The organism is Rhodococcus sp. MH15, from assembly GCF_019266045.1.
Taxonomy (GTDB): Bacteria; Actinomycetota; Actinomycetes; order Mycobacteriales; family Mycobacteriaceae; genus Rhodococcus_F; species Rhodococcus_F qingshengii.
Window position 1 is genome coordinate 169,516 of sequence record NZ_LPNP01000068.1, and the last position, 57,671, is coordinate 227,186.

Below are 57,671 nucleotides of genomic sequence, written 5' to 3' on the forward strand. Positions count from 1 at the left end.
ACCGGCCGAGGCCGCCGAGGTTGACGTAGGCGGCGACCGTTGCCGTGGCAATCACCTGCAGTGTTGCGTTACGCAGTCCGCCGAGAATCAATGGCAGCGCATTGGGTATCTCGACGCGGAAGAGCACTTGGAGTTCGGTCATACCCATCGCCCGTGCGGCCTCGACGACGCCGCGGTCGACGCTGGCGATTCCGGCGTACGTGCCGGCGAGTAGTGGGGGAATACCAAGAATGACGAGGGCGAGAATCGGCGGCATCACTCCCAGACCCATGAGAAGAACGAGGAAGGTCAGCAGGCCGAGAGTGGGCAGTGACCGCAGTGCGTTGACCAGACTGACGACCACGATCTCACCGCGACGCAGATGGCCGATGAGTAATCCGATGGGCACCGCGATCACAGCCGAAAGTGCCACGGCCAGAACGCTGTACCAGAGGTGCTGGAGGATGCGGGTGCCGATTCCGGTGTCGCCGCTCCAATTTCCGGGATCGACGATGAAGTCCCAGGCCCCGGTGAAGATGCTCATACGGGTTCCCCCTCGGCTGACAGGACGGCGGGAACCTTCGACGAGGTCGACGTTCTGGTCCACGGGGTCAGGAATCGGCCGATCAGATACAGGATCAGATCGAGCGCCAGTGCCAGCACGACGATCGCGATGATGCCCGCAACGATCTGGTCGGGATAGTCGCGGTCGTAGCCTTGTTTGAACAGGACTCCAAGCCCGCCGATTCCGATCAGAGATCCGACTGACACCAGCGAAATATTGGTAACGGCAATAACTCTGATGTTCGCGATCATCACCGGCAGCGCCAATGGCAACTCGACCGTCAGAGCGCGTCGTAGCGGTGTGAAACCGACGGCGGTGGAGGCGTCGATGACGTTGTCCGGCACCGAGTCGAGTGCTTCGGGTACAGCCCGGATGAGCAGTGCCGTCGCATACACGCTGAGTGCGATCACGACGTTGAGAGGATCAAGGGTCTTGAGTCCGAACAACTGGGGGATGGTGACGAACAGCGCGAGCGACGGAATCGTGAACGCAATGCTCGCCAGGGTCAACGTGATTCGGCGCAGCCATCTGACGTTGCGGATCGCTGTTCCGACCGGAACGGCAATCAGGAGACCGATCAGCAAAGGAAGCAGTGCCAGATACAGATGGGTCTTCGAGTAATCCACGACCGTCGAGAAATTGTCGATGAGCCAGCGCATGCCGCTACGACCCGAATCCCTCGGTGAAGGCGACGCGGTTGCGTTCCTCGTCCTCGCGTCGACGCTGATCTGCCAATTTCGCCACGACTTCGGAACCGAGGATCCCGCCGATGACCGCTCCCTCGCCGTCGACGGCAACGCCGATACCGGAAGGCGACGAGATTGCCGCATCGAGTGCTTGGCGGAGATCGCCGCCGGGGGAGAACAGCGAACCACCGGCAGACGTCGACTGAGCAAGGGTTCGTCCCGAGCGCAGGCCTTCGACGCCGGTCACGTCGATCCATCCCTGCGGAGTTCCGTTGTCCGTGACCACGAGAACCCATTCGCCCAATTCGAGACGCAGAGCCTTCAATTCGTTCTCGACGGCCGTGCGTACAGGGTGCAACGGAACCTCGTCGGCAGCGCGGAACGACAATCCCCGATAGCCGCGATCGCGTCCGACGAATCCGGCGACAAAATCCGTTGCCGGTGCGGCCAACACGTCGCGAGGTGCCGCAACCTGCTGAAGCCGCCCGCCGGGACCGAAGACGGCAATGTGATCACCGAGTTTGACTGCCTCGTCGATGTCGTGGGTGACAAAGACGATCGTCTTCTTCAGTTCGCTTTGAAGACGGAGCATTTCGGTCTGCAGATCCTCACGCACCACCGGGTCGACGGCGCTGAAGGGCTCGTCCATCAACAGGATCGGCGGATCGGCAGCCAATGCTCGCGCAACTCCCACACGTTGTTGCTGCCCACCCGAGAGTTGTCCGGGATAGCGGGTGGCAAGGGAGATGTCCAGACCGACTCGTTCGAGTACCCCCAACGCGGCTTTGCGCGCTGCGCGGCGGGACTCACCGCGCAGTACCGGAACTGTTGCGACGTTGTCGATCACGGTGCGATGCGGAAGCAAGCCGGCGTTCTGGATGACGTACCCGATGCCGAGACGCAGCTTCACCGCGTCGGTCTGGGCGATGTCACGACCGTCGACGAAGATCTTGCCCGACGTCGGTGTGATCATCCGGTTGATCATGCGCATTGACGTCGTCTTGCCGCACCCGGACGGCCCCACGAACACCGTGAACGACTCGGCCTCGATGGTGAGATCGAGACGGTCGACGGCGGTGGTGCCGTCCGGATACTGCTTGGTGACGCCCTCGAAGGTGATCACGTGACTACGAGACCGGCTTGTCGAGGCCCTGGGCCGTCACCCACGCCTTGGCCGCCGCTGCCGGCTCCGTCTTGGTGTCGCCGGACACCTGGACGTTGAGTGCCAACAACTCTTCGGTGGTGAGCTTGGCGGACACCGCATCGAGGACCGTCTTCAACTTGTCGGAAGACTTCGAGGCACGCAGCACCGGCACCACGTTCTGAGCCGGGAAATTGTTCTTCGGGTCTTCGAGAACCACGAAGTTGTTCTCCGGGATGGAGGCCGACGTCGTGAAGATGTTTGCCGCGGTGATGTCACCGGAGGAGAGAGCCTTCACGGTTGCCGGTCCACCGCCGTCGGCGATCGGAACGAAGTTGGCTGCCGAGATGTCGAGGCCGTAATTGGACTTCAAACCGGGCAATCCGGCTGGACGTTCCTGGAACTCGGCCGGAGCACCGAACTTGACCTCGGCGGAATGCGGAGCCAGATCGGCGATCGTCTTCAGGTTCCACTTGTCAGCCGTTTCCTTCGTGACGACGACGGCGTCCTTGTCCTCGGCGGATGCAGGCGTCGCAATTGCCAATTCCGACCCGAGAGCTGCGGGAAGAGCAGCGAGGACGTCAGCGGAGCTGGTGGCCGTGCTGTCGGGATCCAAGTACTGCAGGAGATTTCCCGTGTAATCCGGAATGACACTGATGGACCCGTCCTTGAGTGCCGGAATGTACGCCTCGCGGCTGCCGACGTTGAACGACGTGGACACATCGAACCCGTTGACACGCAGTGCTTCGGCGTAGATGTTGGCGATCGTCTCGGATTCGGTGAAGTTGGCGGAGCCGACGACGATCGCGTTGGGATCGCTGTTGGAGTCGCCGTCGCTGCTACCGCACGCTGTCAGTGCAGTCAGAGAGACAACGGTTGCCGCGGCTACGAGCCAACGGTTGGAACGAAATCGTGAGGTGCGCATGAGCGTCCTTCCGGTTTTTCGGGCGTCCCGTGTTTCGGGCGTCGGAAACCATTCCCTTGTGGCGAAGCCACCCGAGTGACTTCGACGGCGCCGCCACCGAGTGGCTGCGTCAGGACTGGTTACCGCGCATCGCCCGACAAGTGTAACGATAGGTACCGACATGGCACGGTTTTCGATCCATGGGATTGGATGTGAGGATTTCAGTGAAGAGCACACGCACGAAGTATTCGACTGTTGTTGCAGCACTGATGGTCCTGCCGATTCTCAGCGGATGCGCAAACGGTGATTCGGTGGTAGAGGGTGTCGAAGCGGAGTCTCGTGACCAGATCGTGGTGGCTGCTGACGCATCGGTGGAGAGTTCGGTGTTGGCCGAGGTGTATTCGACGGTGCTCTCCTCCTCCGGCCTGTCGGCTCGCGTCGAATCGGTGGGTGGTGGCCGAAACCAATCACTCGAGGCTCTGGACGCAGCGCGAGTCACTTTGGTGCCCGAGTTCACCGGCGCGCTGCTCGATCACTACGACCCGTCATCCCCGGCCCGCAAGGCCGACGACGTCTTCGAAGCCTTGAGTCGCTCTCTGCCGGAGGGTCTTTCGGTCTCCGACTATGCGATGGCCGAAGATCGTGCGGTCCTCGCACTCGACACCGGATACGCACAGTCGTTGGGAGCGAAGACGATAGAAGCCTTTGCTCCTTCGTGTGCCGCGGCGACGCCGCTCGTCTCCGCGAGATTCGTCGAGGACGGGGCAGTGGAACAGTTGGCCGAGGGCGCCGAGTGTGTCTTCGCCGGTGTCGATCAGGCAACGCCGGCAGACGTACCCGGTGCACAAGTATTCGGAACCACGACGCTGTCGGCGTTGGCACAATCCGATGCCGTCACAGTGCTCGCTGATTCGAATCACGCTCTGGCTGCGCAGAATGTCGTTCCGCTCTTTCGAGCGGGCGCACTGGGAGATTCGGCTGTCAAGGCGCTCAGCGTCGTTGCCGGTGAACTGTCCACCACCGATCTCGCCGCAATGATCGAGCAGGTGCGGACCGGCAAGGCGTCAGCCTCGGAAGTCGCCCGCACCTGGTGGGACACCCGTCAGTGACATGGACGGGTGTCCCAGCCGTCAGTGACTGTTCGAGCCTACTGCTGAACTCGAATCATCCTTGGCACGAATCAGTTTCGATGCGATGAACTGGCCGAGGTCGGAAACGGCGTCTGCTGCTTCCTTCACCAGTGACGCCTGTGCGTGAGCCACGTGCCAGAGTCTTGCGTACTCGACCAGGGACACATCGACGCCGGCAGCGGCGAGCTTGTCGGTGAACGTCATGATCTGCGGGTAGAGGACTTCCTCGGAACCGACGTGAATCCTGGTGGGTGGCAACCCGTCGAGCTTGCCGTGCATCGGTGCGTAGCCGGGATCAGTACGGTCGCCTCCGGCAAGGTAGGCGTCGGCGGCGTCGAAGGACCACGCTGTGTTGACCACCAGGTCGGCCTTTTTGTTAGCACCCCGATCGCCGGGATCGACCCACGGTGAGATCAGGGCAAGCGCGCCGGGGGTCACGCCGTGACGCTCGATCAGACGAATAGCGGTCGCCGCGGCCAGGCCGCCACCGGCTGAATCGCCGGCGATGGCAACGCGGTCTTCCGAATAGTCGAACTCGGTGACCAACTGCATGAAGGCTGAGACCGCGTCGTCGAGAGCGGCGGGATACGGATTCTCCGGCGCGAGACGGTAGTCCAAGGTGAAGACCGCACTGGACGACTCACGGGCGAGATGAGCTGCGAGAGAACGGTGTGTGGACAGCGAACCCAGCGTGTACGCCCCGCCATGCAGGTAGAGAACTGCGGTGGGGCGCTCGGTTGCGCCGACGGTGATCTTCTCTGCCGGTCGGCAAGCCAGCTCCAGCGGGCGCACTACGGCGCCCGCTGGAACCTGCTGTAGCGGTGCCCCGGCCTCGAGCAACAGACGTTGAATCCGATACGGCAGCCGCGAGTTGAAAGCCAGACGGAAGTACGGCTTCAACAAGAATGCGACCACGGGCAGCGGAAGGGTGAACGTGCTCACCGGCAGGGCTCCTGACTCTTTGTGCGAACTGCGCTGTGAAACGAACTGCGCTGTGAAACGAACTCAGCTGGACTTGGGCATCATTCGGCCGGCGACGATCGCGACGATGCGCTGGTAGCCCGATCCTACGAGGCGAACCCAGGCGTCGAGTGCGATTGCGTCCATCCCGATGAGAACTCGCGGCTTGCTCTTCCGAACACCGTTGACGATCGTCTTGGCGGCGTCCTCCGGTGTGGTGCGCGCGAGCTTGCGGTCGAAGAACTCGGAGAAGACCGCAAGATCTTCACCCGGGCCTGCGGTGGCGTTGCGTGCGATGGCGGTCTTGATTCCGCCCGGGTGCACACAGGTCACCTTCACCGGGTGCTTGGCTATCAGCATTTCCTGGCGAAGCGACTCGGTGAAACCGCGAACGGCGAACTTGGCCGAGTTGTATGCGCTCTGACCCGGCATCGACAGCAGACCGAAGAGGCTCGACACGTTCACGATGTGCCCGTCGCCGGATGCGATGACGTGGGGGAGGAATGCCTTGGTGCCGTTGACAACTCCCCAGAAGTCGACGTCCATGACACGTTCGAAGTCCTTGAATTCGGACTTCTCGAAAGTGCCGTGGTAGGCGATTCCGGCGTTGTTGTAGATCTGGTTGACCTTGCCGAAATGGGCGACAACCGCGTCGGCGTACTCGAGAACCGCTTCGCGCTGGGTGACGTCGAGATGGTCCGACTTCACCTCGGCGCCGATGGCTTCCACCAGACGCGTTGTCTCGGCGAGCCCGATGGTGTCCACGTCGGAGATTGCCAACTTGGCGCCCTGGCCGGCCAGGTTCAGTGCTAGTGCGCGACCGATGCCCGATCCCGCTCCGGTGATGACTACGACCTTGCCTGCAAAATCACTCATTGTGCTACTGCCTTCTCGTCGTCGAGGTCGATCTGTGAAGTGGTCGCGGTGCCGACGGCGCCGAGATCCGAGGTGGCGACGCTGCGGTATGCCGCGAGGTCGAAATGCTTGGTGGCGTTGCGGAACTGGAAGGTGAAGCCAGGCCACAGGGTGGTGTTGTTTCCGTGCTTGTCCATGTACCAGCTGGCGCAACCGCCGTTGTTCCACACGCTCTTGGACATAGCTGCCTGCAGGTCCTTGTTGTACTTGTCCTGCTTGTCCTTGCGCACCTCGATGGTGCCGATGTCGTACTTGTCGATGGTGGCGATCGCGTCGACCAGGTAGTTGATCTGCGACTCGATCATGAAGACCATCGACGAATGTCCGAGGCCGGTGTTGGGTCCGACGAGGAAGAACATGTTGGGGAAGTTGGCAACTGCCGCGCCCTTGTATCCCTGCATGCCGGTCTCTTCGAAGACCTCGGCGAGCGAGCGTCCGTCCTTGCCGAAGATTCCCGCGAAGGTGGGGGAGTCGGTGACGTGGAATCCGGTCGCCACGACGAGGGCATCGATCTCACGGGTGGTGCCGGTCTTCGAGACGATCCCGTTGGCGGTGACCTCCTCGATGCCTTCGGTCACCAGGTCGACATTGTCCTGGGCGAGGGTGGGGAAGTAGTTGTTCGAGATCAGCATGCGCTTGCAGCCGATCTGGAAGTTGGGCATGACCTTCTTGCGAAGATCCTTGTCCTTGATCTGGGCCTTCAGGTGACGCTCGGCGGCGAACTGCAGCGGCTTCATGAAGACCGGCGCCTTGGCCAGGCCGACGACCTGCGTCTCTCGCATCCAGTAGATACCGGTGCGGCACAACTTCTGGAAGCCGGGGAGGTACTTGAACGCGAGGTGCTCGATCTTGGTGTACTCGCGGTCTGCGCGGGGCAGGATCCACGGCGCCGTGCGCTGGTACACGTCGAGATGCGAGACCTTCTTGCCGATGGCCGGCACGATCTGGATGGCCGAGGCGCCGGTTCCGATGACGGCCACACGCTTGCCGGTCAGATCGGCGTCGTGGTTCCAACGCGAGGAGTGGAAGATCTCGCCCTTGAAGCCGTCGATGCCCTTGATGTCCGGAAGTGAAGGCTCACACAATGCGCCGACGGCCGAGACGACGATCTTTGCGACGAATTCGCCCTTGTTGGTGCTGACGTGCCACCGAGCAGACGCCTCGTCCCAGCGTGCGGAGAGAACGTCGCAGTCGAAGATGTGCTTGTCGAGCACCTTGTGGCGGTTGGCCACCGACTGGATGTACTTGTAGATCTCGGGCTGAGTGGAGAAGGAGCGCGTCCACTCCGGATTGAGTGCAAAAGAGTACGAGTACAAATGCGACGGCACGTCACACGCGGCGCCCGGGTAGCTGTTGTCACGCCAGGTCCCGCCGACGTCGTTGCCGCGCTCGAGAACGACGTAGTCGGTGATGCCGGCCTGTGCCAGTTTGATCGCCGCACCGAGACCGGCGAAACCACTGCCGATGATCAGTGTGCCGACGTGGCGAGTATCCGCGGCAGGTGCTGAGGTATCTGTAACTGGAAGACTCATGTAGGGAACGATATGCCTTTATTGAGTCACGGTCAATAGCTTATTGACGAATATTCAGTAGTCTATTGGGCATGGACGCAGTAAAGCGAACGCGGCTCGACCCTGCGCAACGCCGAGCGCAACTCATCGACCTCGGGGCGCGGATGCTGGCCGAACGGCCGCTCGAACAGATTTCCGTCGAGGACATCGCCGATCAGGCTGGTGTCTCGCGGGGGCTTCTGTTCCACTACTTCGCGTCGAAAAGCGAGTTCCATCTGGCGATCGTCCGACACAGCAGTGAACAGATGCTCCAGCGCACCGAGCCGAGCGAGTCGGACGATCCGATGCTCACCCTCCGCTCGGTGCTGGCGTCGTACGTCGACTACGTGACCGAGAACCGCAATACCTACGTCTCGCTGCTCCGGGGGACCGCCAGCGGGGATCCGCAGATGCGTGAGGTGTTCGAGCAGACTCGCGACATCATGGCCAAGAGAACCCTCGATCAGCTCCCGAAGATCGGCCTGACTCGAACACCTCAGGTGGAGTTGGCCGTTCGCGGTTGGATCGCGTTTGTCGAGGAAGCCACCATCAGTTGGCTCCGAGCGCCCGCCATCACCCGCGAGGAACTGATCGACCTGACGGTTCAGTCGTTGCCCGCGTTGGCACTGGCCGCCGTCGGCTTCGATGCGGGGCCGGATCTGGGTCTGCTGCAATCGAATTGACGTGAACGCAGAAAGGCCGGGCCCCACACTCCTTGCGGAATGTGGGGCCCGGCCCTTGTCAAATTACTGAGATCAGTTGGTCGGCAGGAACGCCTCGTCCAAGATCTCCTGCTGCTCCACCGCGTGGACCTTGCTCGATCCCGAAGAGGGAGCGGACATCGGACGACGCGAGATGCGCTTGATACCGGTCAAGGTCTCCGGCAGAAGGTCCGGCAGAGCCAGCCCGAGGAACGGCCACGCACCCTGGTTTGCGGGCTCTTCCTGGACCCAACGGAACTGATCCGCATTCGGGTAACGGTCCAGGGTCTCCTTGAGGCGACGCTTCGGCACGGGGTAGAGCTGCTCCATGCGCACGATGGCGATGTCGTCACGCTCGTCCTTGTGCTTCTTCGCCAGGAGTTCCCAGTACAGCTTGCCGCTGACCAGCAGAACCCGCTTGACCGATTCGCGTGCGCTTTCGCCGCTCTCGTATGCCGGCTCCTCGAAGACCGAACGGAACTTGCCCGTCGTGAAGTCCTCGACGTTGCTGACGGCAGCCTTGTTACGCAGCATCGACTTGGGCGTGAAAACCACCAGCGGACGGCGGATGCCGTCGAGGTGATGGCGACGCAGCAGGTGGAAGTAGCTGGCCGGAGTCGACGGAACCGCAACGGTCATCGAGCCTTCTGCACACAGCTGAAGGAAACGCTCGATGCGACCGGAGGTGTGGTCCGGACCCTGACCCTCGTGACCGTGCGGCAGGAGCAGCACGACGTCGGAGAGCTGACCCCACTTGGCCTCACCCGAAGAGATGAACTCGTCGATGATGGTCTGCGCGCCGTTGACGAAGTCACCGAACTGCGCTTCCCACAGGACCAGAGCGTCGGGGTTACCGACCGAGTAGCCGTACTCGAAGCCCAGACCTGCGTACTCGGTGAGTGCGGAGTCGTAGACCATGAACTTGCCGCCGTTTTCGGCGTCGGCAGCGATCTTGGCGATCGGGCTGTACTCGTTGCCGGTCTTGCGGTCGATGAGGACCGAGTGACGCTGCGTGAACGTTCCTCGCTTGGAGTCCTGACCCGCGAGGCGGATCAAGGCACCCTGCTCGGCCAACGAGCCGAACGCGAGCAATTCTGCGAACGCCCAGTCGACATGTCCCTCACGGGCCATCTCGCGGCGCTTCTCGGCAACCGGCTTGACGCGCGGGTGAACGGTGAAGCCGTCGGGGACGTTGACGAACGCATCACCGATGCGCTCGAGGACCTCGGGAGCGACAGCCGTGGTCAGGCGAGCCGGGGGAGTCTGGTCGAGTTCGACGGACTCGGACGGTTCGGGCTGGAACTTCTCGAGTTCACGGACCTCGTTGAAGACCCGTTCGAGCTGGCCCTGGTAGTCGCGAAGTGCGTCTTCGGCTTCCTTGAGCGAGATGTCACCGCGGCCGATGAGGGACTCGGTGTAGCTCTTACGAACGCTGCGCTTGGTGTCGATGACGTCGTACATGGCCGGCTGGGTCATCGACGGGTCGTCGCCTTCGTTGTGACCGCGACGGCGGTAGCAGATGAGGTCGATGACAACGTCCTTGCCGAACTTCTCACGGAAGTCGACGGCCAGCTGAGCAACCCAGACGCAAGCCTCGGGGTCGTCGCCGTTGACGTGGAAGACCGGTGCGGCGATCATCTTCGCGACGTCGGTGCAGTACTCGGACGAGCGTGAATGTTCCGGAGCGGTGGTGAAGCCGACCTGGTTGTTCACGACGATGTGCACGGTGCCACCGGTGCGGTAACCGCGAAGCAGCGAGAGGTTGAGCGTCTCGGCGACAACGCCCTGACCGGCGAATGCAGCGTCACCGTGCAGCATGAGCGGCAGGACGGTGAAGCCTTCTTCACCCTTGTCGAGGATGTCCTGCTTGGCGCGGACCAGGCCTTCGAGAACCGGGTCGACGGCCTCGAGGTGCGATGGGTTTGCGGTCAAGGAGACAGCGATGTCGTTGTCACCGAACATCTGGATGTACGTTCCGCTGGCACCCAAGTGGTACTTCACGTCGCCGGAGCCGTGAGCGGCTGCCGGGTTCATGTTGCCCTCGAACTCCGTGAAGATCTTGGAGTACGGCTTGCCGACGATGTTGGCAAGCACGTTGAGACGGCCACGGTGCGGCATGCCGATGACGACCTCGTCGAGCTGGTGCTCGGCGGCCTGGTCGATCACGGCGTCCATCATCGGGATGACGGCTTCGGCGCCTTCGAGCGAGAAGCGCTTCTGGCCGACGTACTTGGTCTGCAGGAACGTCTCGAAGGCCTCGGCGGCGTTGAGCTTGCTCAGGATGTACTTCTGCTGAGCGACCGAAGGCTTGGCGTGATGGCCCTCGACGCGGTCCTGGATCCACTGACGCTGATCCGTCTCGAGGATGTGCGTGTACTCGACGCCGACGTGGCGGCAGTACGCGTCGCGCAGCACGCTCAACACGTCGCGCAGCTTCATCTTCTCTTGACCGTGGAAGCCGCCGACCTTGAACTCACGGTCCAGATCCCACAGCGTCAGGCCGTGGCTGATGACGTCGAGGTCGGGGTGGCTGTGGAACTTGTCCTTGACGAACTGCAACGGGTCCGTGTCGGCCATGAGGTGGCCGCGGTCACGGTATGCAGCGATCAGTTCGAGAACGCGGGTGTTCTTGTCGACAGCGCCTTCCGGCACGTCCTTGCGCCACCGCACCGGCTCGTACGGGTTGCCGAGCGCGTGGAAGATCTCGTCGTAGAACTCGTCGCTGATCAGCAGGTTGTGGATCGTGCGCAGGAAATCGCCCGACTCGGCACCCTGGATGATGCGGTGATCGTAGGTCGAGGTGAGAGTCATCAACTTGCCGACGCCCATCTCGGCCAGCTTCTCGTCGCTGGCGCCCTGGAACTCGGCGGGGTATTCCATCGCGCCGGCACCGATGATGGCGCCCTGGCCCTTCATCAGGCGAGGAACGGAGTGAACCGTGCCGATACCGCCCGGGTTGGTCAGCGAAATGGTGACGCCGGTGAAGTCTTCGCCGGTGAGCTTGCCTTCACGGGCGCGTCGGACGATGTCCTCGTATGCCGCGTGGAACTGGACGAAGTTCATCGACTCGGTGTTCCGGATGGCGGCAACTACCAGTGAGCGGTTGCCGTCCTTTCCGGGAAGGTCGATCGCGAGTCCGAGATTGGTGTGCTCGGGCGTGACCGCGTTCGGCTTGCCGTCGATTTCGGCGAAGTGCCGGTTCATGTTGGGGAACGCGTTGACTGCCTGGACGATCGCGTAACCCAAGAGGTGGGTGAACGAGATCTTGCCGCCGCGGGTACGCGCGAGGTGGTTGTTGATGACGATGCGGTTGTCGAACATCAGCTTCGCGGGGATGGCACGCACGCTGGTTGCAGTCGGGATCTCGAGCGAGAGCGACATGTTCTTGACGACTGCGGCTGCGGCGCCGCGGAGAACCTTGGTTTCCTCGGCTCCGCCGGCAGGGGCGGGCTTGGCAGTAGCGGCCGCGGGCTTGGCTGCTGCGGGCTGGGCCGGGGCGGCCTTGGCGGCGGGCGCTGCCGTCTTCGCGGGGGCCGGAGCGCCAGCCTTGGCAGCCGGCGCAGGAGGTGCGGTCTTGGGGGCGGGAGGCGTGGCCTTGGGAGCAGCAGGCGGAGCTACAACAGCGGCGGGTGCAGCCGCGTTGCCGTTCGAGGCAGTCCCGTTTCCACCTCCCGTGTTCGCCGAGTCCGGCGAGTAATCGGTCAAGAATTCGTGCCAACTGGGATCCACGGACGACGGATCGTCCTGGAAGCGTTGGTACATCTCGTCAACCAGCCACTGGTTCTGTCCGAATTGGGATGTAGAACTGCTGCTCACGGCAGGTGTTCGCCTCGTTTCTATTTCGGTACCCGATCAGAGCGCCTATATACATGAGATTAGCCCGAGCGTGTGACGAGCAATTGTGCGGCACACAATTTGTGAGCTGTCTCACGGAAGTCCGTGATCTTGCGATCGCGCACTACCTCTCGGCGGTACAAATCCGTGCCGACTGTCACGCGACGGGGTTGCCTTCGATGACAGTTCTCGACGTCAGATTATTCCCCTCACGCGCCTGCGATGCATCCCAGAGTCCCGAGTAGTGACCACCGGCATACCGCAGAACATCGTGCGGGCCGTATTCAACGATACGTCCCCGGTCAACTACGACAACGAGGTCCGCTCGGGCAGCTGTCGCGAGGCGGTGAGCTACGACGACGGAAGTCCGTTTCCGGGTGACCGACCGACTTGCTTCGAGCACCATTCGTTCGGTCGCGGGATCGAGCGTCGCGGTCGCCTCGTCGAGGAGCAGAAGGTCCGGGTCGACGAGTTCGGCACGGGCCAATGCGATCAGTTGGCGTTGGCCCGCCGAGAGCCCCTGGCCGCGCTCGCCGACGGGATGATTCATGCCTCCACGCATGTCGGCTATCGAATTCAGTGCGCCGACGGAACGTGCCGCTTCCTCGATCTCCGCGTGCGACGCCGACGGCCTGCCGTACGCGATGTTGTCGGCGACCGTGCCGGTGAACAGATGGGCTTCTTGTGGGACCACGCCGAGGCGACGTCGGTACTGCGAGAGGTGGAAGTTCCGGATGTCGGTTCCGTCCACGTCGACCGATCCGGACGTCGGGTCGTAGAAGCGGGCGAGCAACTTCACGACCGTCGACTTCCCGGCACCGGTTCGGCCGACCAGAGCGACGGTCGTGCCCGGCGGGATTTGCAGATCGAAATCGGAGAGGGCGTCGACGTCCGCACCCGAGTACCGGAACCCGACCCCGTCGAGATGGACGGCGCCGTCGAGTCGTCCGGAGATCGCGATCAAATCCTCGCTGTCGGCAGTCTCGATCGAACTGCGAGTGCGCAGCAGGTCGCCGATTCGTTGCAATCCGACGTTTGCCTGTTGGTAACCATCGAACACTTGTGAGAGTTGCTGAATCGGTCCGAACAGCAGACCGAGGTAGAGCACGAAAGCGATCAGTACGCCGGGCGAAGTCGATCCGTTGGCGATCTGGTGCGCACCGACGAACACGACCGCGGCCAACGCGAGGTCGGACAGGAACGAAATGAAAGGGAAGTAGATCGAAATGGCTCGCTGCGAGCGCATCCGCGATCGGCGGTAGCTCTCGGAGCGTTCTGCGAACCTACGCGCAGCACCTTCTTCGCGGCGGTAGGCCTGAGCCGCTCGCAGACCGGCGATGTTCTCCTGGAAGTCGGCATTGACGAGCGAGATCCGTTCGCGGGACTGGCTGTAGGCAACCGAGGAGATCTTGCGGAAGACCACGGTCGCGACCACGAGCGGTGGGATGACGGCCAGCGCCACCAGGCCGAGCGTCACGTCGGTCGCCAGGAGGGCGATCGAAATTCCGCCGACGGTCAGGACGCTCACGATCGCCGTCGACATACCGGTTTGGATGAACGACGAGAGCGCGTCGACGTCGGTGGTCATACGCGTCATGATGCGGCCGGACAATTCCCGTTCGTAGTAGTCCAGACCCAGGCGCTGCAAGTGTGCATAGCTGCGGACGCGGAGCCCGAACAGCACGCGTTCACCGGCTCGGGCCGTGAGCACCGTCATGACCGCCACGATGACCCAGTCTGCGGCGACCAGGAGCGCGCCGAACGCCGTCGCGATCCAGAGTGTGGTGCTGTCTGCGGTCACGACTCCGTGGTCGATCGCATATCTGACGAGGGAGGGAAATGCGATCGCCGCGGCGGAGTCCAGGGCAAGGCACACGGCAACCGCCAGTAGAACCCAGCGGACCGGCCTCAAGATCTGTCGGAGTGAGAACTGTGGATTCGATTCGCGCAGGCTCTCAGGAGCAATTCCGGGGTCTTCGCGTGCGGGTGGGAGAGCGTCGACTGCTGCCCGCAGAGACGGAGTCACCGCGATTCCGCTGAGCGCTCCGGCCATCGGTCCGCCGGCACTCTGCGCCGAAGCGGTAGTGCTGTCGGCTTCGGATTCCGGAGCCTGCGGCCACAGCTGCTCGGCTGTGGGCTCGCGGCGTTGATGTCCGAAAGCATCAGGGCCGGCCTCGTCGATTTCGGCGGATAGTTCCGGCGGCGAGGAGAACAGGGCGCGAAAGAGCGGACATCGCGCTTCCAGCTCGTCCACGGTTCCGGAGTCGATGATCCGTCCGCCGTCGAGAACCGCGACGCGATCTGCCAGCGTCAAGGTGGATCGCCGGTGCGCGAGGATCAGCGTGGTTTGCCGTCGTCTGGCCCGGAACGCGTCGAAGATCGCAGCCTCGGTTGCCGCATCGACCGCGGAGGTGGCGTCGTCGAGGACCAAAATCCGCGGGTCGACGAGGAGGGCTCGGGCAAGCGCGATGCGCTGACGCTGGCCGCCCGACAGCGTCAGACCTCGTTCACCGACAACGGTGTCGTATCCGTCCGGGAGTGCCTCGATGAAGGTGTCTGCCTGTGCCAATGCAGCTGCGGCGCGGATGTCCTCGTCGGAGGCGTCCTCGCGCCCCAGTGCGATGTTGGCGGCGATGGTGTCCGAGAACAGGAAAGGTTCGTCGAAGACCAGGCTGACGGCGGCACGAAGCTGTTCTGTGCGCAGTTCGCCGATGGGGAACGTCTCGCCCGCGGTATCGACGGTCACTACACCCGAAGTCGGGGCGTAGAACCGGGGGAGAAGCAAGGACAACGCGGTCTTGCCCGACGCGGCCGGCCCCACGACGGCGACGGTCTCGCCCGGTTCTATGCGGAGGTTCAGCCCGGTCAGGACGTCGCGTTCGGTGTCGAATCCGAATGCGACGTCTTCGAAAGTGACGCCGAGCGGACCGTCGGGCAGGTCCACCGGATGGTCAGGATCGGCGATGTCCGGCTGAGCGTTGATGACGTCGTAGACACGCTCGACAGCGGCGCGCGCAAGCTGCGCCATGACGATGACCGACGACAGAGTTCGGGTGACGCCGGTCATCGTCACGATGTAGGTGGCGAACGCGAGAAACGTTCCCACGGTGATCTTGTCGTGCAGTGCGAGATACCCGCCGAGGGCGATCACTCCCACCTGCCCCAGCTGGGGCAAGGCGGCCATGGTCGGCGCGAATTTCGCGTTCAACCACGCGGCGCGAAGACGCTCCGAATACAGCGTGCGGCTGTGCTTTTCGAGTTGGTCGACGGCTCGTTGTTCCTGCCCGAATCCCTTGACGACGCGCACGCCCGTGACGGTTTCCTCGACATGTTGGGCGAGGTCGGCGGCCCGCTGCTGCGCGGACCATGTTGCGGCGAAGAGCATCGGTCGCATCAGGAACACCACCAGCCCTACTGCGGGGATGACGGCGACAGCGACGAGAGTCAACAGCGGCGAGAGCCACGCCATGATGCCGATCGCGAGCACGAATTGCAGGAGCGCACCCGCGGACATCGGCACCATCGCGAGCAAACCCTGGACGAGTTGTAAATCGGTGATGGACCGGGATACCACCTGGCCTGTGCGGATCTGATCCTGCCCGCGTCCGTCGAGGCGTTGCAGCGAGCCGAGCAAGGCGAGCCGCAAGTCGTGTTGAACATCGAGCGAGAGTCGGCCGGCAAGCATCCGTCGGCCGTACTGGCACGCGAAGCGGACGACCGCGAGCAGCGCGATCGCCAGCGCGACGAACCCGATCACCTTGCCTGGGTTCTCCTGGCTTGCGGCGTCGAGCGCATAGCGGGTCAGAAGAGGAAACGAGATGTCGATCGCCGAAGCGATGACGGTCACCAGAAGCGCGCCGATGGCAACTCTTCGGTGCAACCAGCATGCGTGCGCCAAGCGGCGGATCCAGCCCGGAGCTCGATCGACCTCTCCAGCTACCGGACTGTCCGTGTTGATCGTGTTCATCGAGATCCACGGTAGACCCGGCCCCAGACAGCCTTTTCAGGTGATGTCGCGGGTCCTGGTCCGCAGCCAACCGAGCCCGCAGAACAGAACCACCCAAGCTGCCAGCATCATCGGGCCGCTCGGCCAGGACGCAAACGCGTCGACGTCGATCGACGGGGCCGCATTGACTATCGTGCCGATCGTGGCCGACACCGGAAGCGCGGCCCCGATCCCACCGAGATCCATCGCGAGCAGCACTGCGCGGACGATCCATTCACCGAAGACGAACCACAGGATGATCGAGAGGGCACCGGCCATCGACGAACCGGTGAGCAGTGCCACCCCGGCGCCGAGCAGTGCCCACAGAGCGCACGCCAGAATGCCTGCGGCGCAGATGGCGAAGAGATCGGTGGTGAAGCTGAAGTCCCGGCCGAAGAGCAACATCGCGCCGATGCTGACTACTTCGACCGCCAACGCGTAGCCGACGGCGAATACCGCGACGACGGCAAGTTTTGCGCCGAGAACTCCGTCACGGCCGCGAGCTGTGAGGAACGTCGTGGTGAGAGTTTTGTAGCCGAATTCGGATCCGGCGGTGAGTGCTCCGAAGACAGCCGCGAACACCAGGACAAGCGTGTTGGAGACACCGAGGCTGACGCCGGTGGACACGACATCGACGTCGAAGGTGGTGTCAGCCGAATCGGCCACGACTTCGACGAACGTCCGAGTCGAGGCAGCAATCAGCACGGCCACGACGACCGGTGCGATGGCCAGTGCCCACCAGTAGCGCAGGGTGAGAACTTTGAGTGTCTCCGCGCGCACGAGCGTGGTCATCGGTGTCCTCCGGAAGGTCCGTATGCGGCAGGGCCGTAATAGCCCGGTCCGGAACCGGGACCGGGTGGGCGGTGGTATCCGACCTGGGGAACCGCGTACTGCGGTGTTGTCATCGCGAGGAACAGTTGCTCGAGATCTGCGCCTTCGGTTGCGACGCCGAAGATCGTGACACCGGCGGCGGATGCCACCGGTGGGAGCACCGACGTGTCGGTGCCGCCCACGGCGAGCCGTCCGTCCTGCGTGATCTGGGCGTCGATGATTCCGCGAGCGGCCAATGCCGTGGCGAGGAGCGCTGGGTTGGAACACGAGACGAGCAGTCGACTGCCCTGCGAGCGGCGAAGTTCGTCCATGGTCCCTTGGTAGACGAGTGAGCCGGCGCTGACGATGACCACGCTGTGGACGGTCGCTGCCACTTCACGAAGCGCGTGACTCGAGATCAGAACCGTTCGGCCGGAACCGGCGAAGGTCTGCAGGAACTGACGAAGCCACGCCATGCCCTCGGGGTCGAGACCGTTCGCGGGTTCGTCGAGCACGAGGATCTCGGGATCACCGAGCATCGCGGTGGCAAGGATCAGGCGTTGGCGCATCCCGAGCGAGAAGGTGCCGGTCTTGTGGACTCCGACCGATCTCAGACCGACCATGTCCAGCACCTGCGCCGCGCGCTGAGTCGGCATGCCGATAGCGGCCGCGTAGATCTCGAGGTGTCCGAGCGCCGTTCGTTTCGGATGGAGACTGCCGACGTCGAGTACTGCGCCGACGGTCCGGGCCGGGTTGGGCAGCAAACGCATCGGGGTGCCGTTGATCGTGGCCGATCCCGACGTCGGTGACACCAGTCCGAGGAGCATCCGCAACGTGGTCGTCTTGCCCGAACCGTTCGGGCCGAGAAACCCGGTGATCGAGCCCGCCTGAACGTCGAAGCTCAGGTCGTTGACCGCGCGCGCCGCCTTGAACGTCTTCGTCAACCCACGAATCTCGATGGGGGCAGAGAAGGATCCCATTGCGGTGTTCGTCAATGCTGCTCCCGGGTCGGCGGCGAATACGTGATGCGAGCCTACGGCCCGGACGGCTATCTGCGGATGGCCCGGCGTGTCTCCGTCTGGGGAAGCACTGCGGCATCGTCGGCAGGCATCACGATCAGGTGGTCGGTCCACCTGGCCGGTGCCGGTCCGAAGGCTTCGCGCGCATTCTTGACGACGCCCTTGCCGATTGCACGGTTGCCCGCACCGCCGATGACCGCACCGATTCCGGCGGGAACGAGCTTGCCGAGGATCAGTGCGCTGCGCTTGGCGGCGTACTTGGTCACGAATTTCCGCACGAGGGTGCTGTTCATTCCCCTCATCGTGGGTCCGGGAATCTTGCTCGTGATTGCCGTTCCCCAGTTCTTGGCTGTGATTCCGGTGGCCTTCTGCACGATCTCCATACCGGATTCGCCGAGGGCGACTGCCAGGACCAGGGCACGTCGTTGCTGGTGATCCTGTACGGAGATTCCATGCACTGACGCAATTGCCAACGTCAGCAGCGCTGACGCCTCGAGGAAGAAAGCCGATTCCGCACCGACGGCAGCGATCGACGCGACCGTTCCGACGCCCGGCACCGCGGCGGTGGCGCCGACGGCACTGCCGCTTCCGGTCACGGCGAGAATGAACATCTTCTCCATCCGCTCGACGATCTGAGCAGGTGACTCGTCGGGGTGGGCCTTACGGACATGGTTGACGTATTTGGCCACTGCGGGCGCTTGCAGGCGGCTTCCGTTGTCGAGAACGGAAACGAGGACCTTCTCGATACGCCCGCTGTCGTTGTTCGTCGACTTGCTCATTGCTGCCCCTCCACAGTTGTCCTCCTCTGAAGCGAGGTGGACCGTATCTCGAGAATAGGTGAAGTTTTCGCTGGCGGCGGTGATCACCGGGGCCATAGGCTCGTACGAGACTCGGTTTTCTTCGTGAGTTTTCCCAGGCAGGAGTTCGAGTGTTATGACCGCCACTTCGGAATCTCGTTCGACGACCATCTGGCCGACGCTGCGCTACCTCGACGCCCGTGCGGCAATCCACTTTCTGGTGAGCACCTTCGGTTTCGTGGAGAAGGCCGTCTACGGAGAGGGAGACGTGGTGGACCACGCCCAACTCGACTGGCCGGGCGGTGGCGGCATCATGTTGGGTTCGCCGCGCACCGATTCGGCGATCGCCGGCCTGCCGCCTGGAATCGGATCGGTGTACATCGTCGTGGACGACGCGGACGCCGCCGATGCACTCCACGAACGCGCTGTCGCCGCGGGCGCCACGATCACGCAGGGATTGCGCGACGAGGACTACGGTTCGCGGGGGTTCACCTGCCGTGATCCCGAAGGTGTGTACTGGAGTTTCGGCACGTACGCAGGGGAGTAGCCCCCCGCGACCTACCTGGTGGCCCAGTGCTCTGCCGGAACCACTTCCGACGGGATGGGCGGATGAGGTGGTGTGCCGTCCCCGAACGGTCGGCCACCCAACTGTTCGCGTCCGTGCGGTTCGAGCCAGTGTGTCAATTCCGGTCCCTTGGGCACGATTCCGGAGGGATTGATCTCGGAATGCACGATGTAGTAGTGCGCTTTGATCTGTGTGAAGTCGATGGTGTCACCGAATCCGGGGGTTTGGAACAGATCGCGCGCGTAGTCCCACAGCACCGGCATCTCGCTGAGTTTGCTTCTGTTGCACTTGAAGTGGCCGTGATAGACGGGATCGAACCGCGCCAGCGTGGTGAACAGGCGCACATCGGCTTCGGTGATGGTGTCGCCCACCAGGAAACGTTGCCGGGCAAGACGTTCGGTGAGCCAGTCGAGGCGAGCGAACAGCGTGTCGTATGCCTCGTCGTACGCCTGCTGTGAACCGGCGAAACCGCAGCGGTAGACGCCGTTGTTGACGTCGCGAAAAACGTACTCGGCCACTTCGTCGATTTCGTTTCGCAAGGGCTCCGGGTACAGATCCGGTGCGCCTTCGCGGTGGTACTTCTTCCATTGCGTCGAGAAGTCGAGGGTGATCTGTGGGTAGTCGTTCGTGATCACCTTGCCCGTGGCGATCTCCACCATGGCGGGCACCGTGATTCCCCTGGGGTAGTGGGGATCTCGGGCGAAGTATGCGTCCTGCAGTCGCGGGATCTTCAGTACGGGATCGACGCCGCCCGGGTCGAGATCGAAAGTCCAGCTTCGCTTGTCGTGAACCGGACCGCAGATGCCCATCGACAGTACGTCTTCGAGGCCGAGTAGGCGGCGGACGATGATGGCGCGGTTTGCCCACGGGCAGGCACGTGCCACGATCAACCGGTATCGCCCGGGTTCGACGGGGTACCCGTCGCGGCCGTCCTCGGTGATCCGGGTCGGGATGTAGTTGGTGTCGCGTTTGAATTCACGACCCTCTTCGACGAATGTCGGTTCGCTCGCGCCGTCTTCCGTACTCATCTGCGGTCCCTCTCGTTCGAGTGTCAACTGGGCAGGTGCACGTGTACCCGAGCGTATGCCCCCAGAACGTCGAATTTGGCTTTACGTGGAAGCGTCGCTCCGATCGCACTGCCGCGACTTGTGCGTAGCTGCGGGATCAATCCGGAATCGAGAGCGTCCTCCGCAGCGAGAAGCGTTACTGCGCAGCCGATTCCGTGACGGCGATGCGCTGGAGCAGTCAGGGTCGTGAGATCTGCCACGAATCCCTGAAATTCGGAGTACGCCGCGCATCCGAGCACCTCGGTGGAATCGGTGAGGGCGGTGAACCACCGCGTCCGGTTCCGGAGGTCGGCTGTGGTGCTGTCGTCGGGTGGGCACAGCGCAGCGACGGCGAGGGCGTCGTCGATGTCGTGGGAAATCAGTAGTTGCTCGTCGGGTGGCGCGTCCGTGTAGTCGCCGAGGAAAGCGAGATCGACGGGGCCGGTGATTCGGCCGCCGTGATCGCCGGCGATCTCGAGCAGACGCGCCGGTTGCAGCAGGGCGTCGACGGAGATGTCCTCGGTGCGCTCGATGAACCACTGCGGCCCGACGATTGCACCTGAGCCTGCCAGATCGAGAACGTGGATGTCGTCGCCGACGACGCGGGCCGTGTGTGCCGGCCGAAGTGCCGAGTCGCCGAGGCCCAGTTCACGTGCCCAAGCGAGTCGGATGATGTCGAGGTGATGTTCGTCCACTCGCTACAGGCTAGTCCGATTCGAACGGGTTGATCGAGATGGACAGAGGTCGTATATTCCATGTGGACTATTTCAGGTGGAATAGTCAAGAAATAGTCAATTGCGGCTTGTCAGGGAGGGGGACTCATGGGTGACGTGTCTCTGACGCCTCTGGGAATCACCGTTCTGGGCCTGCTGTCCGAGCGTTCGATGCATCCGTACGAGATGTATCAACTGGCCTCGGTTCGCCGGGGCGATCAGTTGGTGAAGATCAAGCCGGGATCGCTCTATCACACGGTTTCCCGGTTGGAGAAGCAGGAACTTCTGGCTTCGATCGGGACCGATCGTGAGGGCAACCGGCCCGAACGGACGACGTACGAGATCACCGCCCGGGGCCGTGAGGCCCTCGAGCATCAACTACGTGAGATGTTGGCGGTTCCGGTGCGGGAGTATCCGCGGTTGCCGCTCGCGCTCGCTGAAATGCACAACCTCTCCGCGTCCACCGCGTGTCAGATGCTTCGAATTCGTCTCGCGCACCTCGACAAGACGATCGCGAAATTCGAGGCCGACTACGAAGCGCTGAAGGCGGCGGAAAAACCACGAATCTTCACGGTGGGCGCGGACTACGCCCACGCACTGACCGTCGCCGAAAGAGAGTGGATCGGCGCGTTGGTGACAGACATCGAGAGCGGCGAAATGCCCTGGCTCTCACAAGAACTTCTCGACCGGCTGGCCGGCTCCGCAGGCTCGTCCGCACTACCTAAGGACTGAAGATGGAAAAGCAGGTCAATCCCTGGCACGCGCTGTGGGCGCTGTGTATCGGGTTCTTCATGATTCTGGTGGACAGCACCATCGTCGCTGTCGCCAACCCTGCGATCATGGAGGACCTCGGCACCGACATCAACAAGGTCGTCTGGGTCACCAGCGCGTACCTGCTGGCGTACGCGGTGCCGCTGCTCGTCACCGGCCGGCTCGGTGACAGGTTCGGACCGAAGAACCTGTACATGATCGGCCTCGTACTGTTCACCGGCGCTTCACTGTGGTGTGGTCTGTCCGGCAGCGTCGAGATGCTCATCGTGGCAAGGGCTTTCCAGGGTCTGGGCGCCGCAATGATGACGCCTCAGACGATGGCCGTCATCACACGCACGTTCGCGCCGAACAAGCGTGGCGCCGCAATGGGCCTGTGGGGCGCGGTTGCCGGTGTTGCGACGCTGGTCGGTCCGCTTGCCGGTGGTGTGTTGGTCGACAATCTCGGCTGGGAATGGATCTTCATCGTCAACGTCCCGGTCGGTGTCATCGCCTTCCTCCTCGCGTGGAAGCTTGTTCCGTCGTTGCCGACCAGCGAGCACAAGTTCGACATCCCCGGCGTGATTCTCAGCGCCGCAGGCATGTTCCTGCTCGTGTTCGGAATCCAGGAAGGCAGTTCGTACGACTGGAACGGATTCGTCTGGAGCCTGATCGGCGCCGGTGTGGTGTTGCTCGCGGTGTTCGTGTTCTACCAGTCGCGCAACAAGAACGAGCCCTTGCTCCCACTCGAACTCTTCAAGGACCGCAACTTCTCGCTCGCCAACGTCGCGATCACCGCGATGGGCTTCGCGATCACGTCGATGGTCCTTCCGCTGATGTTCTACACCCAGGCAGTTCGCGGACTCTCCCCGACGCAGTCGGCGCTCCTCCTCGTTCCGATGGCCGTGCTGACCGGCATTTTTGCGCCGATCATCGGCAAGCTCGTCGACAAGACGCATCCGCGCTACATCGCGGGCACCGGCTTCCTGCTGTTCGCGATCGCCCTGGGCTGGCTGGCATTGGTTATGTCTCCCGACGTCGCGATCTGGGAACTGCTCCTGCCGATCGGCCTGATCGGCTTCGCCAACGCATGCATCTGGTCGCCGCTCGCGGCCACCGCCACACACAACCTGCCTCCGATGCAGGCCGGCGCCGGGGCGGGCGTCTACAACACCACCCGGCAGGTGGGTGCGGTTCTCGGCAGTGCCGCGATCGGAGCACTGATCACCGCACGATTGGCGGCACAGGGTCTGACCGGCGGCAGTTCCGAAGCCGGAGTGGGTCACCTACCCGAGTTCGTCCGTGAACCGTTCAGCACGGCGATGTCGGAGTCGATCTGGCTGCCCGCAGGCGTGCTGCTCATCGGCTTCGTCGCTTCGGTGTGCTTCGCTCGGCCTCTGCGCGGCGACGCACACGACGACGCGATGGCCGTCAGTGCCGAAGCGCGTCGGGAAACATCACTGCACGATTGAGATAGTCGCTCGGGTCCAGGGCTCGCTTGATCGCCCACATCGTGGCTATGTCCTCCGCAGAGAGGGCCAGGTTCAGATAGTTGCGTTTGAGCGAGCCCACCCCGTGCTCGGAACTGACGTTTCCGCCGTGATCGCGAACCAGTTCGAGGACGCTGCGGTACACGGTGTCGGCGTTCGGGCAGTTCAGGACGTTGAGGTGGATGTTTCCCTCGGCGACATGTCCGAAGAGGATCGGAATTGCCTCGGGGGCACGACTCGCGATCACCGCCGCGGCGTCCTCGGCGAAGGTGGCAAGCGAGTCCAGCGGCAGCGCCGCGTCGAATTTCAGTGGGGGACCGAACAGTCCGACCACTTCGGCGAAACACTCCCGCGCCGCCCACAAACGCGTCGAGCCGGGATCGTCGACCGCCACTGCCGGGGTCTGCGGTGGGTCGATGCGTTCGAGCAGCTCGGCCAGGTCTTCCAGCGGATCGTGGGCCGCGGACACCTCGGCGAGCAGGTACCACGGTCGCCCCGTCGGCACCGCGGCGTTCAAATGGCGTGCGGCCAATTCGAGTCCACGGCCGTCCACCAACTCCAATGCGTCGACGCCGTCGAGAGTGCGCAACGTGCGCCCCGCGTCCACGACGTCTTGCAGTCGGTCGAAACCGGTCAGCGTCGTGACCCGGTGAGTCGGTACCCGTCGTAGTTTCAGATCGACTGCCGTGACCACCCCAAGAGTTCCCTCGCTGCCCACCCACAGTGCGGGCAGGTTGTATCCGGAATTGTCGGACAACACTTTCGGTGACCGGCGCACAGGAGTTCCGTCGGGGAGTACCACCTCGAGTCCGAGCACCTGTTCGGCCATGTTCCCGTATCGAACCGTGTGCAGGCCACCGGCATTGGTGGAGACCATGCCGCCGATCGTCGCAGTGTCCCGCGAGGCTATGTCGACACCGAACTTCAAACCGGCGGCGGCGGCCGCCGAATGTACCTGCGCGAGTGTCGCTCCCGCACCGACGGCGATCCGACCGGCGGCAACATCGACTTCGCCGATCGCCTCGAGGCGTTCGGTGGAGAGCAGGACGTCGTCGTGCTCGGGCACCGTCCCGGCGACCAGACCGGTTCGCCCGCCCTGAACGGTGACCGGTACGCCGCGCGAGCGGCACACGTTCAGCACTGCCGAGACTTCGGCGGTATTTCCGGGTCGGACCAGAGCGCTGGCGCGCCCGCTGTAGCGCCCTGTCTGGTCGGTGGAACGGGTCGCCAACACGTCGGCGTCGTCGACGACGAACCGGTGTCCCACAACGTCCGCGAGTGCATTTCTCAGACCGTCCACCCGACGATCGTAGGCCGGTTCGATGTGGCAGTGTGGCGGCATGACTGCTCCCGAATCGCATCCCACCCGTCTCGAGCGCTTCACCACCGATGGTGGTGCCGAGGTGGCTGTCCTGACGTTCGCGCACGGACCACTCAATCTGTTCGATCAGGCCATGTTCGACGCCGTCATCGCCGATGTTGCAGCGCTGACCGAAAACCCACCGCGCGCTGTGCTTCTGCGCGCCGAGGGCAAGGTCAACTCGGCCGGCGTCGACGTCCATGTGTTCGACGGACTGAACCCGGAGCAGGGAGCGGAATTGTGGCGCGAACTGTTCGCCCAGATCTGCCATCCGCTCGAGGCGTTGCCGTGCCCGGTCATCTACGCGGCGCACGGGCTGACGCTGACTGCTGCCTTCGAGATCTCCTTGGCCTGCGACATCATCCTCGCGGCGCCGAAGGCGAAGTTCGGACTGGTCGAGACAGTGGTCGGTCTGACGCCGTCCATGGGTGGACCGCAGCGTTTGGCCGAGCGCGCCGGTTCCGGACGGGCTCGGGAGTTGGTCATGACCGGCGATCTCTACGACGCCGCAACCCTGCACTCGTGGGGCGTCGTCAATGCAGTTCACGACGATGTCGATGCTGCGGCGCGTGCCCTGGCGGCCCGGTTGGCGGACGGGCCCACGCGAGCCCACGACGCCACCAAGCAGATCGTGGCGGCCTGGCGTTCCGGCGGGATCGCCCACGCGGATTCGGTGACTCCCGGGGTGTCCGGTGCGCTGTTCGCCACCGATGACCTACGCGGCGCTGTCCGCAGTTTCCTCGAGGTCGGACCGGGCAAAGCGGTCTACTCCGGAAAGTAAGTTTGCGACGATTATCGCCAGAGACCTCCACGAACTGTGATCCACGTCATATAGTCGAATGGCCGGTGGGTTGTCAGTGACGTGGAGGTATCGATGCGGTCGACGCTTGTGGAATACCCGTGTTCGACTCAGCTCCTCGCCGACGCCCGTGTCACCCGTGCGGGTGACGGGGTGCTTCGGTACAGCCAACTCGACCCGTCGCTGTCCGAACTCCTCGATATCGCCGTTCATCGATTCTCCTCACGCATCGCGGTGGAGGAGGTCGACGGCGAGCAGGTCACCTTCGCGGAGTTGTGGGCCGAGGCGTCGCGGGTCGCAGGCGGGCTGAAGTCGCGAGGCGTCGAGATCGGTGACCGTGTGGCCATTCGCGTCGCCGCCGGGGTGAGGTGGATGGAGGCGTGCCTCGGCGTCATTCTCGCCGGCGGTGTTCCGGTCTCCGTGGGTGTTCATCTGAGCGACGACGCGGCGGACTTCGTCATCGCGGACAGTGGCTCGGTGTTGGTGCTCGACGGGGAACTCCCACACGGTGTTCCGTTCATCGACGACGGTGCCGCCCCGGAGGAGATGGCGATCCTCGCGTACACCGCCGATTCTTCGGGTGAAATGCTGGGCGTCGAGTTGAGCAACGAGAACGTGCTCTCCGCCATCGTCGGCATTCTGCACTCGCGCGATTACGGCGTCGAAGGTGTGCGCAATCTGTTGGTGGACAATGACTTCAAGTCGGTACGGCAATTCGTGCACGTGCTCGCGACGTTGGTGGTCGGTGGAACGGTGGTCCTCGCCGGCGACTTCTGGCGTGAGAGTGTGCATACCGTCGACATCGTGACCGGGCGGCCCGAGGACCTGCTCGAGCCACGGTTGCTCACCCTTGGGCCGGCGGCGCGTGCCGGTTCGAGGTCGGTTCAGTGGATCGATTGCAGCGGGTCGCCGATCACGGCCGAACAGGAATCCAAGCTGCTGACTCTGTTCCCGGCCGCTCGGCATGTGATCGGGTGGGGCAAAACCGAGACCTGTGGGGCTGGTCTCATTCTGCCAACCGAGTCGGCACCCACCCACCTCGGAAGCGTCGGAATCGCTTTCGGTGGAATGGAAGTGGCGTTGTACGGCCCGGATGCTCCAGGTGGTTTCGGTGAGTTGCTGTGCCGTGGACCGAGTGTCACGCGTCGGTATTGGAACTCGCCGCAAGCGACCTCGACGAGGTTCACCCAGGGGTGGTTCTGCACTCACGACACCGCGCAGATCGACCCCGATGGCTTCGTCCGTATTGTCGAACGCAACGTCGCGTAGTCACGCGAGCGTGGTCGACAAACGAGAGGGACATCATGGCGGACGAGGTTCTCACCGAGCGGCGCGGGCGGACACTGATCATCACCATCAACCGGCCCGAGGCGCGTAACGCCATCAACTCGGCGGTCAGTCACGCATTGGCCGCTGCGGTCGAAGAGCTCGATGCGGACGACGATCTGTCCTTGGCGGTGCTGACAGGAGCCGGCGGAAACTTCTGTGCCGGTATGGATCTGAAGGCATTCGTGGCCGGCGAGAACGTACTCGTGCCGGGACGCGGTCTCGGATTCACGGAAGGGCCGCCGCGTAAGCCGATCATTTCGGCGGTCGAGGGCTTCGCGTTGGCAGGCGGCACGGAACTCGTGCTTGCCACCGACCTGGTGGTCGCGTCGTCCGAAGCGAAGTTCGGTATCCCGGAGGTCAAGCGAGGGCTGGTCGCAGGTGGAGGCGGATTGTTGCGCCTGCCCAAGCGGATTCCGTACCAGAAGGCATTGGAACTGGCCCTGACCGGTGACAGTTTCACAGCCGAGGAGGCCTACCGCTACGGCTTCGTGAACACGTTGACCGAGCCGGGTAAGGCGCTCGAAGGCGCGCTGGAGCTGGCTGATCGCATCACCCGCAACGGACCGCTCGCGGTTGCGGTCACCAAGGAGATCATCGTCAAGGCCGGCGGTTGGTCCGACGACGAAGCTTTCGCGAAGCAGTTGCAGGTCATGGCGCCGGTGTTCGCGTCCGAAGATGCACGCGAGGGCGCGACGGCGTTCGCCGAGAAGCGCGCCCCGGTCTGGAAGGGGCGGTAACACCGACATGGCTACACCTGTCGCAGAGCTGCACATGCACATCGAGGGTTCTCTGGAACCCGAACAGATTTACCGACTTGCCGAGCGCAATCGAATGGACTTGCCGTACAAGGACATCGACGATCTGAAGTCGAGGTACGAGTTCACCGATCTGCAGTCGTTCCTCGATCTCTACTTCGCCAACATGGCCGTCCTGCGCACCGCGGAGGATTTTGCCGACCTGACGCGAGCGTACTTCCGCCGCGCGGCTGCCGCCGGCGTCGCGCATGCCGAGTTCTTCTTCAATCCACAGGCGCACGTGGTCCGTGGTGTTCCGCTGACCGAGGTCCTGGACGGGATCATGGATGCGGTGGCATCGAGTGAGCGCGAGTTCGGGCTCAGCAGCGCGGCAATCGCCGCCATCCTCCGAGATCAGCCCGTCAAGGACGCCGAGGAGATCTTCTCCGAGATAATTCGCCTGCAGGCTCCGATCGTCGGGCTCGGACTCGACTCCGCGGAGGTCGGCAACCCGCCGTCACTGTTCGAGGACGTGTTCGCCCGCGCGCGTGCCGAGGGTTTGCACGTTGTGGCTCACGCCGGTGAAGAGGGACCGCCCGAGTACATCTGGCAGGCGCTCGACATTCTCGGCGCCGAGCGGATCGACCACGGAGTCCGGGCACTCGAGGATCCTGCCCTGATCGAGCGTCTGGTCGACGAGGAGATTCCACTGACGGTCTGCCCGTTGTCGAACGTTCGTCTGCGGGTGTTCGATTCGCTGTCGGATCATCCGCTTCGATCGATGCTCGAGATGGGTTTGATCGTCACGGTCAACTCCGACGACCCGGCCTACTTCGGGGGATACGTCGACGACAATTTCACCGAACTGGGCCGAGCCCTGGGTCTGACCGAGGCCGAGCGAGACACCCTCGCCCGGAACTCGATCAAAGCCTCGTTTGCGAGCGATGCGCGAAAAGCGGAACTGCTGCGGCGCTGACCGTCAGTCGCCCAGCACCTGACGCAAGTATTCGTTGTCGAACACACGATTCGCGTCGTACTTGTCTCGAACGGCGACAAAGTCGTCGAGTCGGTCGTACGTCGGACGCAGGTCGTCGACGGTCCGGTTGTGCATTTTTCCCCAATGCGGCCGGCCGTCGACGGCGCGCGCGATGGCTTCCACCGCGGCGAAGTATTCGGTTTCGGGTCGGCGGTGGTACTGGTGTACCGCGATGTATGCGGTGTCGCGTCCGTGAGCAGTGGAGAGCCAGAGGTCGTCGGCGGCAGCAAAACGTACTTCGACGGGGAATGCGACGTTGGTTCCGGACTTCTTCATCCAGCGGTCGATTTCGTGGAGTGTCTCGGTGACGTGTTCGCGGGGGATCGCGTATTCCATCTCCTTGAACTTCACCCGGCGCGAAGACGCGAATACTCGGTAGCTGCGATCGGTGAACTCCCGGGCGCCGAGCAATCGAGACGACACGTTGTTGATTCTCGGGATCGCGGCCGGCGCCAGGGTGGCAACGCGGTTGACGCCTTCGAAGAGTGTGTTCGAGAGGAGTTCGTCGTCGACGAACGCGCGGACCTTGCCCACCGGATCGGGTTCGGTATCTCCGGGGAGTCGCGTATTGCTCTTCGTCAGGACACGATCGGTGTGCGGGAACCAGTAGAACTCGAAGTGATCCAGGCCCAGGCGATCGCCCTCGAGGGTGTCCAGTATGTGAGACAGCGTGTCGGGTTCCTCGATTGCGCGAAGTGTGAATCGCGGAACGCAGGCGAGAGTGATCTTCGAAATGATGCCGATTGCGCCCAATCCGAGGCGGCCCGCTTCGAACAGCTCGACGTTTTCGTCGGCGCTTGCGGTAACGACGGATCCGTCGGCGAGAACGATCTCGATTCCGCGAATCTGTGTGGCGATACCGCCGAATCGTGCGCCGGTGCCGTGCGTGCCGGTGGACGTCGCGCCGGCCAGTGACTGGACGTCTATGTCACCGAGATTTGCCATCGCATATCCGCGTTGCCACAAGGCGTCGTTGAGAGCATGAAGGCGAGTGCCTGCAAAAACAGTGACCAGCGCACCGTCGTCGGTCGGTGTGATCGAGTCGATTCCGCTCAAGTTGTCCAGGCTGACGAGGACACCGTCAGTGACCGCGACACCGGTGAACGAGTGGCCGGCGCCGACGGCCTTCACACGTTGGCCACGCGAGGCGGCCTCGGCGACCAACGACGAAAGTTCACGGGTATTTGTCGGCGTCGCAAAGCGACGCGGCGCGGCGCTTTGAGTGCCCGCCCAGTTCTGCCAAGTGTCCGAAGCCATTACGCAATAATGTACTTGGACGGTCGTCCAGGCAAGTATTGCGCGAAGATTTTGTCATTTGCGTTCTACGATCATTGGATGCTGAACAGGCTCCCGGCGGACGAACGCCGCACACAATTGGTCGAGTCCGCCTTGTCTATTGCGGAACAGCGCGGTGTCAGTTCTGTGACGGTAAGGGCGGTGGCAGAGGAGGCCGGGGTATCGCTCGGCGTCGTTCATTACTGCTTCGAGAGCAAGGAAGCGCTGATCGCGGCAATGGGTGAAACGCTCATTCTGCAGCTCAGTGCGTCGATGCAGTATGCGTTCGCGCAGGTCCGCCATGCGCCGGATCTCAGTGGCGTGCAGGGGCTCAGGGAATTGCTGCACATCGGCCTGACCGGAATGTGGCCGACCATCGAGGCAACCCCGGATCGCCAGTTGTTGACCTACGAAATTACTGCGCAGGCACTGCGTAGTCGCAATCTCGGAGCCGAACGTGCTGGGGCGGTTGCATTTGAGCAGTACCGAATCATGGATGAGCTCGCGGTGTCGTTTCTCGAAGAGTGCGCCAAGATATCGGGCACGGTGTGGACGGAGCCGTTGAGTTCGATTGCGCGACTGAGTCTTGCGATGATCGACGGCCTTGTTCTGCGATGGCTGGTCGATCGTGACTCCGACGCGACTATTGCCGAGTTCGGAGAAATGGTTCAGGTAATCGCCAACAAAGCCGTGGTCGCGCCTCAGTAGAACCGCCATCCTGGACATACGTCCAGGATTGGTGATTGACTGGTCGCACGCCGCGACGATTGGATCATCTGTGACCAGGACCCTTGATCGACTCACTGCTGCCACGCGAGAACTCGACCCGCCTCTGGCTGCTCTGGATCTGACCACACTGCGCAGTAATGCAGCCGACCTGGTGCGCCGCGCCGGTGGAACCCCGGTGCGAGTGGCGAGCAAATCGGTTCGTTGTCGGACGGTTCTGGCTGAAACTCTCGGCGACACACTGACCGCGTCCGGCGGATTCCGCGGAATCATGGCGTACTCACTGCGCGAGGCTCTGTGGCTGGTCGGGCTCGGCGCACGGGACATCCTGATGGGGTACCCGACCGCCGATCGTGGCGCCATCGCGGATCTCGCTGCCGACGACACCGCTCTCGCATCGATCACCTTGATGGTCGACGACGATGCGCAGTTGGACCTCATTCGTTCGGCGTCGACGGGGGATGCGCCTGTCCGCGTGTGTCTCGACGTCGACGCGTCACTGCGGATCGGCCCGATCCATCTGGGCGTACGACGCTCGCCGCTGCGCGAACCTGCCGCGGTCGCCGCACTCGCGGCGCGTGCTCGTCAGCGCGGATTCTCCGTCGTCGGAGTGATGTTCTACGAAGCCCAGATCGCCGGCCTCCCGGACACCAGCGCTCCGATCGGTTGGGTCAAGAAGGCCTCTGCCCGCGAATTGGCGTCCAGAAGGGGCGCTGTGGTCGCGGCCGTCACCGATGCCGTGGGTGCACTCGAGATCGTCAACAGCGGCGGTACGGGGTCGCTGGAGGTCAGTTCGGCCGATCCTGTGGTGACCGAGGTAACAGCAGGCTCCGGACTGTACGTACCGACCCTGTTCGACCGCTACCGCGCCTTCCGTCCCGATCCGGCGCTGTTCTTCGCACTGTCGGCCGTGCGCAAGCCGACGCCGTCCGTCACGACCCTGTTCGGCGGCGGATACATCGCGTCGGGACCTGCCGGAGCCACCCGCGTTCCGTCACCGGTCTGGCCCGCTGGTCTCAAACTGCTCCGCAACGAAGGTGCCGGCGAAGTCCAGACGCCGGTCACCGGGAAGGAAGCCGGAAACATCGCGATCGGCGACCGCGTATGGTTCCGTCACGCCAAGGCCGGCGAGCTGTGCGAGCGCTTCGACCGCGTGTATGTGGTCGAAGCCGACGGCACCCGAACCTCGGTTCCCACCTACCGCGGCGAAGGGCAGTGTTTCGGGTAGGACAGGCTTTGGGTGTGAAAATATTTGGCTAGCTCGTCAACCTCATGAACGCGCCCAGCTCCACCAATCCTGCGGGCGTGCTCGGCATGTACTGCGTCAACGCGTGTGATCGGACGATGATCGCGCACCACTTGCCGCGGGAGACAGCAACATTGAGGCGGTTCCGCGACAGGAGGAACGACATTCCTCGCGGGACGTCCTCGACGGCAGATGCGGCCATCGACACGATTGCCACCGCGGCCTCGCGGCCCTGGAACTTGTCGACGGTCCCGACCTCGACCTCCGTGAGACCGGCTTCGGTGAGATCGCGCTCGACGGTACCGACCTGGGCGTTGTATGCCGCGACCACGAGGATGTCCGACTGCTCCAGGGGCCGGGTTCCCTCGAACTCGCTCGGATCGGTCCATGGCGTACCGAGAAGGCCCTGGATCTGGCGAACGATTTCCTGGGACTCTTCCGGGGAGTACGTGGAATTGCCGCGGTGATCGACGAACACTGTGTGCACTCCGGCAGCGAGTCCGTCGAGTTTCCTTGCCGCACTCACGGTTTCCTGAGAATGGAGCTTGCCCTCGTACGACAGTGCGGACACGGGCGCACACAGATCCGGGTGCATCCGCCACGTTTTCTCGAGGAAGTAGCCGAGTTCGGGTGGCAGTGCGCCGTGTCCCTCGGCGAGCCAACCGAGCGCCGATTCGTCGACAGGTTCGGGGTGAGTACCTTGGCTCACCTGCGGCAACTGCTGCGGATCGCCCAGCAGCAACAGGTTTCGCGCGGAAATCGCGACGGCAATGGTGTTCGCCAGCGCGAATTGGCCTGCTTCGTCCACGACGAGCAAGTCCAAGCTGCCCGCTGGAACACGATCGGTGTTCGAGAAGTCCCACGCAGTGCCGCCGATGACACAGCCGACGCCTTCGGCCTCGGCGATGAATCCCGCATATTCTTCGGATGCGATGTCCTGCCATTCTGCGGTCTTGCTCCGGCTGCCCTTCTTCGCGACCAGTGCAGGGTCCACGCCGGCTTTCAGAATGCCGCCGAGCATGTTCTCGACCACCGAATGTGATTGTGCCACCACGCCGATTCGCCACTGATGTTGTTCGATCAGTGTCTTGACGACACGAGCGCCCGTGTAGGTCTTGCCCGTACCAGGGGGACCCTGTACTGCCACGTAGGAATCATCGAGGTCGAGAAGTGCGGCAGTGATGGCGTCGGCGTAGTTGTTGTCGGTGCCGACAGGTGGCAGCGGTGAACCCGAGAGGGTTCTCGGGGTGCTGCGCCTGAGAATGTCGACTGCCGCGATGTGTGGCAGTTCGGGCAGGCTCTCGCTGGCGTCGGATGCGGCAGCGGCGATCGACTTCTCCATACGTCCCGTGGGAATCGGACGACCAGGTGCCAATGCGACTGGGGTATCGAGGTATTCGTCACCGTCGAGCAGTTCTTCCACGGTGACCACGTCGAGCCCTTCGGACTTGACCACGGCGGTGACCTTGACGCTGCTGGTGCCGCGTTGGGTGGGGTTCTCGCTTGCAACGGCATCGGGGGAGGGGGTTGCGTAGAGCGCGAAAAGATCACTGCCCGGGCTCAAAGACGTTCCGGTGCCGAAACTTCCGGTCAACTGGATGTGGCGACGAAACTTCTTCTGCCGCGCGGTGCTCTTGTGCCAGTCCGTTTCGATTTCGGACTGCTCGACCACCATGACGTCGCGGATGTCCACGAGGTCTTCGATCGGTGTGACCAATCGGTCGAAGTGGGCCCACCAGTACGGCTTCCGCTCGCGATTGTGGTAACCGACTGCTGCGGCCAATAGAGCAGCAGCCTGCTGATCGGGGGTGCGTGTCGAACCGGCCTTGTGGCCGGCGAAGTCGCGGAGTGCGATTTCCGATTCGGTGAGTTCTTCGAGTGGAATCTTGATCTGTCCGGTCGGCTCTCGAAGTTCGACACCATGTTCTGCGGCGCGCTCGGCGAGCCAATCGCGCAGGCGGAGAGTGGATTCGCAGTCGTACTCGTTGTAGTCGGAGATGCCCTGAAGAAGTTCCCGGGCCTGGTCGGCTTGTCCGCCGTCGCGCAATTCGCAGTAGTCGGCATAGGCGACGACCGAGGCGGCGGCGTTGGTCACGTCACCGTCACGGCCGTGCTCACCCATGTAGAGCGGCTCGAGTTTCTTGATGCTGTACGAGCGTTGTCCGATCCGCAGGCACGCGCGGACGATCGGGTACAGGTCGACGAGCACGTTCTCGCTGAGCAGGGTGTCCACGGTCTGCTCGCCGACACCGTGACGTGCGGCCAAGCGCAACAGCGCCGATTTCTCGTACGCGGCGTAGTGGTAGATGTGCATGCCTGGATGAGCTTCTCGACGCGCGGTGACGTAATCGAGGAAGTCGAGGAGCGCCTGGCGCTCACCCTCGCGATCGTGTGCCCAGAACGGCTTGAACACGTAGTCGTCCGCAGGCCCTTCGACCACACCGAACAGATACTCCAACCCCCAATCGGTGGACCCGTCCTCGGCCCAGAGCGGATCGCCCTCGAAGTCGAAGAAGATGTCGCCGTCGTCGGGGATGGGGAGTCCGCCGAGCGCCGAGGGTTCGTAGACCTCGAATTCGGCGTCGCCGGACAGTTCCTGGCGTAGTTGAACCGCTGCCTGTGCACGGAGCTTGTCGAGTGTTTCCCGGCGGATTCCCTCGACTGGGCCGGTGCTCGCGGCGAGTTCGTCAATTGTCGTGATCCCCGAGACGATCAGCTGTTCACGCTGATTGCCGCGGACACCCGCAACCAGCAGCAGGTCTCGATGGCTTTCGACCTCGACGCTGCAGGTGTCGCATCGACCACAACGCAGGTACCGATCGTCGAGCCACTGTGTCGGTTTCCCCTCGGCGCGGTGCTCGTCGAGGACTCGTTCGAGTTCAGCTCTACGTGCCGCGAATACCGGCGCGATGTCTCCGATGTCGTGCGACGACGTGCTGCCGTCGCCTAGCAGTAGATGAACTTGATCGGATGCGGCAATTGCATTGCGCTCCAACGCATCCGCGTATGCGGCGAGTTGTAGAAGTGCCGACACCTTGGCGTGCCGGGAGAGCTTGCTGTCGTAGACCGCGTAGGTGTCGCCTTCGCGGACGAGGAAATCGCAGAACCCGAGGAATCGGCCGTCGAAAAAGGTTCCCTGATAAATGACCGGCGCGCCCGATCGTGCTGCCTCGACGGTGGCCAACGTGGCAGCGGTCAGGCCTGCGCGTGAGTGTTCCGGTCGCGGCATGACGACGACGCCGTCTCCGTGCTGATCGATGAACTTCTGAAGCTGTTCGCGCTCGTGCGAGTCGCCGAGGCTCGACGTCCGTTCGAGCATCGGATCCGCCTCGGCGGCCTCGGCCGCGATCAGACCGGTTCGGGCGTCGAGTTGCCGCAGCAGTGCGAACTCGCACGAGGCCGCAGCCGAGAGGTCGCTGGCGCTGTAGACGATCTGATCATCGAGTAGGAACACAGGGCGATTGTGCCATCGCTCACCGACAAGGCAACCCACCAGTAATCGCTCACGAGCCGCGGATATCGGTAGCGGCGTGCAGAATGACGATCATGCCTTTCTTCGACGGACGAACCGGTCAGGTGCACTTTCGGCATTGGCCGGCGGCAGGGGGTGCGGTGCCCACGGTGTCACTGGTCTTTCTGCACGGTCTCGGCCAGCACAGCGGCCAGTATCACCGCTTTGCGGGCGCAATGACGGCGTCGGGGATCGACGTGTGGGCGATCGATCACACCGGGCACGGTTTGTCAGAGGGTGATCCGGGAGTCGGGGCTCCGCTCTCCGATCTTGCTGCCGATGCAGCCGCGCTCGCTGACATCGCTTTGGCGGAACTGCCCGAAGTCCCGCAGGCGGTGATGGGCCATTCCTTGGGTGCGGTGACGGCGCTGACGATGCTGGCTCATCGCGATCACGATTTTGCCTCCGCAGTGCTGTGCGGCATTCCGCGCAGTGCGGTCGAGCAACACGGGTGGGCGGAACTCTCCGACGCGGGCATCCCAGTCCTGGTCGTTCACGGTACCGACGACCGGATCGCCCCGGTCGATCCCGTCCGGGACTGGGCGCGGACGCTGCGCAACGTCGAGATGCGCGAGTTCGAGGACGCCGGTCACGACCTGCTGCACGAGAAGGTTCACGCCAGTGTCACCAACGTCAGCCGTGAATTCCTTCTCGCGCATTCCAGGTAGTCCTCTCAGGAGAGCGCGCCGAGCACCTCTTTCGACGTGACGGGGTGCGAGAACATCGGGTAGTCGTAGGTGATCGCGTTCTCGTGTTCGGCGACCGAAGTTCCGGCTACACAATCGGTGAGTGTGATGACCCGGTAGCCGTTCTCGTATCCGGTGCGCATGGTCGATTCGACGCAGCAGTTGGTCAGGAAACCGCCGAGAAGTATCGTGCGAATTCCTTTGCTACGCAGAATGAAATCGAGGTTGGTGCTGGCAAAAGTGTCGAGTCCACGCTTGCCCTCGATGACGATGTCGCCGTCTTTCGGAGTGAGGTCGTCGACGATCGCAGCTCCCCAGGAACCCTTCACGAAGGCCTTTCCGTCGACGACGCCCTTGAGGATTCCGTACGGATGCGAGGTGATTTCGTTGTACCCCTCGGCGAAGGTGATCGGTGCGTGCATCACGGTGACACCCGCCGCACGGGCCGCATCGACCAGCGCGGCGGTGTTCGCGAGGAGTCCGTTCGATTCCATGACTGGTGCGACGGCCTCGTGAAGAACACCGCCCTCGGTGGTGAAGTCGTTCTGGTACTCGATGAGCACGACGGCGGTGGTCGCGGGATCCAATTCGAGCTTGTCGGTCATGGTCGGCACCTTCTCTGTTGTGGTCCGGGTCACGAATCTCCTCAATTAAACAGTTTGTCAGACAAGCAGGCAAGGGGTGGTAGCGTCGCGGCATGGATACGACTCCGTTGTCGCGCATGCCGCTCAGCCTTGCCGTGTCGGGACGAATCCGCGCTGCCATTCTCGACGGTTCACTCCCGGTCGGTGAGGCATTGCCCACCGAACAGGAACTTGCACAGACGTTCTCGGTGGGTCGATCGACGGTCCGTGAGGCCCTTCGGGTCCTGCAAGCGCAGGGATTGTTGACCGGCGCGGACACCACTTCTACTGCCAGGCCTCGGGTGACGCACGAGCATACGGCCGATTCCGCGGCCACAGCTCTCAGCACGGCGTTGCAGGTGGGTGCAGTTCCATTGGGCGATCTTGTCGAATTGCGAGTGCTGCTCGAAGCTGCTGCGCTGCGCACTGTCGTCGCGGTGCCGAACGGCGCCCGGGATGCGATCGAGCGGATGCGCGTCGCAACCCTTGCCGACGACTCGGTCGCATTCCACGACGCCGATGTCGACTTTCACGTTGCGCTGGCCGGAGCCGGCGGGAACAAGGCGTTCGGGTTGGTCATGACGGTTCTCCGCGACAGCATCGCCGGCTACCTGCTGAGTGAACTCGACTCGCGCGAGAACTCGGCGGCCACGCTCGGCGCACTGCTGGCAGAGCACGAGGGTATCGCCGACGCGATCGAGCGCGGCGCAGCTGACGAGGCCGCCGTTTTGGTCGAGCGCCATGTGCGCGGATTCTACGAAGGACGAACAAAATGACCACGAGTATCGATCTGTTGGGCGAGCGTCTGCAGAAAGCGGTGGGGGACAGGGCGACAACCGATCCCGACCGAATGGGTGCGTACGTCCGGGATCAATCACTGCTCACCGCAGCCGGAAGGCCCGCCGCGCTGGTCAAGGCGAAGACGGTCGACGACGTCGTTGCGGTCATGGCGGTGGCCCACGAACTCGCCGTTCCGGTGGTGACACGAGGGGCAGGTACCGGGTTGGCCGGCGCCGCCAACGCACTTGACGGATGCATCGTCTTGAGCGTCGCGGGCATGGATCGAATTCTCGAGATCGATCCTGCCGCGCGCACCGCCACGGTGGAGCCCGGAGTGATCAACGGTGACCTGGCGGAAGCTGCTGCACAGCAGGGTCTTTGGTACGTACCGGATCCGGGAAGCCGGTCCATCTCGAGTATCGGCGGCAACCTGGCGACAAATGCAGGCGGCATCTGTTGCGCCAAGTACGGCGTCACCGGTGATCACGTCGCGGCCCTGACAGCGGTACTGGCGGATGGGCGTGTGATCCGTACCGGTGCACGAACGCGCAAAAACGTTGCGGGGCTGGACCTGACACATCTGCTCGTCGGGTCGGAGGGCACTCTCGCGGTCATCGTCGAAGCCACGATGCGGTTGCGTACGGCGCCCACTGCCGCGACCACCGTCGTTGCGTTCTTCGATTCCGCGGAGTCCGCGATCGACGCCGTCCTCGCCGTGTCGGCGGTGGCCGAACCGTGTCAGATGGAGTTGATGGACGACGTCACCATCGGCGCCGTCAATCGGCTGACCAAGATGGGGCTGGACGAATCGGCCGGGGCGATGCTGCTCATCCAGTGCGACGGTAGGTCGGCGGCCGCCGAGGCAGCGGACTGCGCCGCGGCGTGCGAAAGCGCCGGGGCCCGAGAGGTTTTCCACACCGACGATCCGGTGGAAGGTGAAGAGTTCACCGCCGCGCGCCGCATGGCCTTGCCGGCTCTCGAGGCGTTGGGCACGGTACTTCTCGACGACGTCGCGGTGCCGGTGCCGGCGTTGCCGTCCATGTTGGAATGCATTCGTGAAGCGGCCGATCGCCACGGCGTCACGATCGGAACCTTCGGTCACGCCGCCGACGGCAATCTCCACCCGACCATCGTGTTCGACGCTGCCGAATCGGGTGCGCAGGATCGTGCGCGCGGAGCTTTCGACGACATCGTTGCCGGCGCACTGGCGTTGGGCGGAACGATCAGCGGTGAACACGGTATCGGGGTTCTCAAAGCGCCGTACATGGCGGACATGGTCGGCCAGACCGAACGCGAAATGATGCTTGCAGTCAAGGCCGCATTCGATCCGAAGAAGGTTCTCAATCCCGGACGAGGTATCTGAGCGGTTCGTCCGTGCCCCAGTCGCCGGAAATTGCGCTACCAGACGAACGTGTTGCCGCACGACGCTTTTCAAGTGACGATGGCCCTCATGAAGCTGTTGATGCTCGGAGGAACACGGTTCCTCGGCCACGCTCTCGTCGATGCCGCTTTGGCTCGGGGCTGGGAGGTGACAGTGCTCCATCGTGGGCTCACCGGAGCGCCACCACCTACAGCGGAGGTCCTGTTCGCGGATCGCACCGATCAGCGTGCGATGGTTGATGCGCTCGGTGATCGTCGATGGGATCTTGTCGTCGACACCTGGTCGGGTAGCCCCCGAGTGATCGGGGAAAATGCGCGCGTCTTACTCGGTCACGTCGACCGGTACGCATACATCTCCAGTGGATCCGTCTACCAATGGGGCTTGCACGTAGACGAGACCTCACCAGTGGTGGCCGCATCTGCGACCTCCGATGACTACAGCGATTACGCGTCCGCCAAACGCGGGGCCGAACTCGCTGTCCTGGAATCCTTCCCGGACGCGTTACTCGCGAGGGCAGGGTTGATCCTCGGCCCGCGCGAGGACATCGGGCGGTTGCCGTGGTGGCTGCAGCGTATCGCGGCGGGCGGACGTGTCGTTGCTCCCGGAGTGCCGACCAGACCGTTGCAGTACGTCGATGCCCGCGACATCGCAACCTTTGTCCTGTCCGGACTGGCCGCCGGGATCAGCGGGGCATACGACGTCATCAGCCCGTCCGGCCACACCACTACCTCCGGACTCCTCCAGGCGTGCGTGGTTGCCACCGGTTCGGACGCTGAACTCGTGTGGATCGACGAGGACAGGCTGGCGGCCGCTGGAGCGCAGCCGTGGACACAACTTCCGTGTTGGGTGCCGCAGGAGGGTGAGTTCGCGGGCTTCCTCGAAGCCGACACCGCCAAGGCGGGGCAAGCAGGGCTGCGGTGCCGGCCCGTCGAAGACACCGTGCGCGATACCTGGGAGTGGATGCAGCGGGAAACTCTGCCGACTCAGCGGGAGGATCGTGCGGTGCACGGCCTTCCATCCGAGATCGAAAAGGAACTACTCTCCGCCGGACAGTGAAACGAGTCTGGCCCGGTTCGCATTCGAACCGGGCCAGACTCGTGAAAGACGATCGATCAGGCGTACAGGTCGCTGATCTTGGTCTTGTGAGCTTCGTGAATGATGTTGCGCTTGAGCTTGAGCGTCGGCGTCAATTCACCGGTCTCCTGGGTGAAGTCGACCTCGAGGATCGTGTACTTCTTGATCTGCTCGGGGTTGGAGACCTTCTTGTTCGCGTCGGCAACGGCCGAGTCGATCTCGGCGATCAGGTCGGCGTTCTTCACCAGATCGGCAATCGGGGTGCCGGCGGGCAGGCCGTTGCGTTCGACCCAACCGGGCAGAGTCTCCGGATCGAGGGTGATCAGTGCACCGATGAACGGCTGACCGTCGCCGACGACGAGGCACTGGCTGATCAGAGCGTGCGCGCGCAGGGAATCTTCGAGGCCTGCCGGTGCGACGTTCTTGCCGCCCGCGGTGACGATGATTTCCTTCTTGCGTCCGGTGATGGAGACGTAGCCCTCGTTGTCGATCGAGCCGAGGTCGCCGGTGTGGAACCAGCCGTCGACGATGGATTCGGCAGTGGCCTTCTCGTTGTGCCAGTAGCCGGCGAACACGACCGGGCCCTGCAGGAGGAGTTCGCCGTCCTCGGCGATCCGTGCTGCATGGCCGTTGATCGGCTTGCCGACGGTGCCGACGCGCTGCGCGCTCGAGGTGTTGACGGTGATTGCGGCGCTGGTCTCCGTGAGTCCGTAGCCCTCGTAGATCGGGATGCCGACGCCGCGGAAGTAGTGGCCGAGGCGCGCGCCGAGGGCTGCGCCACCGGAGACTGCACGCTCGCACTCGCCACCCAGAGCTGCGCGCAACTTCGAGTAGACGAGCTTGTCGAATACCGCGTGCTTGAGCTTGAGTGCCAGTCCGGGGCCACCCTTTTCGAGGGATTCGCTGTATTCGATGGCGGTGGCAGCAGCCTTGTCGAAGATGCTGCCCTTACCGCCGTCGACTGCCTTCTGGCGAGCCGAGTTGTACACCTTCTCGAACACGCGGGGCACCGAGAGGATGAAGTTGGGCTTGAAGCCGGCGAACTGCTCGAGCAGCGTCGTCAGGTCCGACGTGTGGGCGACGGTGACCTTGGCGTCGAAAGCGCCGAAGGAGATCGCCCGCGCGAATACGTGGGCAAGCGGCAGGAACATCAGAGTCTTCTTGCCGGGGACCATGGACTCCGGCATCGCCAGGCGGCAGGCGTTGGACTCGGCGTAGAAGTTGGAGTGCGTCAGCTGGACACCCTTGGGGCGTCCGGTGGTTCCGGAGGTGTAGATCAGGGTCGCGGGCGAGGCGGCGGTGACCTGGTGACGACGAGTGTGCAGTTCTTCGTCGGTGATTGCCGAACCGCGACTGGACAGCTCGTCGATCGCACCCGACTCGATGACAAGAACCTCGCGGAGGGCTTCTGCGCCGTCGGTGACTTCCTTGTGAGTCTCCGCGTGCTTGGCCGTTTCGACGACCAGAAGTGTCGTCGCTGAATCCTCGAGGATCCACTGCGCCTGATCAGGGGAGGAGGTCTCGTAGATCGCGACGGTGCATCCGCCGGCAGTCCAGATGGCGTAGTCGAGAACGACCCACTCGTAGCGAGTCGCGGACAGGATAGCGACGCGGTCGCCGAGCTCGACACCTGACGCGATCAGGCCCTTGGCAACTGCGGAGACCTGCTTCGCGAATTCAGCTGCAGTGACGTCGACCCATCCACCGTTCGACGGCCTCTTGAACGGCACGAATGTGGGGTCTTCTTCGGCGTGACGGAACACGGAGTCGGCCATGGATACGTTCTCCGGAATTGAGAACGACTGTGGAACTGAGAACTCGCGCACTATTGACCCCTCCAGTGACTACTGACATTTCTGATGTGCATTGCATCACATTAGTCGTCATTTTGCACTGTCGTTACTATTCGGTAGAACTGGTCGGGCGCTGACCTGCAGTTTAGTGTGACCGTCTGTTTACAGGTACTCAGGCGACGTGTTGGAGCGTGCGACCGTGCACGGACAGCCACCGCCGAATTGCGTAGTCCAATCGGTCCGGATCCACTCCGAGTTGCTCTGCAGTAGCTGCAAGGATCTCCGAGGTGTCTCCCGGCAACTCGGTGGTGCCGAGTGTCGCGCTGATGAAGGTGTCGGCAGCGGTCCCCAGATCGGTGTGCGGAATTCCGGCCAACATCAACAGGTGGGCCCAGGTCACTTCGGAACCGTCTCCGCACGCGTCCACCCAGGCATGGTGAACGGCTTCGAGAGCGTTGTCGGAATCGGCGGCCGACAGCAGGTCCTCGACGCTGTTGATCCGCAAGTGATGGAGTTTCTCGGCGACCTGTTGGATGTGCCGTGCCTCGATCGGGACACCCGTCGCCGTGTAGCGACGCTTGTACGAGCCGATCTTGCCTGCCCACTGGTCCGAACTGCCGGCTTCCTCGAAGGTGCGGAGTAGTTCACGTGCGCCATCCGTGACGGGTTTGTCCTCGCGGGCTTTCCGGTACGCCAGGTAGCGATCGACGACGGTCACTTCGCTGTGACCCGACGTGGACTGAACGGATTCGATGATGCACAGGGCGAGGCTCTGTCGATAAGCGTCTGACGCAACCCAGGCGGAAGGGTCGCCCAGGCGGTCACGGCACGCAGCTGCGACGGCGTCGACGGTATCGGTCGAGATGGTCACGGTTCCTCCAGAAAGCCGAATTCTTTTTGTTCCATTTGGGCTATCGGCACCGAGGAGCGAAATGTTGCACACATCACAAAATCTCAGAGATCTCTTGGACTGTGCTCAGGCTGGAGAGGTGTGCACTCAGGCGAGGAAGGACAGCACTTCGTCGTCGCTGAGTTGATGAAAGTCCTCGAATGCAGCACCGACGCCGCCTAACAGGGCAGGAACGAAGGGGCAGACGACCCGATCGGCGGAGCACGCGATCACTCTCATGGCTTCGGGGGAGGCTACTGGGACCGCGACGATCACGGAGGCGGCACCCGCGGTGCGCGCGCATCGGCAGGCAACGGCGGCACTCGCGCCCGTAGCCATTCCGTCGTCGACGATCACCGCAGTGCGTCCGTGGAGGGAAACCGGGGTCCGCCCCTCGCGCAGGAGATGCGCCCGCCGTTCCAATTCGGTTCGCTCGTCGCGTTCGACGGCGACGAGTTCTCTTTTCGAGACGCGAACCGCTGCGATGACGTCGTGGTTGAGGACCCGCACGCCGCCCTCACCGATGGCGCCCATCGCCAGTTCCGGGTTGTACGGACTGCCGAGCTTGCGCACCACCACGATGTCGAGCGGAGCGTTCAGTGCCGCAGCCACCTCGGCTGCGACCGGAACTCCGCCGCGCGGGAGTCCGAGAACGACGGGCTTGTCGATACGCAAGGTCTCGAGCCGCCCGGCCAGAAATTTGCCGGCGGAAGATCGATCCCGATACTGGGTCACTGCGTTGTCCTCGAGAAGCTCGAACCCCGACCAGTTCGACGCTACTCGCTGCAGGTCACCGCGACGAGACTGTGAACCTCCGCAGCGCGAGAGCGGGATTCTTCTCGCGTACCTCGGCGATGCGAGCAGCCGAAACGAGTGCGGTGGCGACCCCGACCTGCTCGCCAAGTGAACACATCACGACGCCCATCGGGTCGACGATCATGCTGGCACCCGCGCCGCCGCGCGCGCTCTGATCTGCCGCTGCGATGTACATCGTGTTCTCGATGGCTCGGGCGCGCACGAGAGTGGTCCAGTGGTCTTCCTTGAGCGGCCCCGGCACCCACTGGGCGGGCAGGAGCAGGATGTCTGCGCCGACGTCGACGATGCGCCGGGTGACTTCCGGGAAGCGCAGGTCGTAGCAGGTCTGGAGGCCGAAGGTCAGGCCGTCGCACCCGAAAGTCTGCGGTTCGGTGATCTCGCCCGCGCGGATCACGGCTGACTCCTGGTAACCGAAAGCGTCGTAAAGATGCAGTTTCCGGTAGGTCGCCACCAGTTCGCCGTTCGGGTCCATCGCGACGAGGGTGTTGGAGATTCTGCTCACGTCGTCGATCCGCTCGTTCATTCCTGCCACGAGGAAGATTCCGAACTCCGCGGCGACCGACGCCAGCGCCGAACCGAATTCGCCGTCCAGGTCCTCCGCGGACTCGATCAAACGCTCATCCGTCTTCGGTGCGGTGAACATCGAGTATTCCGGCGCCACGACAACTTTCGCGCCGCGTGCTGCTGCATCGGAAGCCAGTGATCGCAGTGATTCGAGGTTGGCTTTCTTGTCCGTCCCCGGGGCGAATTGGGCAATCGCGACAACGGTCTGGGAGGGGGTGGCTGCGGTGGCTTCGGTCATGCTTCCTACGCTAGGCGAAACCCGCTGGGAGGGTGGATCTGTCGTAAATGCACCCCCGGTATGTCGTCGTGTCTATACTCTATCCGCTAAACTGCTGGTCAAATGAGTGATATTGAGCGTGACCCCGAACCCCCAACATTTGCCGACCTCGACATCGATGATCGGGTACTGAAGGCACTGTCAGACGTGGGCTACGAGTCGCCCTCGCCCATTCAGGCTGCCACCATTCCGCCACTGCTCGAAGGCAAGGACGTCGTCGGTCTCGCACAGACCGGTACCGGCAAGACCGCAGCCTTCGCAGTTCCCGTTCTGTCGCGGATCGACACGTCGATCAAGCAGACCCAGGCGCTGGTGCTTGCTCCCACGCGTGAGCTGGCGCTTCAGGTTGCCGAGGCCTTCGGCAAGTACTCCGCGCACATCCCCGGACTCAACGTCCTGCCGATCTACGGTGGCCAGAGCTACGGCGTCCAGCTGTCCGGACTGCGCCGCGGTGCGCACGTCGTCGTCGGTACGCCTGGTCGTGTCATCGACCATCTCGAAAAGGGCACCCTGGATCTGACCAATCTCAAGTACCTCGTTCTGGACGAGGCCGACGAGATGCTCAAGATGGGCTTCCAGGAGGACGTCGAGCGCATCCTCCGCGACACCCCCGGCGACAAGCAGGTCGCTCTGTTCTCGGCAACGATGCCCGGCTCGATTCGCCGGATCTCGAAGCAGTACCTGAACAATCCGGTCGAGATCACCGTCAAGTCCAAGACGTCGACCGCCTCGAACATCACGCAGCGCTACATTCAGGTTGCTCATCAGCGCAAGCTCGATGCACTGACCCGAGTCCTCGAGGTCGAGGCATTCGAGGCGATGATCATCTTCGTGCGTACCAAGCAGGCCACCGAAGACCTGGCGGAGAAGCTGCGGGCCCGCGGGCACTCGGCTGCCGCGATCAACGGCGACATCGTCCAGGCACAGCGTGAGCGGACCATCGGTCAGCTCAAGAACGGCGCCCTCGACATCCTCGTCGCGACCGACGTTGCCGCTCGAGGCCTCGACGTGGATCGAATCTCCCACGTCGTCAACTACGACATCCCGCATGACACGGAGTCGTACGTCCACCGCATCGGTCGTACCGGCCGCGCCGGTCGTCAGGGTGACGCGTTGCTGTTCGTCGCCCCGCGTGAGCGTCATCTGCTCAAGTCCATCGAGAAGGCGACCCGTCAGCCGCTTGCGGAGATGCAGCTTCCCAGTGTCGACGACGTCAACGCCCAGCGCGTGGCCAAGTTCGGTGACTCCATCACCGAGAGCCTGGCCTCGGAGAATCTCGCGATGTTCCGCAAGATGATCGAGGACTACGACCAGGAACACGACGTTCCGCTCATCGACATCGCTGCCGCTCTGGCGTTGCAGTCGCGCGACGGCGAAGCATTCTTGCTTTCTCCCGAGCCGCCGGCACCGCCGCGTCGTGAGCGCGAGCCTCGTGAACCACGTCCTCCCCGTCGTTTCGACGATGGCCCGGCCCCGCGCTCGCGTGGGCCCGAGGGCCAGGAGCTGGCCGCGTACCGCATTGCAGTCGGCAAGCGTCACCGCGTCGTTCCGGGTGCCATCGTCGGTGCCATCGCCAACGAGGGTGGGCTTCGTCGAAGCGACTTCGGGCACATCAGTATTCGTCCGGATCACAGCATCGTCGAGCTGCCGGCAGACCTCTCCAACGAGACTCTCGAAGCTTTGCGTCGCACACGCATCTCCGGCGTCCTGATCCAGTTGCAGCCTGATTTCGGCCCGCCGCAGGGACGTCCGAGTGGCCGTGGCGACCGTGGTGGACGTGACGACCGCCGCGGTGGCGGACGCGATCGCTACAACGACTGACCTACAGCTTCAACGACTGTCATGAAGACTGAAACAGGCGCTGCCCTCCGCGAGGGAGGACAGCGCCTGTTTTCTGTGTGGGGGGCAAGGCGCTGCGCGGTATCAGATCGGCGTCGGTGCGAGGGCGCCGTTCTTCCGGGCGTTGGTGTCGAACTGCGTGCGGTACAGCTCGGCGTAGCGGCCACCGCGCGCGAGCAGTTCCTCATGGTTGCCGCGCTCGACGATCTGGCCTGCTTCGACGACAAGGATCAGGTCCGCGGAACGGATCGTCGACAACCGGTGAGCGATCACCACCGCAGTCCGCCCGGCGAGTGCTTCGCCGAGTGCTTCCTGAACCGCAGCTTCCGACGTCGAGTCGAGATGCGCGGTGGCCTCGTCCAAGATGACGACGCGAGGCTGGGCCAGGAGCAGGCGTGCGATGGTCAGGCGTTGACGCTCGCCGCCCGAGAGGCGGTATCCGCGTTCACCCACCACCGTCTCCAATCCGTCGGGTAGCGACGCAACCAGGTCGGTGAGCCGTGCGCGCTCCAGAACCTCACGCAGATCTTCTTCGGTGGCATCCGGTCGCGCGAGGAGCAGGTTGGATCGAAGGCTCTCGTGGAACAGGTGCCCGTCCTGCGTGACCATGCCGACGGTCTCCCGGATGGAATCGGCACTGAGGTCGCGGACGTCGACGCCGCCCAACTCGACCGAACCGGAGTCGATGTCGTAGAGGCGCGGAATCATCTGCGCCACGGTCGACTTTCCGGCACCGGACGTGCCGACCAAGGCGACCATCTGTCCTGCTTCGGTGCGGAACGACAGGTCGTGCAACACGTCCTCGCCGCCGCGGGTGTCGAGGATCGCGACTTCCTCCAGGGACGCGAGAGACACCTTGTCCGCGGATGGGTAAGCAAAAGTGACGTTCTTGAACTCGACGGACACCGGGCCCTGCGGCACCGTGCGTGCATCGGGCTTCTCGGTGATGAGCGGCGCCAGATCGAGAATCTCGAATACCCGCTCGAAGCTGACCAGGGCGCTCATGACGTCCACCCGGGCGCTGGCCAGTGCGGTCAACGGTGAGTACAGCCGCGTCAACAACAGTGCCATCGCCACGACGGCGCCGGCGTCCAACTGTCCGCGCAGCGCGTAGAAGCCGCCGAGTCCGTAGACGAGGGCAAGAGCAAGGGCCGAGACCAGCGTCAGTGCTGTGACGAAGACGGACTGCAGCATTGCGGTCCGGACTCCGATGTTGCGCACACGCCTGGCGCGAACCGCGAACTCCGCAGATTCTTGCGGCGGGCGGCCGAACAGCTTGACCAGAGTCGCGCCGGGAGCGGAGAACCGCTCCGTCATCTGGGTGCTCATGAGCGAATTATGGTTGGCTGCTTCACGATTGAGTGCTGCAAGTTTTGCGCCCATGCGCCGTGCGGGGATGACGAAGATCGGGAGAAGTAGCAGCGCGAGGACGGTGATCTGCCAGGAGATCCCGAGCATGACGATCAGCGTGATCACCAGGGTGACCAGATTGCTGACCACTCCGGACAAGGTGTCGCTGAAGGCGCGCTGAGCGCCGATGACGTCGTTGTTGAGACGGCTGACCAGTGCTCCGGTTCGAGTTCTGGTGAAGAACGCGATGGGCATCTTCTGGACGTGATCGAAGACGGTGGTGCGCAGATGCAGGATCAGGTCTTCGCCGATGCTGGCCGAGAGCCACCGGGTCAACAGTCCCAGAGCGGCTTCGAGAAGTGCAACCAGTGCGATCAGGGCGGCAAGTTTGACGACCACGTCGACGGCGTCGCCGCCGACTATCGCGTTGACCACGCGCCCGGCCAGGACAGGTGTTGCCACGGCAAGCGCAGCAGTGACGACACTCAGTACGAGGTACCAGCTGAGGTTGCGTTTCTGTGGAACTGCGAACGTCGCGATCCGCTTCAGTGTCGCCTTCGAGAACGGGCGCCGATCTTCTTGCGCGTGCATCGCGTTGTACATCGCGTTCCACGCGGTGACTTCCATACTCATGACTTCGCCCCTCCGGTCGCCGGCCACGAAGATTACGTGGCCGGTACGACACGAAGGTAGAACCTCAACCAAACTTCAGGTCAAGTGCGGCCTCAGCGGGCCACGTCGACCACCACGCGAGGAGGGTCGCTGAGCGTCGTGACCGTGAACGGCTGCTTCTCGGTCACGCCGATGAACGACTGCGTGACTCCCTCGAAGACGTTGGACCCGTTGACCTCGGTCACGACTCCGCCGACGCCGGGGACCGGGTTGGGGCCGGAGTACTGCTCGACTCCGCTGTCGAAGGGATATGCGGAACCGTCGATCAGGACCTGGATCACTGCGGCACCCTTGATGTCCACGGGCTTACCGCTGCCTTCCTGCGTCGCCGCGTCGACGTACTTGACGCGCCAACCGGGTGTGCCGGTTCCGCCCATTTCGTAGACGACACGATCAAATCCGTCGTGCTCGCCCACTCGGATGTCGACGACGGTGAGCTTGGATTCGGTGCCCGCAGCCGACGTCTTGTCGGAGCTGTCCGTCGGGACTGGTTCTGTGGTCGACGCTGCTGCACTCGAGGTCGAGGTGACGGCCGAGGTGGCTGCCGTGGGAGTGGTCTCCGCGTCCTGCGAACAGGCAGTCAGGCTCACGCCCACTGCGATGGCAGCGACAGCGGCAAATGATCTCGTCCGGTTCGTTGTCATGACTCGATCGTAGGGCTCGCGTTATCGGGATCCGCGACGGCGGTGCCCGGAGTTACCTAACCGATATCGCCGTCGACATAGAGCCACTTACCCTCTGTTCGCGCAAATCGACTGCGTTCGTGGAGCATTCCCCGCTCGCGTCCGAATGTGTAGTGAGCGCGAAATTCCACGACGCCGTCGGAATCGAACAGCCCGCCCCGTTCGGTGTCCAGGATCTCCAACCGGAGCCATTTCTGGTCGGGGTCGAGATCGAGTTGGGCTGGGCGATGGTCGGGATGCCAAGTCTGCGTGAGATATTCGTCGTCCATCACAGCGAAAGCCGTGTAACGCGAACGCATCAGGGTTTCGGCGGTCGGTGCGTGCGCTACTCCGCTGATGTACTTGCCGCAGCATTCGGCCAACGCGTTGCCGCTGCCGCACGGGCACGGATCGGTCGGATTGGGTGTGGTGGGGCGGCGCGAAGTCACCGCCCCATTACAGCACGCGAACTCAGACCAGTTTGTGTTCGCGGTTCTCCCAGTACGGTTTGCGGAGGTCGCGTTTGAGGATCTTTCCGGTGGGATTGCGGGGAAGAATCTCGACGACGTCGATACTGGTCGGGCACTTGAACTTTGCGAGGCGTTCCTGTGTATAGGTGATCAGTTCGGCTTCGTCGATCTGCGCTTCGGCAGTGAGAACCACGACAGCCTTGACGGTTTCACCCCAACGGTCGTCGGGAACGCCGATGACCGCGACCTCGGCGATTGCCGGATGCTCCACCAGTACTCGTTCGATCTCGGGGGAGTAGACGTTCTCGCCGCCGGTGATGATCATGTCCTTGAGGCGGTCCTCGATGAAGACGAAGCCGTCGGAGTCGGCGCGGCCCATGTCGCCGCTACGTAGCCACCCGTCTGCGGTAATCGTTTCGGCCGTCGCCTCAGGCTTGCCCAGGTATCCGGGTGTGCACTGTTCGGATCGCCACCACAGCTCACCGGTCGTTCCGGTGGGCACGTCCTCGAGCGTGACGGGGTCCACCACGCGCATCTCGACGCCGGGGATCGCCGTACCTGCTGATGCCATGCGCTCGACCTGCGACTCGTCGCGGTGAACGTCCGGCATCAACGCGGTAATAACGCCTGCCATTTCGGTCATGCCGTAGACCTGCACGAATTCGGTGTCCGGCCACGCTGCGAGTGCCGCGCGCAACAGTGGGAGCGGCATGGGGGCGGCGCCGTAGGTGATGCGTTTGAATGCTTTGAAGGCGGCGACCGCCTGCTCGCCTGCGGCCAGGACTCCGGCAATGACCGGTGGGACGAGAAAGGCGATGTTGGCTCCGGCGGCGAGACCGGCGAAGATCGACGGTCCGTCGGCTTCTCTCGTGAAGTAACAGCGGCCACCGGTGTGAATTGCCATGATGGCGTAGCACGTTCCGCCGACGTGGAACATCGGCATCGCGATCAAGAATCGGTGATCCTCGTGGGCCGGCAGGATTTCGAGGACATTGTTGCTGTGCGCGAACAGGTTTCGATGCGTGAGCTGGACACCCTTGGGGCGACCGGTCGTCCCGGAACTGTAGAGAACCAGAGCGGTGGCATCGGGGCTCACCTCGGGGCGGGAGTGCAGCGGTGTGACCTCGTCGATCCACGGCTCGAATTCGTCGTGTTCACCGCCGACGGCGAAGATCGATTCGACGGCCGTCAAGCGGTCTCGCATCGCGACGACCTGGGGGAGTAGTTCGCTGCCGACGAACAGAATGCGAGCGCCACAGTCCGCGAGGACGTAATCCAGCTCTTCGCTCGAAAGTCGCCAGTTGGGAACGACATTCGCGGCGCCGAGTAGTGAGGCGGCGTAGGTGACTTCGAGACAGGACAGATGATTCTTGTCGACGAACGCGACAGTGTCGCCGGCACCGATGCCTGATTCGGCGAGGGCGGCGGCGATACGCAAGATGCGGTCCCGCCACTGAGCCCACGTGAATTCGGTCCCTTGGAAGGTCATCGCTGCTTGATCAGGCTTGACCGTCGCCCAGTGCTCTAGCCGATCGAAAATGATTCCAGCGGTGGCGTCGGACATTCGGCCGCCTCTCTCGTGTGATTGGTGTCACAAGGTTAATGTGCGCCCGGTCTTCGTATCGCTGTTTCCAGTCAATGCGCACAAGCAGGAGGGGTCGCATTCCCCCGACCCTGACCGGCTCGACCGCAGATATCAGGGTGGTCCCCGATGGCGGGCGCGCCCGCCACCCGACAGGATGGAACCAACCATTGCGGGCGTCCGTGTTTTCACGGGCGCCCGTCACGCCCGCAAAGTAGCACCGAAGTGAACAGGAAAGGCGATCATGAGTTCGCACGCCCAGGATGTCGCGGCCCGCGCAGTCGGCCTGTCCAAGACCTACGGCACCGGAGATACCCAGGTGCACGCCCTCAGCTCGGTGTCCGCAGATTTCGCCCGCGGTGAGTTCACGGCGATCATGGGGCCGTCCGGTTCCGGTAAGTCGACGCTGATGCATTGCCTCGCCGGTCTGGATTCCGCCAGTTCGGGTTCTGTTCTCATCGGTGACACGGAACTCACGACGCTTTCCGACAAACAGATGACCCAATTGCGACGCGATCGCATCGGTTTCGTTTTCCAGGCGTTCAACCTGGTGCCGACCCTGACGGCGCTCGAGAACATCACGTTGCCGCTCGACATCGCGGGACGCAAAGCGGACCCGACCTGGCTGAACAGCGTCCTGACCAAGCTGGGTCTCGGGGATCGCCTCGATCACCGGCCGGGAGAGCTCTCGGGTGGTCAGCAGCAGCGTGTGGCGTGTGCGCGTGCGCTGGCGGGTCAGCCGGAGATCATCTTCGGCGACGAGCCGACCGGAAACCTCGATTCGAAGTCCTCCGGGGAGGTGCTCTCGATCCTGCGGGCGGCCGTGGACGAGTTCAACCAGACCGTGGTGATCGTGACGCACGATCCGCGGGCAGCGGCGTACGCCGATCGTGTCGTGTTCCTCGCGGACGGCAAGATCGTCGACGAATTGCGTGAGCCGACGGCGGATTCGGTCCTTGATCGTATGAAGCGGCTCGACGCTCCGCAGGCGGTCGTGAACGTGGAAGCCGGGGCTTGAGCACATGGCTTCGGTAAGTAACTCGCCGATGCGCAAGGTTTCCCTGCGCAACCTGGCGGCACACAAGGTGCGACTTGCGCTGACGGTTCTCTCCGTGGTGCTCGGCACGGCTTTTGTCGCGGGGTCGTTCGTTTTCACCGACACCCTCCAGAAGACTTTCGATTCGATCTTCGAGAACACCGCCCAGGGCGTCGACGTCCGGGTATCGATGGAAGAGCGCAACACCAGTGGCGTTCCGGTCGAGGATGTCGACAAACTTGCCGCAGTCGACGGTGTCCGAGCGGTAGCCCCGGCCGTCAGTGGACAGATCGTCCTGATCAACGCAGACGGCGGCGCTGTTCAGACCGGCGGCGCGCCGAGTATCGGTCAGTCCTACCTACCGCCGGGCCAGGCGATTGCCGAACCCGACACCTTCGTCGAGGGCGCGCCTCCGACGCAGACCGGTCAGGTCGCGCTGAACACCAGCGCCGCCGAGCGAGCCGGACTGAAGGTGGGGGACTCCGCCAAGGTTCTGGCACCGGCCCGCGGAATCGTGGACGTGACGTTGTCCGGCATATACGAGGGGGCGGGCAGTGACACCGGCGGGTTCATCGGCGCGCTCTTCACCGACGAGCAGGCCCGTGGACTCTTCACCGACGGCCAACACGTCGAGTACATCGACGTCGCGGGCGACGGGGTGTCGCAGACGGAACTGCAGCAACGCGTCGAGCAGGTTTTCCCCGATCTCAAGGTGCAGACCGGCGACCAGGTTCGTGAGGAGACCAAGGCCGAGGTCGACTCGGCGCTGAGCTTCATCAACTACTTCCTGTTGGCGTTCGGCGCGATTGCTCTACTCGTCGGAACGTTCATCATCTACAACACCTTCTCGATGATCGTGGCGCAGCGTCTTCGTGAACTGGCGCTGCTGCGCGCGATCGGTGCGAGCCGAGCGCAGGTCGGCCGTTCGGTGGTCACCGAGGCGCTCGTGGTCGGACTCATCGGCAGCATCATCGGTCTGCTCGGCGGTATCGGTCTCGCCTACGGATTGCGCAGTCTGCTCAACACATTCGACGTCGGTCTGCCGGAAGGCCCGCTCCAGGTGGGTGCCCGCACGATCATCGTCGCGTTGGTGGTCGGCGTCGTCGTCACGACGCTCAGCGCTTACGCCCCGGCTCGTCGTGCGTCGAAGATCCCGCCGGTGGCGGCCATGCGTGAGGAGTTCGCCTCCACCGGCGACTCACTGCGAGTGCGGACGTTGATCGGTGCGATTCTCGGCGTGATCGGTGTGGCACTGCTCGTGTTCGGCTCTCGCGGTACCGGTGGTGGCGCGGCGCTGATCGTCGGGCTCGGTGCGTTCTCGTTGATCATCGCGGTGCTTCTCGGGGCTCCCGCGCTGTCGCGGCCGATCGTCGGCGCGCTCGGTGCCGTGTTCGCCAAGCCGTTCGGTGCCATCGGGCGATTGGCCCGTACCAATGCGGTGCGCAATCCCCGTCGCACGGCCGCAACGGCATTCGCGTTGACTCTCGGTCTGATGCTGGTGACGGTCATCGGAGTGTTCGGTTCCTCGGCCAAGGCGAGCATCAATGCTCTTGTCGACGTGGGTGTTTCGGCCGACTACATCCTGACCGGTCCCAACGCGATCGGCGTGCCGCGAGGTGCGGCCGACGCGGTCCGACAAGTGCCCGACGTGCAGAGCGCAACGTCGTTGCACGGAGTGCGTGCGAAGGTCGACGGTGATGACGAGCAGGGCGCTTCGTTCGACGGCCCGATCGAAGGCGTGCTCGAATACAAGATCCTCGAGGGCACGGTCGATCTGACCGGCAACAACATGCTCGTCTCGAAGTCGACTGCGGACGACAAGGGCTGGACTGTGGGCTCGACCCAGACGTTGACCGGTCCCGGCGGCGTCGAGTACCAGACGGTCGTCGCGGGAGTGTTCGAGGACAACCAGCTGATCGGCTCGTGGATCGTCTCGGACGAGGCGTATCGGAAGCTGATGCCGGCCGAGAGTCTGCCGGACTTCGTGGTTCTGGTGAAGGCGAAGCCTGGCGCGGATCTGACAACGCTGCGATCCGAGCTCGAAACGGCCACGGAGAAGTACGTCGTCGTCCAGGTGCAGGATCGTGAGGAGTTCAAGGGAACTCAGGGCCAGCAGATCAACACGTTGTTGGCGATCCTCTACGGACTGCTTGCACTCGCGGTCGTGATCGCAATCCTGGGCATCATCAACACCCTGGCACTGTCGGTGGTCGAGCGGCGACGAGAAATCGGAATGCTGCGTGCTGTCGGCATGCAGCGCGGACAGATGCGACGCACGATCTACCTCGAGTCGGTGCTCATCGCGGTGTACGGCGCGGCGGTCGGAGTTGTTCTCGGCATCGCGTTCGGTTGGGCCTTCGTGAGCACTCTCGCGGATCAGGGCCTCGACAAGATCACGATCCCGTGGGGTCAGGTGGTCGGAATGCTGATCGGCTCGGGTGTGGTGGGTGTCTTGGCGGCGCTGTGGCCGGCCAACCGAGCGGCCAAGACAAAGCCGCTGGAGGCGATTGCAGACATGTAGGGCCTTCGGCCCCCGTGCGCACTTTTGGTAGCGGTAACAGCCGAAAGTGCGCACGGTACCGTTGCCACATGAGCACCCTTCAAGAAGTCGGCGAACGTGAATCCTGGCGCTGCTGGCTGTGTGATGAACCGGTCGATCCCGACATGTCCGTCAATGATCCGCGCGGCCCGAGTATCGACAGCATCAACACCGCAAAAAAGGGTGGCAAGACCAAAGGTGGCGTCGAACGCTTGGCGCACCGCGCATGCAACACCAAGAAGGGTGCGGTCAAACCTGTTGTGGAATGGCCGGATCGGCTGTTCGTCGTGGATCCCGCCCCGATCATCGGGGTCGTGGAGCAGCTCGAGCGCAAGGGTGGCCGCGTCGCCGTCGCTCGCTGCCCCGGCAAGGACGACGCCCAGGAAGCGTCGGATTGGCTGATCGATCGGTTGTCGCGTCTGGCTCCCGCGTTGAATGTCGAAACAAGCATCGACGCCGCGGGCGGGGGTTACCTGTTGGTCCTGAAAACCGTGTAGGAGGTCGGCCCCGAGTGCCGTCTTTTGCGGTACCTGTTCCGCCTCCATAGCTGTCGGGGTACGGTCGAACCGAACATGAATCCGGTTTCGAGTGCGAAGGAATCCCGATGAACCTGGCATTGACCGACGAGGAACTAGCGTTCCGCGACGAGATGCGGACGTTCTTCCGTACGCAAATCCCCGCGGACATCAGGGAGGCGTACGCCCACGGCGAGGAGTTGGGGCGCGACCGTATGGTCGAGGCGCAGCAGATCCTCAACGCTCACGGTCTGGCGGTACCGCACTGGCCGGTCGAGTGGGGCGGCAAGGACTGGACCCCGGTCCAGCACAACATCTGGCTCGACGAACTGCAGCTTGCGTCGGTTCCCGAACCGTTGGCGTTCAACGCCAACATGGTCGGTCCGGTCATCGCGGCCTTCGGCTCGCAGGAGCAGAAGGAGAAGTTCCTTCCGGCGACTGCGAACCTCGACATCTGGTGGTGCCAGGGATTCTCCGAACCCGAGGCCGGTTCCGATCTCGCTTCGCTCAAGACTCGCGCGGTCCGCGACGGAGACGACTGGGTCATCAACGGCCAGAAGACGTGGACGACGCTGGGACAGTACGCCGACTGGATTTTCTGCCTCGTGCGCACCAATCCCGATGCGCCCAAGCGTCAGGCCGGCATCTCGTTCATCCTTGTCGATCTGAAGACGCCTGGCGTCACGGTCCGCCCGATCAAGCTGATCGACGGCGGCTACGAGGTCAACGAAGTGTTCTTCGAGGACGTCCGCGTTCCGGGAGAGAACCTGGTCGGTGAAGAGAACCAGGGCTGGGGCTACGCCAAGTTCCTGCTCGGCAACGAGCGCACCGGTGTCACCCGCGTCGGGTTCTCGAAGGTTCGTCTGGCCCAGGCCAAGGCCCGCGCTGCCGAGGTCAAGGTCGGCAACGGAACACTGCTCGAAGATCCGCTCTTCGCTGCGCGCCTCGCCGAACTCGAAAACGAATTGCTTGCCCTCGAGCTCACTCAGCTCCGGGTGGTCGCCAGTTCCGCTGACGGCCAGCCGAACCCGGCGTCGTCGCTGCTCAAGCTTCGTGGCTCCGAATTGCAGCAGGCGAGCGTCGAACTGCTGATGGACGTGGCCGGCCCTGATTCACTGCCGTACGACGCGGGCAGCGACATCGCCTCCGCGAGCTGGGCGCAGCACACTGCCCCGACGTACCTGAACTACCGCAAGGTATCCATCTACAGCGGATCGAGCGAAGTGCAGCGCAGCATCATCGCCTCCTCGATCCTCGGATTGTGAGGCGTGGCATGGACTTCGAACTCAACGACGAACAAAAACTTCTCCGCGACACCACCAAGGATCTCCTCGCGCGTAGCTACGACGCCGAGAAGCGCAACGCGATCATCGACTCCGATCCCGGGTGGAGCCCGCAGGTCTGGAAGCAGTTGGCCGAGGTCGGCTTGCTCGGCCTGACATTCTCCGAGGACGACGGCGGCATGGACGCCGGCCCAGTGGAAATCGGCGCGGTCATGACCGAGATCGGTCGACGCTTGGCACCCGAGCCGCTACTCGACGCGGTCGTGACGCCGGGCGGCCTCATCTCCGAAGGTGGCAGTGCAGAGCAGCGTTCGTCGATTCTTCCCGGAGTGGCCGAGGGCACCACGTTCCTCGCGTTCGCCGACCAGGAACCCGGAATCCGTTGGCCGGCAACCGAACGGGCCACCGCGGCGGCCCAGGTCGACGGCGGCTGGACCATCACCGGTATCAAGAATCCCGTCGGCCACGGCGCGACGGCGGACATCTTGGTCGTGAGCGCTGCGCTCCCCGGCGGTGGCGTCGGACTGTTCCTCGTCAAGAGCGATGCCTCCGGTTTGGTACGCAAGTCCTACGCCACTCACGACGGGTTGCGCGGGGCGCAGATCGAGTTCACCGATACGCCGGCCGAAGCACTCGGTGAGGGCGGTGACGCTACTGCTCTGATCCAGGCCGCGCAGATCCGTGAGCAGGCCGCGCTGTGCGCCGAGGCTGTCGGAGCGATGGAAGAGGCGCTACGCCTGACCACCGAATACCTCAAGACGCGTAAGCAATTCGGGGTTCCCCTCGCAAAGTTCCAGACGCTGACACACCGCGCCGCCGACCTGTACGTCTCGCTCGAGTTGGCACGCAGCATGAGTCTGTACGCAACGATGTCCCTTGCCGACGGCGTCGTCGATCCAGTGATCGCTTCGCGGGTGAAGTTGCAGATCGGGCGTTCGGCTCGGCTCATCGGCCAGGAGGCGATCCAGATGCATGGTGGTATCGGTATGACCGCCGAGTACCCGGTGGGGCACTACGTGAGCCGACTCGTCGCCATCGAGCACACCCTCGGCAGCACCGAAGATCACCTTCGGGTGTTGGCCGCCGGTGTGGCTGATCACGAGATGGTCAGCGTGGTCTGATCTTTCACGAACGACGAAGGGGCCGCATTCCGTTCCAAGGATGCGGCCCCTTCGTCGTTCAGCGGTGATTGCGCAGGACGTCCAAGCGGAGTCGGCGCTGCTCGATGTTGACGGCGCTGTCGGTGAATGCTTGTTGCCACCCGGGGTCACTCGTTCGGGCCGCCGC

48 protein-coding genes (2 of these 48 only partly in view) are annotated in these 57,671 nt (G+C 63.5%); 21 read left to right on the plus strand and 27 right to left on the minus strand.

Annotated elements, in window-relative coordinates; all coding sequences use genetic code 11:
* The 4 genes in view from ATN37_RS17990 to ATN37_RS18005 are tightly spaced (at most 4 nt apart) and all read right to left on the minus strand, a layout consistent with a single transcriptional unit that may run on beyond the window.
* Positions 1-523 carry the 5' portion of an ABC transporter permease gene (locus ATN37_RS17990; protein ID WP_003945081.1) on the minus strand. It extends 167 nt beyond the left edge of the window, so only the first 523 of its 690 coding nucleotides appear in the window; its start codon is at positions 521-523; its stop codon lies beyond the left edge, outside the window.
* Positions 520-1,203: an ABC transporter permease gene (locus ATN37_RS17995; protein WP_007736121.1), complete on the minus strand. Its 684-nt coding sequence runs from the start codon at positions 1,201-1,203 to the stop codon at positions 520-522. The genes ATN37_RS17990 and ATN37_RS17995 overlap by 4 nt, the downstream gene beginning before the upstream one ends.
* A gap of 4 nt (positions 1,204-1,207) precedes the next feature.
* The gene (locus ATN37_RS18000; RefSeq protein ID WP_003945084.1) at positions 1,208-2,353 is read right to left on the minus strand and encodes an ABC transporter ATP-binding protein; all 1,146 of its coding nucleotides are present in this window, start codon (positions 2,351-2,353) and stop codon (positions 1,208-1,210) included.
* Between the two features lie 4 nt (positions 2,354-2,357).
* Positions 2,358-3,296, minus strand: a complete 939-nt coding sequence (locus ATN37_RS18005; RefSeq protein WP_003945094.1) for an ABC transporter substrate-binding protein — start codon at positions 3,294-3,296, stop codon at positions 2,358-2,360.
* A gap of 203 nt (positions 3,297-3,499) precedes the next feature.
* Here ATN37_RS18005 and ATN37_RS18010 point away from each other — a divergent pair, with 203 nt between their 5' ends.
* Entirely contained in the window at positions 3,500-4,384 is an 885-nt protein-coding gene (locus tag ATN37_RS18010; RefSeq protein WP_064075766.1) for an ABC transporter substrate-binding protein, read from the plus strand.
* Positions 4,385-4,405: 21 nt separating this feature from the next.
* Here ATN37_RS18010 and ATN37_RS18015 read toward each other — a convergent pair whose 3' ends face one another.
* From ATN37_RS18015 to ATN37_RS18025, 3 genes are all read right to left on the minus strand, one after another.
* Positions 4,406-5,347, minus strand: a complete 942-nt coding sequence (locus ATN37_RS18015) for an alpha/beta hydrolase fold domain-containing protein (RefSeq protein ID WP_064075767.1) — start codon at positions 5,345-5,347, stop codon at positions 4,406-4,408.
* 63 nt (positions 5,348-5,410) lie between these two features.
* The gene (locus ATN37_RS18020) at positions 5,411-6,241 is read right to left on the minus strand and encodes an SDR family oxidoreductase (RefSeq protein WP_007736128.1); all 831 of its coding nucleotides are present in this window, start codon (positions 6,239-6,241) and stop codon (positions 5,411-5,413) included.
* On the minus strand, positions 6,238-7,812 hold the full coding sequence (locus ATN37_RS18025) for an NAD(P)/FAD-dependent oxidoreductase (protein WP_064075768.1): 1,575 nt from the start codon (positions 7,810-7,812) through the stop codon (positions 6,238-6,240). The genes ATN37_RS18020 and ATN37_RS18025 overlap by 4 nt, the downstream gene beginning before the upstream one ends.
* A 71-nt stretch (positions 7,813-7,883) precedes the next feature.
* Between ATN37_RS18025 and ATN37_RS18030 the strand changes: the two genes are divergently transcribed.
* Positions 7,884-8,513, plus strand: coding sequence for a TetR/AcrR family transcriptional regulator (locus ATN37_RS18030; RefSeq protein ID WP_007736130.1), 630 nt, complete (start codon positions 7,884-7,886; stop codon positions 8,511-8,513).
* A gap of 72 nt (positions 8,514-8,585) precedes the next feature.
* On the opposite strand, the gene ATN37_RS18035 is transcribed toward ATN37_RS18030, so the two are convergent.
* From ATN37_RS18035 to ATN37_RS18055, 5 genes are all read right to left on the minus strand, one after another.
* The gene (locus tag ATN37_RS18035; RefSeq protein ID WP_058037433.1) at positions 8,586-12,347 is read right to left on the minus strand and encodes a multifunctional oxoglutarate decarboxylase/oxoglutarate dehydrogenase thiamine pyrophosphate-binding subunit/dihydrolipoyllysine-residue succinyltransferase subunit; all 3,762 of its coding nucleotides are present in this window, start codon (positions 12,345-12,347) and stop codon (positions 8,586-8,588) included.
* Between the two features lie 175 nt (positions 12,348-12,522).
* The gene (locus tag ATN37_RS18040) at positions 12,523-16,332 is read right to left on the minus strand and encodes an ABC transporter ATP-binding protein (protein ID WP_064075769.1); all 3,810 of its coding nucleotides are present in this window, start codon (positions 16,330-16,332) and stop codon (positions 12,523-12,525) included.
* A gap of 36 nt (positions 16,333-16,368) precedes the next feature.
* Positions 16,369-17,142, minus strand: coding sequence for an ABC transporter permease (locus tag ATN37_RS18045; protein WP_058037435.1), 774 nt, complete (start codon positions 17,140-17,142; stop codon positions 16,369-16,371).
* On the minus strand, positions 17,139-18,140 hold the full coding sequence (locus ATN37_RS18050) for an ABC transporter ATP-binding protein (protein ID WP_218695474.1): 1,002 nt from the start codon (positions 18,138-18,140) through the stop codon (positions 17,139-17,141). The genes ATN37_RS18045 and ATN37_RS18050 overlap by 4 nt, the downstream gene beginning before the upstream one ends.
* A gap of 68 nt (positions 18,141-18,208) precedes the next feature.
* A complete protein-coding gene (locus tag ATN37_RS18055) occupies positions 18,209-18,958 on the minus strand; it encodes a hypothetical protein (RefSeq protein ID WP_003945111.1) in 750 nt (249 codons plus the stop codon).
* Between the two features lie 154 nt (positions 18,959-19,112).
* On the opposite strand from ATN37_RS18055, the gene ATN37_RS18060 reads away from it, so the two are divergent.
* Complete coding sequence (locus tag ATN37_RS18060; RefSeq protein ID WP_003945129.1) at positions 19,113-19,523, plus strand: VOC family protein; 411 nt, start codon at positions 19,113-19,115, stop codon at positions 19,521-19,523.
* An 11-nt stretch (positions 19,524-19,534) separates the two neighbouring features.
* Here ATN37_RS18060 and ATN37_RS18065 read toward each other — a convergent pair whose 3' ends face one another.
* Positions 19,535-20,569 carry a glutathione S-transferase family protein gene (locus ATN37_RS18065; protein ID WP_042450363.1) on the minus strand — a complete coding sequence of 345 codons (1,035 nt, stop codon included), beginning with the start codon at positions 20,567-20,569 and terminating at the stop codon, positions 19,535-19,537.
* 23 nt (positions 20,570-20,592) lie between these two features.
* The gene (locus ATN37_RS18070; RefSeq protein ID WP_064075771.1) at positions 20,593-21,282 is read right to left on the minus strand and encodes a hypothetical protein; all 690 of its coding nucleotides are present in this window, start codon (positions 21,280-21,282) and stop codon (positions 20,593-20,595) included.
* A 126-nt stretch (positions 21,283-21,408) separates the two neighbouring features.
* On the opposite strand from ATN37_RS18070, the gene ATN37_RS18075 reads away from it, so the two are divergent.
* On the plus strand, positions 21,409-22,032 hold the full coding sequence (locus ATN37_RS18075; RefSeq protein ID WP_007736146.1) for a PadR family transcriptional regulator: 624 nt from the start codon (positions 21,409-21,411) through the stop codon (positions 22,030-22,032).
* 2 nt (positions 22,033-22,034) lie between these two features.
* Positions 22,035-23,519, plus strand: coding sequence for a DHA2 family efflux MFS transporter permease subunit (locus ATN37_RS18080; protein WP_003945132.1), 1,485 nt, complete (start codon positions 22,035-22,037; stop codon positions 23,517-23,519).
* On the opposite strand, the gene ATN37_RS18085 is transcribed toward ATN37_RS18080, so the two are convergent.
* A complete protein-coding gene (locus ATN37_RS18085) occupies positions 23,479-24,879 on the minus strand; it encodes an FAD-binding oxidoreductase (RefSeq protein ID WP_064075772.1) in 1,401 nt (466 codons plus the stop codon). The genes ATN37_RS18080 and ATN37_RS18085 overlap by 41 nt on opposite strands.
* Here ATN37_RS18085 and ATN37_RS18090 point away from each other — a divergent pair.
* From ATN37_RS18090 to ATN37_RS18105, 4 genes are all read left to right on the plus strand, one after another.
* Complete coding sequence (locus tag ATN37_RS18090) at positions 24,878-25,678, plus strand: enoyl-CoA hydratase/isomerase family protein (RefSeq protein ID WP_007736151.1); 801 nt, start codon at positions 24,878-24,880, stop codon at positions 25,676-25,678. The genes ATN37_RS18085 and ATN37_RS18090 overlap by 2 nt on opposite strands.
* 93 nt (positions 25,679-25,771) lie before the next feature.
* Positions 25,772-26,965, plus strand: coding sequence for a class I adenylate-forming enzyme family protein (locus ATN37_RS18095; RefSeq protein WP_030536925.1), 1,194 nt, complete (start codon positions 25,772-25,774; stop codon positions 26,963-26,965).
* 35 nt (positions 26,966-27,000) lie between these two features.
* Positions 27,001-27,762, plus strand: coding sequence for a crotonase/enoyl-CoA hydratase family protein (locus tag ATN37_RS18100; protein ID WP_003945127.1), 762 nt, complete (start codon positions 27,001-27,003; stop codon positions 27,760-27,762).
* 7 nt (positions 27,763-27,769) lie between these two features.
* Complete coding sequence (locus ATN37_RS18105; protein WP_019749316.1) at positions 27,770-28,735, plus strand: adenosine deaminase; 966 nt, start codon at positions 27,770-27,772, stop codon at positions 28,733-28,735.
* Between the two features lie 3 nt (positions 28,736-28,738).
* Here ATN37_RS18105 and ATN37_RS18110 read toward each other — a convergent pair whose 3' ends face one another.
* Positions 28,739-30,052, minus strand: coding sequence for a D-arabinono-1,4-lactone oxidase (locus ATN37_RS18110; protein ID WP_042450351.1), 1,314 nt, complete (start codon positions 30,050-30,052; stop codon positions 28,739-28,741).
* A 78-nt stretch (positions 30,053-30,130) separates the two neighbouring features.
* Between ATN37_RS18110 and ATN37_RS18115 the strand changes: the two genes are divergently transcribed.
* Together ATN37_RS18115 and ATN37_RS18120 are read left to right on the plus strand one after the other, a co-directional pair.
* Positions 30,131-30,778, plus strand: coding sequence for a TetR/AcrR family transcriptional regulator (locus tag ATN37_RS18115; protein WP_020908434.1), 648 nt, complete (start codon positions 30,131-30,133; stop codon positions 30,776-30,778).
* A 70-nt stretch (positions 30,779-30,848) separates the two neighbouring features.
* Complete coding sequence (locus tag ATN37_RS18120; protein WP_003945107.1) at positions 30,849-32,024, plus strand: amino acid deaminase/aldolase; 1,176 nt, start codon at positions 30,849-30,851, stop codon at positions 32,022-32,024.
* A 28-nt stretch (positions 32,025-32,052) separates the two neighbouring features.
* On the opposite strand, the gene ATN37_RS18125 is transcribed toward ATN37_RS18120, so the two are convergent.
* On the minus strand, positions 32,053-35,496 hold the full coding sequence (locus ATN37_RS18125; RefSeq protein ID WP_064075773.1) for a bifunctional RecB family nuclease/DEAD/DEAH box helicase: 3,444 nt from the start codon (positions 35,494-35,496) through the stop codon (positions 32,053-32,055).
* Between the two features lie 83 nt (positions 35,497-35,579).
* On the opposite strand from ATN37_RS18125, the gene ATN37_RS18130 reads away from it, so the two are divergent.
* On the plus strand, positions 35,580-36,221 hold the full coding sequence (locus ATN37_RS18130) for an alpha/beta hydrolase (RefSeq protein WP_003945142.1): 642 nt from the start codon (positions 35,580-35,582) through the stop codon (positions 36,219-36,221).
* A gap of 5 nt (positions 36,222-36,226) precedes the next feature.
* Here the strand turns inward: ATN37_RS18130 and ATN37_RS18135 are convergent, their stop codons facing one another.
* Entirely contained in the window at positions 36,227-36,844 is a 618-nt protein-coding gene (locus ATN37_RS18135) for a cysteine hydrolase family protein (RefSeq protein ID WP_030536921.1), read from the minus strand.
* A 92-nt stretch (positions 36,845-36,936) separates the two neighbouring features.
* Here ATN37_RS18135 and ATN37_RS18140 point away from each other — a divergent pair, with 92 nt between their 5' ends.
* From ATN37_RS18140 to ATN37_RS18150, 3 genes are all read left to right on the plus strand, one after another.
* A complete protein-coding gene (locus tag ATN37_RS18140) occupies positions 36,937-37,638 on the plus strand; it encodes a FadR/GntR family transcriptional regulator (protein ID WP_063316852.1) in 702 nt (233 codons plus the stop codon).
* Entirely contained in the window at positions 37,635-39,005 is a 1,371-nt protein-coding gene (locus ATN37_RS18145) for an FAD-binding oxidoreductase (protein WP_064075774.1), read from the plus strand. Before ATN37_RS18140 ends, ATN37_RS18145 begins: the two co-directional genes overlap by 4 nt.
* Positions 39,006-39,092: 87 nt before the next feature.
* Positions 39,093-40,079, plus strand: a complete 987-nt coding sequence (locus ATN37_RS18150) for an NAD-dependent epimerase/dehydratase family protein (RefSeq protein ID WP_225320096.1) — start codon at positions 39,093-39,095, stop codon at positions 40,077-40,079.
* 56 nt (positions 40,080-40,135) lie between these two features.
* Here ATN37_RS18150 and ATN37_RS18155 read toward each other — a convergent pair whose 3' ends face one another.
* The 4 genes from ATN37_RS18155 to ATN37_RS18170 all read right to left on the minus strand — a co-directional run bounded on the left by ATN37_RS18155 (position 40,136) and on the right by ATN37_RS18170 (position 44,397).
* Positions 40,136-41,923 (minus strand): long-chain fatty acid--CoA ligase, encoded by a 1,788-nt coding sequence (locus ATN37_RS18155; RefSeq protein WP_042450345.1) that lies wholly within the window; start codon positions 41,921-41,923, stop codon positions 40,136-40,138.
* Positions 41,924-42,062: 139 nt separating this feature from the next.
* A complete protein-coding gene (locus ATN37_RS18160) occupies positions 42,063-42,761 on the minus strand; it encodes a hypothetical protein (protein WP_003945151.1) in 699 nt (232 codons plus the stop codon).
* A gap of 126 nt (positions 42,762-42,887) precedes the next feature.
* Positions 42,888-43,514: a phosphoribosyltransferase gene (locus ATN37_RS18165; RefSeq protein WP_064075775.1), complete on the minus strand. Its 627-nt coding sequence runs from the start codon at positions 43,512-43,514 to the stop codon at positions 42,888-42,890.
* Between the two features lie 55 nt (positions 43,515-43,569).
* Complete coding sequence (locus ATN37_RS18170; protein WP_050656184.1) at positions 43,570-44,397, minus strand: carbon-nitrogen hydrolase family protein; 828 nt, start codon at positions 44,395-44,397, stop codon at positions 43,570-43,572.
* Between the two features lie 102 nt (positions 44,398-44,499).
* Here ATN37_RS18170 and ATN37_RS18175 point away from each other — a divergent pair, with 102 nt between their 5' ends.
* Positions 44,500-46,257: a DEAD/DEAH box helicase gene (locus tag ATN37_RS18175; RefSeq protein ID WP_064075776.1), complete on the plus strand. Its 1,758-nt coding sequence runs from the start codon at positions 44,500-44,502 to the stop codon at positions 46,255-46,257.
* A gap of 102 nt (positions 46,258-46,359) precedes the next feature.
* Here the strand turns inward: ATN37_RS18175 and ATN37_RS18180 are convergent, their stop codons facing one another.
* From ATN37_RS18180 to ATN37_RS18195, 4 genes are all read right to left on the minus strand, one after another.
* Positions 46,360-48,258: an ABC transporter ATP-binding protein gene (locus ATN37_RS18180; protein ID WP_064075777.1), complete on the minus strand. Its 1,899-nt coding sequence runs from the start codon at positions 48,256-48,258 to the stop codon at positions 46,360-46,362.
* 92 nt (positions 48,259-48,350) lie between these two features.
* A complete protein-coding gene (locus tag ATN37_RS18185; protein ID WP_019749302.1) occupies positions 48,351-48,941 on the minus strand; it encodes a hypothetical protein in 591 nt (196 codons plus the stop codon).
* A gap of 56 nt (positions 48,942-48,997) precedes the next feature.
* Positions 48,998-49,408, minus strand: a complete 411-nt coding sequence (locus ATN37_RS18190; RefSeq protein ID WP_007736170.1) for a YchJ family protein — start codon at positions 49,406-49,408, stop codon at positions 48,998-49,000.
* A gap of 22 nt (positions 49,409-49,430) precedes the next feature.
* Positions 49,431-50,993, minus strand: a complete 1,563-nt coding sequence (locus ATN37_RS18195; protein ID WP_003945105.1) for a long-chain-fatty-acid--CoA ligase — start codon at positions 50,991-50,993, stop codon at positions 49,431-49,433.
* A 262-nt stretch (positions 50,994-51,255) separates the two neighbouring features.
* On the opposite strand from ATN37_RS18195, the gene ATN37_RS18200 reads away from it, so the two are divergent.
* The 5 genes from ATN37_RS18200 (at position 51,256) to ATN37_RS18220 (ending at position 57,505) form a co-directional block, all read left to right on the plus strand.
* Complete coding sequence (locus tag ATN37_RS18200; RefSeq protein ID WP_003945134.1) at positions 51,256-52,029, plus strand: ABC transporter ATP-binding protein; 774 nt, start codon at positions 51,256-51,258, stop codon at positions 52,027-52,029.
* A gap of 4 nt (positions 52,030-52,033) precedes the next feature.
* Complete coding sequence (locus ATN37_RS18205; protein ID WP_058228428.1) at positions 52,034-54,568, plus strand: ABC transporter permease; 2,535 nt, start codon at positions 52,034-52,036, stop codon at positions 54,566-54,568.
* A gap of 68 nt (positions 54,569-54,636) precedes the next feature.
* Positions 54,637-55,083: a hypothetical protein gene (locus ATN37_RS18210; protein WP_007736175.1), complete on the plus strand. Its 447-nt coding sequence runs from the start codon at positions 54,637-54,639 to the stop codon at positions 55,081-55,083.
* Positions 55,084-55,190: 107 nt separating this feature from the next.
* Complete coding sequence (locus ATN37_RS18215) at positions 55,191-56,366, plus strand: acyl-CoA dehydrogenase family protein (RefSeq protein WP_007736177.1); 1,176 nt, start codon at positions 55,191-55,193, stop codon at positions 56,364-56,366.
* A gap of 8 nt (positions 56,367-56,374) precedes the next feature.
* Complete coding sequence (locus tag ATN37_RS18220; protein ID WP_030536908.1) at positions 56,375-57,505, plus strand: acyl-CoA dehydrogenase family protein; 1,131 nt, start codon at positions 56,375-56,377, stop codon at positions 57,503-57,505.
* Positions 57,506-57,563: 58 nt separating this feature from the next.
* Here the strand turns inward: ATN37_RS18220 and ATN37_RS18225 are convergent, their stop codons facing one another.
* Positions 57,564-57,671: the end of a DUF5691 domain-containing protein gene (locus ATN37_RS18225; RefSeq protein WP_165639644.1), read on the minus strand. The gene runs 1,239 nt beyond the window's last position; only the last 108 of its 1,347 coding nucleotides appear in the window; its start codon lies beyond the right edge, outside the window; the stop codon is at positions 57,564-57,566.

Excerpts from the sequence above, each read along its gene's own strand:
- ATN37_RS17995 (WP_007736121.1), bottom strand. The coding sequence starts at position 1,203 with ATGCGCTGGCTCATCGACAATTTCTCGACGGTCGTGGATTACTCGAAG.
- ATN37_RS18005 (WP_003945094.1), bottom strand. The coding sequence starts at position 3,296 with ATGCGCACCTCACGATTTCGTTCCAACCGTTGGCTCGTAGCCGCGGCA.
- ATN37_RS18020 (WP_007736128.1), bottom strand. The coding sequence starts at position 6,241 with ATGAGTGATTTTGCAGGCAAGGTCGTAGTCATCACCGGAGCGGGATCG.
- ATN37_RS18025 (WP_064075768.1), bottom strand. The coding sequence starts at position 7,812 with ATGAGTCTTCCAGTTACAGATACCTCAGCACCTGCCGCGGATACTCGC.
- ATN37_RS18030 (WP_007736130.1), top strand. The coding sequence starts at position 7,884 with ATGGACGCAGTAAAGCGAACGCGGCTCGACCCTGCGCAACGCCGAGCG.
- ATN37_RS18040 (WP_064075769.1), bottom strand. The coding sequence starts at position 16,332 with ATGAACACGATCAACACGGACAGTCCGGTAGCTGGAGAGGTCGATCGA.
- ATN37_RS18045 (WP_058037435.1), bottom strand. The coding sequence starts at position 17,142 with ATGACCACGCTCGTGCGCGCGGAGACACTCAAAGTTCTCACCCTGCGC.
- ATN37_RS18050 (WP_218695474.1), bottom strand. The coding sequence starts at position 18,140 with ATGGGATCCTTCTCTGCCCCCATCGAGATTCGTGGGTTGACGAAGACG.
- ATN37_RS18055 (WP_003945111.1), bottom strand. The coding sequence starts at position 18,958 with ATGAGCAAGTCGACGAACAACGACAGCGGGCGTATCGAGAAGGTCCTC.
- ATN37_RS18060 (WP_003945129.1), top strand. The coding sequence starts at position 19,113 with ATGACCGCCACTTCGGAATCTCGTTCGACGACCATCTGGCCGACGCTG.
- ATN37_RS18065 (WP_042450363.1), bottom strand. The coding sequence starts at position 20,569 with ATGAGTACGGAAGACGGCGCGAGCGAACCGACATTCGTCGAAGAGGGT.
- ATN37_RS18075 (WP_007736146.1), top strand. The coding sequence starts at position 21,409 with ATGGGTGACGTGTCTCTGACGCCTCTGGGAATCACCGTTCTGGGCCTG.
- ATN37_RS18080 (WP_003945132.1), top strand. The coding sequence starts at position 22,035 with ATGGAAAAGCAGGTCAATCCCTGGCACGCGCTGTGGGCGCTGTGTATC.
- ATN37_RS18090 (WP_007736151.1), top strand. The coding sequence starts at position 24,878 with ATGACTGCTCCCGAATCGCATCCCACCCGTCTCGAGCGCTTCACCACC.
- ATN37_RS18085 (WP_064075772.1), bottom strand. The coding sequence starts at position 24,879 with ATGCCGCCACACTGCCACATCGAACCGGCCTACGATCGTCGGGTGGAC.
- ATN37_RS18095 (WP_030536925.1), top strand. The coding sequence starts at position 25,772 with ATGCGGTCGACGCTTGTGGAATACCCGTGTTCGACTCAGCTCCTCGCC.
- ATN37_RS18100 (WP_003945127.1), top strand. The coding sequence starts at position 27,001 with ATGGCGGACGAGGTTCTCACCGAGCGGCGCGGGCGGACACTGATCATC.
- ATN37_RS18105 (WP_019749316.1), top strand. The coding sequence starts at position 27,770 with ATGGCTACACCTGTCGCAGAGCTGCACATGCACATCGAGGGTTCTCTG.
- ATN37_RS18110 (WP_042450351.1), bottom strand. The coding sequence starts at position 30,052 with ATGGCTTCGGACACTTGGCAGAACTGGGCGGGCACTCAAAGCGCCGCG.
- ATN37_RS18115 (WP_020908434.1), top strand. The coding sequence starts at position 30,131 with ATGCTGAACAGGCTCCCGGCGGACGAACGCCGCACACAATTGGTCGAG.
- ATN37_RS18130 (WP_003945142.1), top strand. The coding sequence starts at position 35,580 with ATGACGATCATGCCTTTCTTCGACGGACGAACCGGTCAGGTGCACTTT.
- ATN37_RS18135 (WP_030536921.1), bottom strand. The coding sequence starts at position 36,844 with ATGACCGACAAGCTCGAATTGGATCCCGCGACCACCGCCGTCGTGCTC.
- ATN37_RS18140 (WP_063316852.1), top strand. The coding sequence starts at position 36,937 with ATGGATACGACTCCGTTGTCGCGCATGCCGCTCAGCCTTGCCGTGTCG.
- ATN37_RS18145 (WP_064075774.1), top strand. The coding sequence starts at position 37,635 with ATGACCACGAGTATCGATCTGTTGGGCGAGCGTCTGCAGAAAGCGGTG.
- ATN37_RS18150 (WP_225320096.1), top strand. The coding sequence starts at position 39,093 with ATGAAGCTGTTGATGCTCGGAGGAACACGGTTCCTCGGCCACGCTCTC.
- ATN37_RS18170 (WP_050656184.1), bottom strand. The coding sequence starts at position 44,397 with ATGACCGAAGCCACCGCAGCCACCCCCTCCCAGACCGTTGTCGCGATT.
- ATN37_RS18175 (WP_064075776.1), top strand. The coding sequence starts at position 44,500 with ATGAGTGATATTGAGCGTGACCCCGAACCCCCAACATTTGCCGACCTC.
- ATN37_RS18180 (WP_064075777.1), bottom strand. The coding sequence starts at position 48,258 with ATGAGTATGGAAGTCACCGCGTGGAACGCGATGTACAACGCGATGCAC.
- ATN37_RS18185 (WP_019749302.1), bottom strand. The coding sequence starts at position 48,941 with ATGACAACGAACCGGACGAGATCATTTGCCGCTGTCGCTGCCATCGCA.
- ATN37_RS18195 (WP_003945105.1), bottom strand. The coding sequence starts at position 50,993 with ATGTCCGACGCCACCGCTGGAATCATTTTCGATCGGCTAGAGCACTGG.
- ATN37_RS18200 (WP_003945134.1), top strand. The coding sequence starts at position 51,256 with ATGAGTTCGCACGCCCAGGATGTCGCGGCCCGCGCAGTCGGCCTGTCC.
- ATN37_RS18205 (WP_058228428.1), top strand. The coding sequence starts at position 52,034 with ATGGCTTCGGTAAGTAACTCGCCGATGCGCAAGGTTTCCCTGCGCAAC.
- ATN37_RS18210 (WP_007736175.1), top strand. The coding sequence starts at position 54,637 with ATGAGCACCCTTCAAGAAGTCGGCGAACGTGAATCCTGGCGCTGCTGG.
- ATN37_RS18215 (WP_007736177.1), top strand. The coding sequence starts at position 55,191 with ATGAACCTGGCATTGACCGACGAGGAACTAGCGTTCCGCGACGAGATG.
- ATN37_RS18220 (WP_030536908.1), top strand. The coding sequence starts at position 56,375 with ATGGACTTCGAACTCAACGACGAACAAAAACTTCTCCGCGACACCACC.